This is a genomic window from Accumulibacter sp. (assembly GCF_023806565.1).
In the GTDB taxonomy this organism is placed as follows: domain Bacteria; phylum Pseudomonadota; class Gammaproteobacteria; order Burkholderiales; family Rhodocyclaceae; genus Accumulibacter.
This window is the reverse complement of sequence record NZ_JAMTDV010000134.1, coordinates 7074-60650: the sequence shown is the minus strand read 5'-3', so window position 1 is coordinate 60650 and position 53577 is coordinate 7074. Positions and strand designations below refer to the sequence as shown.

General features: G+C 64.4%; 49 protein-coding genes and 4 pseudogenes. 36 read left to right on the top strand and 17 right to left on the bottom strand.

Annotation, left to right across the window (positions count from 1 at the left end):
* A pseudogene (locus NFV80_RS16480) lies at window positions 1–224 on the top strand (hypothetical protein); the annotation flags it as partial.
* Between the two features lie 32 nt (window positions 225–256).
* Here NFV80_RS16480 and NFV80_RS16475 read toward each other — a convergent pair.
* Window positions 257–467 (bottom strand): annotated as a pseudogene (locus NFV80_RS16475) (integrase); the annotation flags it as partial.
* A 237-nt stretch (window positions 468–704) separates the two neighbouring features.
* Here NFV80_RS16475 and NFV80_RS16470 point away from each other — a divergent pair.
* The 3 genes from NFV80_RS16470 to NFV80_RS16460 all read left to right on the top strand — a co-directional run bounded on the left by NFV80_RS16470 (window position 705) and on the right by NFV80_RS16460 (window position 3420).
* Complete coding sequence (locus NFV80_RS16470) at window positions 705–1088, top strand: hypothetical protein (RefSeq protein WP_295331355.1); 384 nt, start codon at window positions 705–707, stop codon at window positions 1086–1088.
* 308 nt (window positions 1089–1396) lie between these two features.
* A complete protein-coding gene (locus tag NFV80_RS16465; RefSeq protein ID WP_295331354.1) occupies window positions 1397–2632 on the top strand; it encodes an FAD-dependent monooxygenase in 1236 nt (411 codons plus the stop codon).
* 317 nt (window positions 2633–2949) lie between these two features.
* A complete protein-coding gene (locus tag NFV80_RS16460; RefSeq protein WP_295331352.1) occupies window positions 2950–3420 on the top strand; it encodes a YbhB/YbcL family Raf kinase inhibitor-like protein in 471 nt (156 codons plus the stop codon).
* Window positions 3421–3464: 44 nt separating this feature from the next.
* Here NFV80_RS16460 and NFV80_RS16455 read toward each other — a convergent pair whose 3' ends face one another.
* Window positions 3465–3710, bottom strand: coding sequence for a hypothetical protein (locus NFV80_RS16455; protein WP_295331350.1), 246 nt, complete (start codon window positions 3708–3710; stop codon window positions 3465–3467).
* Between the two features lie 264 nt (window positions 3711–3974).
* Between NFV80_RS16455 and NFV80_RS16450 the strand changes: the two genes are divergently transcribed.
* Window positions 3975–4700 carry a lysozyme gene (locus tag NFV80_RS16450; RefSeq protein ID WP_295331349.1) on the top strand — a complete coding sequence of 242 codons (726 nt, stop codon included), beginning with the start codon at window positions 3975–3977 and terminating at the stop codon, window positions 4698–4700.
* A gap of 153 nt (window positions 4701–4853) precedes the next feature.
* Window positions 4854–5009 (top strand): annotated as a pseudogene (locus NFV80_RS16445) (dihydrofolate reductase); the annotation flags it as partial.
* Window positions 5010–5336: 327 nt separating this feature from the next.
* Here NFV80_RS16445 and NFV80_RS16440 read toward each other — a convergent pair.
* On the bottom strand, window positions 5337–6824 hold the full coding sequence (locus NFV80_RS16440; RefSeq protein WP_295331348.1) for a transporter substrate-binding domain-containing protein: 1488 nt from the start codon (window positions 6822–6824) through the stop codon (window positions 5337–5339).
* Between the two features lie 368 nt (window positions 6825–7192).
* On the opposite strand from NFV80_RS16440, the gene NFV80_RS16435 reads away from it, so the two are divergent.
* From NFV80_RS16435 to NFV80_RS16425, 3 genes are all read left to right on the top strand, one after another.
* On the top strand, window positions 7193–7888 hold the full coding sequence (locus tag NFV80_RS16435; protein WP_295331346.1) for an aspartate/glutamate racemase family protein: 696 nt from the start codon (window positions 7193–7195) through the stop codon (window positions 7886–7888).
* Window positions 7889–8008: 120 nt separating this feature from the next.
* Entirely contained in the window at window positions 8009–8659 is a 651-nt protein-coding gene (locus NFV80_RS16430; RefSeq protein WP_295331345.1) for a dihydrofolate reductase family protein, read from the top strand.
* 261 nt (window positions 8660–8920) lie between these two features.
* Window positions 8921–9505 carry a DUF2269 family protein gene (locus NFV80_RS16425; protein ID WP_295331344.1) on the top strand — a complete coding sequence of 195 codons (585 nt, stop codon included), beginning with the start codon at window positions 8921–8923 and terminating at the stop codon, window positions 9503–9505.
* A 618-nt stretch (window positions 9506–10123) separates the two neighbouring features.
* Here the strand turns inward: NFV80_RS16425 and NFV80_RS16420 are convergent.
* Together NFV80_RS16420 and NFV80_RS16415 are read right to left on the bottom strand one after the other, a co-directional pair.
* A complete protein-coding gene (locus NFV80_RS16420) occupies window positions 10124–11251 on the bottom strand; it encodes a vanadium-dependent haloperoxidase (RefSeq protein WP_296759378.1) in 1128 nt (375 codons plus the stop codon).
* Window positions 11252–11293: 42 nt separating this feature from the next.
* Window positions 11294–11494: a DUF3455 domain-containing protein gene (locus NFV80_RS16415; RefSeq protein WP_295331341.1), complete on the bottom strand. Its 201-nt coding sequence runs from the start codon at window positions 11492–11494 to the stop codon at window positions 11294–11296.
* Between NFV80_RS16415 and NFV80_RS16410 the strand changes: the two are divergent.
* A pseudogene (locus NFV80_RS16410) lies at window positions 11483–11868 on the top strand (AraC family transcriptional regulator); the annotation flags it as partial. The gene NFV80_RS16415 and the pseudogene NFV80_RS16410 overlap by 12 nt on opposite strands.
* 207 nt (window positions 11869–12075) lie before the next feature.
* Window positions 12076–12339: a hypothetical protein gene (locus NFV80_RS16405; RefSeq protein WP_295331339.1), complete on the top strand. Its 264-nt coding sequence runs from the start codon at window positions 12076–12078 to the stop codon at window positions 12337–12339.
* A 109-nt stretch (window positions 12340–12448) separates the two neighbouring features.
* Here the strand turns inward: NFV80_RS16405 and NFV80_RS16400 are convergent, their stop codons facing one another.
* A complete protein-coding gene (locus NFV80_RS16400) occupies window positions 12449–13396 on the bottom strand; it encodes a LysR substrate-binding domain-containing protein (RefSeq protein WP_296759375.1) in 948 nt (315 codons plus the stop codon).
* Window positions 13397–13521: 125 nt separating this feature from the next.
* Here NFV80_RS16400 and NFV80_RS16395 point away from each other — a divergent pair, with 125 nt between their 5' ends.
* On the top strand, window positions 13522–14049 hold the full coding sequence (locus tag NFV80_RS16395; RefSeq protein WP_295331335.1) for a hypothetical protein: 528 nt from the start codon (window positions 13522–13524) through the stop codon (window positions 14047–14049).
* A gap of 140 nt (window positions 14050–14189) precedes the next feature.
* Here NFV80_RS16395 and NFV80_RS16390 read toward each other — a convergent pair whose 3' ends face one another.
* From NFV80_RS16390 to NFV80_RS16380, 3 genes are all read right to left on the bottom strand, one after another.
* Window positions 14190–14498 (bottom strand): hypothetical protein, encoded by a 309-nt coding sequence (locus tag NFV80_RS16390; RefSeq protein WP_296759372.1) that lies wholly within the window; start codon window positions 14496–14498, stop codon window positions 14190–14192.
* 15 nt (window positions 14499–14513) lie between these two features.
* Complete coding sequence (locus NFV80_RS16385; RefSeq protein ID WP_366143446.1) at window positions 14514–14867, bottom strand: hypothetical protein; 354 nt, start codon at window positions 14865–14867, stop codon at window positions 14514–14516.
* A gap of 183 nt (window positions 14868–15050) precedes the next feature.
* The gene (locus tag NFV80_RS16380; RefSeq protein ID WP_295331331.1) at window positions 15051–15473 is read right to left on the bottom strand and encodes a hypothetical protein; all 423 of its coding nucleotides are present in this window, start codon (window positions 15471–15473) and stop codon (window positions 15051–15053) included.
* A 351-nt stretch (window positions 15474–15824) separates the two neighbouring features.
* Between NFV80_RS16380 and NFV80_RS16375 the strand changes: the two genes are divergently transcribed.
* The 6 genes from NFV80_RS16375 (at window position 15825) to NFV80_RS16350 (ending at window position 27641) form a co-directional block, all read left to right on the top strand.
* Window positions 15825–16952 (top strand): hypothetical protein, encoded by a 1128-nt coding sequence (locus NFV80_RS16375; protein ID WP_295331329.1) that lies wholly within the window; start codon window positions 15825–15827, stop codon window positions 16950–16952.
* A gap of 103 nt (window positions 16953–17055) precedes the next feature.
* Window positions 17056–18597 carry an efflux transporter outer membrane subunit gene (locus NFV80_RS16370; RefSeq protein ID WP_295331328.1) on the top strand — a complete coding sequence of 514 codons (1542 nt, stop codon included), beginning with the start codon at window positions 17056–17058 and terminating at the stop codon, window positions 18595–18597.
* 37 nt (window positions 18598–18634) lie between these two features.
* On the top strand, window positions 18635–19819 hold the full coding sequence (locus NFV80_RS16365) for an efflux RND transporter periplasmic adaptor subunit (RefSeq protein WP_295331327.1): 1185 nt from the start codon (window positions 18635–18637) through the stop codon (window positions 19817–19819).
* A 17-nt stretch (window positions 19820–19836) separates the two neighbouring features.
* The gene (locus NFV80_RS16360; RefSeq protein WP_295331326.1) at window positions 19837–23037 is read left to right on the top strand and encodes an efflux RND transporter permease subunit; all 3201 of its coding nucleotides are present in this window, start codon (window positions 19837–19839) and stop codon (window positions 23035–23037) included.
* A gap of 30 nt (window positions 23038–23067) precedes the next feature.
* Window positions 23068–26247 (top strand): efflux RND transporter permease subunit, encoded by a 3180-nt coding sequence (locus NFV80_RS16355; protein WP_366143445.1) that lies wholly within the window; start codon window positions 23068–23070, stop codon window positions 26245–26247.
* A complete protein-coding gene (locus NFV80_RS16350; RefSeq protein ID WP_295331325.1) occupies window positions 26244–27641 on the top strand; it encodes a TPM domain-containing protein in 1398 nt (465 codons plus the stop codon). The genes NFV80_RS16355 and NFV80_RS16350 overlap by 4 nt, the downstream gene beginning before the upstream one ends.
* A 144-nt stretch (window positions 27642–27785) precedes the next feature.
* On the opposite strand, the gene NFV80_RS16345 is transcribed toward NFV80_RS16350, so the two are convergent.
* Window positions 27786–28112 (bottom strand): hypothetical protein, encoded by a 327-nt coding sequence (locus NFV80_RS16345; RefSeq protein ID WP_295331324.1) that lies wholly within the window; start codon window positions 28110–28112, stop codon window positions 27786–27788.
* Between the two features lie 153 nt (window positions 28113–28265).
* Between NFV80_RS16345 and NFV80_RS16340 the strand changes: the two genes are divergently transcribed.
* Together NFV80_RS16340 and NFV80_RS16335 are read left to right on the top strand one after the other, a co-directional pair.
* On the top strand, window positions 28266–28643 hold the full coding sequence (locus NFV80_RS16340; RefSeq protein WP_295331323.1) for a hypothetical protein: 378 nt from the start codon (window positions 28266–28268) through the stop codon (window positions 28641–28643).
* Window positions 28644–28726: 83 nt separating this feature from the next.
* Window positions 28727–29632: a M23 family metallopeptidase gene (locus NFV80_RS16335; protein ID WP_295331322.1), complete on the top strand. Its 906-nt coding sequence runs from the start codon at window positions 28727–28729 to the stop codon at window positions 29630–29632.
* A gap of 29 nt (window positions 29633–29661) precedes the next feature.
* Here NFV80_RS16335 and NFV80_RS16330 read toward each other — a convergent pair whose 3' ends face one another.
* Window positions 29662–30561 (bottom strand): recombination-associated protein RdgC, encoded by a 900-nt coding sequence (locus tag NFV80_RS16330; RefSeq protein ID WP_295331321.1) that lies wholly within the window; start codon window positions 30559–30561, stop codon window positions 29662–29664.
* A 380-nt stretch (window positions 30562–30941) separates the two neighbouring features.
* Here NFV80_RS16330 and NFV80_RS16325 point away from each other — a divergent pair, with 380 nt between their 5' ends.
* The 7 genes from NFV80_RS16325 (at window position 30942) to NFV80_RS16295 (ending at window position 37665) form a co-directional block, all read left to right on the top strand.
* Window positions 30942–31709 carry a 3-hydroxyacyl-CoA dehydrogenase gene (locus NFV80_RS16325; RefSeq protein WP_295331320.1) on the top strand — a complete coding sequence of 256 codons (768 nt, stop codon included), beginning with the start codon at window positions 30942–30944 and terminating at the stop codon, window positions 31707–31709.
* Window positions 31710–31777: 68 nt separating this feature from the next.
* Window positions 31778–32959: an acetyl-CoA C-acyltransferase gene (locus NFV80_RS16320; protein ID WP_295331319.1), complete on the top strand. Its 1182-nt coding sequence runs from the start codon at window positions 31778–31780 to the stop codon at window positions 32957–32959.
* A 57-nt stretch (window positions 32960–33016) separates the two neighbouring features.
* Window positions 33017–33457 (top strand): MaoC family dehydratase N-terminal domain-containing protein, encoded by a 441-nt coding sequence (locus NFV80_RS16315; protein WP_295331318.1) that lies wholly within the window; start codon window positions 33017–33019, stop codon window positions 33455–33457.
* 10 nt (window positions 33458–33467) lie between these two features.
* Window positions 33468–33887 (top strand): MaoC/PaaZ C-terminal domain-containing protein, encoded by a 420-nt coding sequence (locus NFV80_RS16310; protein WP_295331317.1) that lies wholly within the window; start codon window positions 33468–33470, stop codon window positions 33885–33887.
* Between the two features lie 142 nt (window positions 33888–34029).
* Window positions 34030–35103 carry a poly(R)-hydroxyalkanoic acid synthase subunit PhaE gene (locus tag NFV80_RS16305; RefSeq protein ID WP_295331316.1) on the top strand — a complete coding sequence of 358 codons (1074 nt, stop codon included), beginning with the start codon at window positions 34030–34032 and terminating at the stop codon, window positions 35101–35103.
* A gap of 65 nt (window positions 35104–35168) precedes the next feature.
* Window positions 35169–36275, top strand: coding sequence for a class III poly(R)-hydroxyalkanoic acid synthase subunit PhaC (phaC, locus tag NFV80_RS16300; RefSeq protein WP_295331315.1), 1107 nt, complete (start codon window positions 35169–35171; stop codon window positions 36273–36275).
* Window positions 36276–36438: 163 nt separating this feature from the next.
* Window positions 36439–37665 carry an HD domain-containing phosphohydrolase gene (locus tag NFV80_RS16295; protein WP_295331314.1) on the top strand — a complete coding sequence of 409 codons (1227 nt, stop codon included), beginning with the start codon at window positions 36439–36441 and terminating at the stop codon, window positions 37663–37665.
* 36 nt (window positions 37666–37701) lie between these two features.
* On the opposite strand, the gene NFV80_RS16290 is transcribed toward NFV80_RS16295, so the two are convergent.
* Complete coding sequence (locus NFV80_RS16290; protein WP_295331313.1) at window positions 37702–38283, bottom strand: TetR/AcrR family transcriptional regulator; 582 nt, start codon at window positions 38281–38283, stop codon at window positions 37702–37704.
* A gap of 217 nt (window positions 38284–38500) precedes the next feature.
* Between NFV80_RS16290 and NFV80_RS16285 the strand changes: the two genes are divergently transcribed.
* The 9 genes from NFV80_RS16285 (at window position 38501) to NFV80_RS16245 (ending at window position 48749) form a co-directional block, all read left to right on the top strand.
* Window positions 38501–39250, top strand: coding sequence for an electron transfer flavoprotein subunit beta/FixA family protein (locus NFV80_RS16285; protein WP_295331312.1), 750 nt, complete (start codon window positions 38501–38503; stop codon window positions 39248–39250).
* 2 nt (window positions 39251–39252) lie between these two features.
* Window positions 39253–40185, top strand: a complete 933-nt coding sequence (locus NFV80_RS16280; RefSeq protein WP_295331311.1) for an FAD-binding protein — start codon at window positions 39253–39255, stop codon at window positions 40183–40185.
* A 27-nt stretch (window positions 40186–40212) separates the two neighbouring features.
* The gene (locus NFV80_RS16275; RefSeq protein ID WP_295331310.1) at window positions 40213–40878 is read left to right on the top strand and encodes an energy-coupling factor ABC transporter permease; all 666 of its coding nucleotides are present in this window, start codon (window positions 40213–40215) and stop codon (window positions 40876–40878) included.
* A 115-nt stretch (window positions 40879–40993) separates the two neighbouring features.
* The gene (locus NFV80_RS16270) at window positions 40994–42787 is read left to right on the top strand and encodes an acyl-CoA dehydrogenase (protein ID WP_295331309.1); all 1794 of its coding nucleotides are present in this window, start codon (window positions 40994–40996) and stop codon (window positions 42785–42787) included.
* 109 nt (window positions 42788–42896) lie between these two features.
* Entirely contained in the window at window positions 42897–43304 is a 408-nt protein-coding gene (locus tag NFV80_RS16265) for an acyl-CoA thioesterase (RefSeq protein WP_295331307.1), read from the top strand.
* A 16-nt stretch (window positions 43305–43320) separates the two neighbouring features.
* Window positions 43321–45291 (top strand): acetoacetate--CoA ligase, encoded by a 1971-nt coding sequence (locus NFV80_RS16260; RefSeq protein WP_295331305.1) that lies wholly within the window; start codon window positions 43321–43323, stop codon window positions 45289–45291.
* Between the two features lie 450 nt (window positions 45292–45741).
* Window positions 45742–45918: a hypothetical protein gene (locus tag NFV80_RS16255; RefSeq protein WP_296759361.1), complete on the top strand. Its 177-nt coding sequence runs from the start codon at window positions 45742–45744 to the stop codon at window positions 45916–45918.
* Between the two features lie 27 nt (window positions 45919–45945).
* Window positions 45946–47001: a prenyltransferase/squalene oxidase repeat-containing protein gene (locus NFV80_RS16250; RefSeq protein WP_296759358.1), complete on the top strand. Its 1056-nt coding sequence runs from the start codon at window positions 45946–45948 to the stop codon at window positions 46999–47001.
* A 431-nt stretch (window positions 47002–47432) separates the two neighbouring features.
* Entirely contained in the window at window positions 47433–48749 is a 1317-nt protein-coding gene (locus NFV80_RS16245) for an NYN domain-containing protein (protein WP_295331302.1), read from the top strand.
* A 216-nt stretch (window positions 48750–48965) separates the two neighbouring features.
* Here the strand turns inward: NFV80_RS16245 and panD are convergent, their stop codons facing one another.
* The 5 genes from panD to pcnB all read right to left on the bottom strand — a co-directional run bounded on the left by panD (window position 48966) and on the right by pcnB (window position 53515).
* Window positions 48966–49349: an aspartate 1-decarboxylase gene (panD, locus tag NFV80_RS16240; RefSeq protein ID WP_295331301.1), complete on the bottom strand. Its 384-nt coding sequence runs from the start codon at window positions 49347–49349 to the stop codon at window positions 48966–48968.
* Window positions 49350–49409: 60 nt separating this feature from the next.
* The gene (panC, locus tag NFV80_RS16235) at window positions 49410–50255 is read right to left on the bottom strand and encodes a pantoate--beta-alanine ligase (RefSeq protein WP_295331299.1); all 846 of its coding nucleotides are present in this window, start codon (window positions 50253–50255) and stop codon (window positions 49410–49412) included.
* 110 nt (window positions 50256–50365) lie between these two features.
* Window positions 50366–51178, bottom strand: a complete 813-nt coding sequence (gene panB, locus NFV80_RS16230; RefSeq protein ID WP_295331298.1) for a 3-methyl-2-oxobutanoate hydroxymethyltransferase — start codon at window positions 51176–51178, stop codon at window positions 50366–50368.
* Window positions 51179–51544: 366 nt separating this feature from the next.
* Window positions 51545–52057: a 2-amino-4-hydroxy-6-hydroxymethyldihydropteridine diphosphokinase gene (gene folK / locus NFV80_RS16225; protein WP_296759354.1), complete on the bottom strand. Its 513-nt coding sequence runs from the start codon at window positions 52055–52057 to the stop codon at window positions 51545–51547.
* Window positions 52058–52159: 102 nt separating this feature from the next.
* Entirely contained in the window at window positions 52160–53515 is a 1356-nt protein-coding gene (pcnB, locus tag NFV80_RS16220; RefSeq protein WP_295331296.1) for a polynucleotide adenylyltransferase PcnB, read from the bottom strand.
* Window positions 53516–53577: the final 62 nt, after the last annotated feature.

The window sequence follows — 53577 nt, the reverse complement described above, 5'->3', positions numbered from 1 at the left end:
GTCTCTTCGCACCGGTTCGGGAAGAAGCACGTCGCCGCTATCGGGCCTTTGTCTCCGAAGGCATCGGACAGCGCATCTGGGAAGGGTTGCGCCAGCAGATCTACCTTGGCGACGAGGCGTTCGTGCAGCGCATGCAGAGCCGGGCGGCGCCCATTGCTACTGGGAGATCGCCGAGTATTCTGGGGTGCACCTGGCGACGGTCGGGCGCATCGTGTGCAGAGTGATGCCATGCGGAGAGAACTGACCCTGAACAGGACTTCCGCTCCAGGGCATCGGGAAGCGCAGCGCCGTTGCGGCCTTCGGCCTGATTTTTCGGCCACCATGCCCGGGCACGCGCCAGTTGTTCACGCAGGTCAGGCGCCACGCTCGCGGGCAACATCAGTGCCCGATCCTTGGAGCCCTTGCCCTCCCGCACGATGATCGTGTCGTGATCGAAATCCGGATCCTTGATCCGCAGGGGGAGAACCCGCCGGTTGACGGAAGGTCCCATAGTTATGGGAGCACGTCGCCAGCAGATCCGCCGCGCAGCGGCTTCGTCCGACAATCCATTCAAGTCGACGCCATTTCGCTGCGCGGATTCATTCAGGCGTTAGACGTCGCCAGTGGACACGGCGGCAGTCAGGACATTCGGCGTATGTGGAGGCGCACTTCCGCCGCCGGTGTGCAGGCAGAAGTCACCACCTATTTCACGAAGGGAGGGCACCATGCGAGAAAGCAAGTTCGCAGCACTGCTAACGGTCGCTGCGGTAGGAATGTTTGCGCTGCCTCCGGCTACTTGGGCGGAAGATGTCGCTCGGTCATTTGTCGCGTCCCCTGACGTTTACTCGGTAATCGCGGAAGACGAGAAATATCGGGTTATCTCTGTAACCTGGAAACCCGGTCAGCGCGACAAATGGCATTCACACGGAACCCCGGTGGCCGCCTATAACCTGACCGACTGCAATATGCGAGTGCACACGCCGGACGGGAAGACTGCAGACCTTATTACCAAGGCTGGCAATGCTCGTGTGCGTGCACAGGCACCATCGCACTGGCTGGAGAATGTCGGCAACACCGATTGCAAATTGATTCTGTTCGAACCCAAGTAAGGGGTGGGCTTCAGGACTTACATTGTTCCAGGGAATCGCTGAACAATTCGTCCGTCCGGTGTGCCGGGACACACAAGTCATTGATTGTATGGAGGCCAGAATATCGTGATCCGATGGAATCAGCGTTTCCCCGACAAGAACTTCGAGGGGAGCGTTCCCGGGCGGCACTGCGCGCCAATCTTGCCCGTCCCCTCAAGTGGAACGTTCGGCGTCATGACGCCGGGCGTGCAGTCAGCACAGCCGAGAGTACTGTGAAGGGAGGAAGATCATGAAGCGACTGACCACACAAGGAGAGTAAGGGATCGTCGATGCTGGTTCGTGGGAGCCGCGTTGGGATCATTGGGGGCAGCATCGCCGGATGTGCGACCGCCATCGCCCTCGAACGACTGGGATGCGATGTGCAGGTGTTTGAGCGCTCCAGGGGCGTTCTGCGCGATCGGGGATCCGGAATCGCCATACCGATCACCTTGCGGGACGAACTGATCGACGCCGGGTACCTTCCCGCCGGCTACCCGCACTGCCGGGTGAGCCACCGCTGGTGGATCCTGGCCGACGGCACCTCGTCCGGTCGATTGCTCTGGACTCAGCCCGCACCCGCCGCGCACAACAACTGGGGTGTCTTGTGGCGGCAGCTGCGCGCCGGCGTGGCTGACGCCCGGTACCACGACGGCGTGACGCTCCTCGGATTCAGCCAGGACGCCAAGGGAGTGACGGCGGTGTTGGACCACGGCACCTCGCAGCTCTTCGACCTGCTGGTCGGTGCCGACGGGTACCGGTCGATGATTCGGCAGCAGATCATGCCCGACGCGAGAGCGGAGTATGCGGGGTATATCCTGTGGCGGGGGAACTACCCCGAGGCCCGGCTCGAGAATCGGGCAGCGGTCGACCGTGGAACCCGGGCCGACGCTTGGCACTACATCTGCCTCGATGGCGGTCACGGCATCGTCTATTTGATCCCCAACTTCGACGACCGCACCGACCCCGGAGACCGTCGAGTGAACTGGGGCATTTACGCCCCGCAGCCCCCAGGGCTGGACTTCTCCGAGCCAACCTCGATTCCGCCCGGTGGGGTGACGCATGCACTCTACAGGCACCTCGACGCGTTGCTGACCTCAGGTTTTCCCCCGGACTACGAGGCCGTGATCCGAATGAGCCAGCTCGAAGAGGTGTCGATCCAGCCGATCTACGACGATCTCATAGACTGCTACGTGCACGGCCGGGTGATGCTGATCGGCGATGCCGGTACGGTGACGCGGCCGCATACCGGCAGCGGCGCCACCAAGGCGATCCAGGACGCGTTATGCCTGGCTCGCCTCGGGCAGGAGCACAGGGAGTGGCCCGATCTGCTAGCTGCCTACGACGCCGAGCGCGCGGCGGCCGGCCTGTCGCTGGTTCAGCTGGGGCGTCGCCTCGGACGCGACTTGGTCGAGCACACGCCGGACTGGGGCACCATGACGGCCAACGACTTCGAGGCCTGGACCAGGCAGACGCTGTCGGGCGAGCGGCTGTACTTCTACGGCAACGCTGCCGCCCCCGATCGCTGATCGGGCTTGAGCCGTGTTGCATCCCAGGCGCAATGAGCGCGGCGCCGCCGAACAACGCCTTGCGGCTGAACACCCGCCGGAGGGGTCGGTTCCCGCGTGATCGCATAGGATGTGCCAATGGGAGAACTTGCCCCGAACTCCGTGACCCCGAATTCCACGAGAATCGACTCCGAACTCCGGACCCCGAACGGCAACGGAGAGAGGACTTTCGGACCGTGAAGACGCTTGCCGCCGCGCTTTCCCTCGCCCTGCTTGCCGCTTGAGCCACGCAGGAGCACGCCGTGCCTGCAGGTGCCTTTCGCGTGGGTTGGACCGGAATGGCGGACAACGCGATACTGCCGCAAAGGAGTGCCGGCAACCTGAAGACCAACCCGAACTGCCTCGGCGACGACGTTTCACCGCCGGTCCAGTGGAGCAACGCGCCGGAGAGGACGCGCAGCTTCGTCATCTTCATTGACGACCAGGCCGGTCGCATCGGGCTCGGCGTTTCTCATATGGTCGTGCATGGCATTCCCACGAACGTCTCCTCGTTCGCAGAAGGCGAGTCGAGCAGCGCGCCTCAGGGAGACCGTTTCGTCGCCGGCAAAAGCACCCCAGCTCTGCTCGGCTGGTTCGGCCCCTGCCCGCCTCGCGGCAACGCGCCGCAGCACTACGTGATGACGTTGATCGCGACGACGCTTGAGCCGGGCGAACTTGCGCCCGGCTTGACCAAGGCCGAGGTGTTGAAGGCTCTGGAAGGTGGCAGGGCGCTGCGCGCCGCAAGTCACGTCTTCCGCCATGCGCATTGACGCAGCCGTGGAGCCATGCGGGCCGTCGTCCGTGGCAGGAGGGGTCAGCAGGAGCGGTCATTTCTCGCGTGATTGCATCTCAGGCGCCAATGTGGGAAATGGCCCCGAACTCTGCGCGCCGCGTCGGCGATCGTTCCCTCGCGCATCATCAGTCCCTTCGCCGGCAGTTGCGTCCGGATCGCCTCGAGCAGTTGCTTCGTCGCCGGTTCGTTCTCTTCCAGCACGTGACGAAACTGCAACTGCGCGGTGGCATCCGGCACCGCTTGCCGCGACCGGGGCGATCCGGACAAGACACCGCAATGCCTGGCTGTCAGCGATCGCGTCATCCACCCGTACGTCCGAATGCCTGTACCCCAGGTGCACCCGATTCACCCGCGGCATCCGCTCCATTCCGATCAACGGCCGGTTGCGCTTCGCTTTCAGGTAGTGCGTTTCGATCAGTTCGAGAACTTCCTGCCAGGGGAGAACCCGTTCCAAGTCGGCAGGAAGGCACTTGCGTCGCGTCGGCTGCTTATTCGCCGCGAACTCGGCTTCCGAAAAATTGATATGCTGCGATGGCTGATCCCATCGCCGGCAACGTGCAGGTTGCACCGAGGACATCTTCCGCCCGGGCGAGCAAATCGGTGTGGCCCGAAAGAGTGCCGACGAGGATTTCCGTCACTTGGGGTGGTTCAAATTCAACTTCACTGGAGATGTCTATGGCAACGGCGAAGAAAACAGCGAAACCCATCAACACAGCAAGTCCGCTTTGGAACGGTTGTGTTCCGACAGCCGCAACTGCAGTTGTCAAGCGTATTGAAGGCTTTTTCAGTGCGCCGTATGACGACAACGGATCATTGCCTGGTGGAACCTGGACGATCGGTTACGGAACGATCGTTGATGCAAAGGGAAAGCCGGTCAGTCCGTCGACTCCGCCGATTACTGAAGCCGCTGCCGAGCAACTGCTTCGTCGCGACATGGAGGGCGCAGCCCGCGACGTAAAACTGCGCGTCAAAGTTCCTCTCCTGGAATGCGAGGCGGCTGCTTTGATCTCGTGGACGTATAACCTAGGTAGCGGGAATCTTGGCAAGTCCACGATGTTGACGCGCATCAACGCCGATCAGAAGGCCGACGTACCGAGCGAAATGAGAAAGTGGATCAACCAAGAAGGCAAGCAACTGGTTGGTCTCCTTCGCCGACGTTGGGCTGAGGCAGCCATATTTGTTGGCCTTGACGCGACCAGTGCGTGCGTTCGTGCCTGGAAAGAAATCGACAGCCTGGACGACTGGCCAAGCTTCTGATTGAAAAGAGCAACGGTCCAGGCTGCGAATTCATTTTGCAGCGTGGCCCACGAAGACGCTTGAGCCCACCCGCTTCCTCTACGCTGCAGCGGTCGGCTTATCTCGACGTCAGGCGTCCCTGGCACGGCTCATTACGCACTCCCGGGAGACATCGTGTCGACACTACGTGTAGCGAGTTTCACGATTTCACCGGACGGTTTCGGTGCCGGTCCCAACCAGGACATCAACAACCCGCTCGGCGTGGGCGGCACGTCGCTTCACGGCTGGGTATCTTCCACGCGGACGTTTCCGAAAGCGGTGATTGGCAAGGCCCAAGCTGATGCCCGTCGAGTTCCGCCAGCAGCAATCCAGGATTTCCACTTCCGAAGGGTCCGCCTGACGGGGAGGCTGACGCTGGCACTACGGATTCGCGGAGAGTTTCAACGGCAAGCTGCACGACGAATGCTTGAAGCCACGAGTGCTTCCGGGACCTGCGAGAGACCGGAGCTGTCCTGGGGAGCTGGCGACAGTTCCATAACAACTTGCGACCGCGATTCGCCCATGGGTATCGGCCTCCGGCCTCGTTGCCGGAGAAACACGAAATGAGGGGTCACGGCAGCAGTTTGCTTGGCTGGAAATCTGGTACGCGGGTCAGCCTCACCGCTTCGCGGGGGCCACCTGCTCTTTGGCCGTCTGCGCAGAGGAGCGCGCCTCCTGCGTCAGTTTGTAGGAAACGTAGTACTTGAAGATGTTGCGGACATACGTCGTCGTCTCGATGCCGATCTTCTCCGCCGTGACCACCTCGACGTTGTTGAACCATTGGTCGGGATCGAGTCCGCGCTTCTGCGCTTCGGTGCGCATCCGCGCGATGTTTCCCGGCCCCGCGTTGTAGGCCGCGAACGCGAACAGGGAGCGGTCCTGCTCGTCGAAATGCGCGTCTTTGAAGTACTTGGTCATGAGCTGATCCATGTACTTTGCGCCGGCATGGATGTTCGCGTCGATGACCCTGATGTCCCCCACCTTCAGGGCGTCCCCGGTAGCCGGCATCACCTGCATCACGCCAATCGCACCGGTCGGGCCGCGCCTGCTCTGATCGAGCGCCGACTCCTGGTAGCCCTGGGCCGCGAGCATCAGCGGATCGAAGCGGTACTGGCCACCGTATTTCTCGAACAGTGCAATCGTCTGTTCGAAGCGCTTCGCGTCTGCGCTGCCGGCCGCGTTGTGGAGTGCCTGGATCGATTTCATGTACTCGAGTTGCCGGTGCGGGATGACGCCTGCCTTCTTGGCCCAGCTCGCGTAGAACTCCTCCACTACCGCCCTGAGCTTCGGGCTGTCCTTGCGAATCGCCCAACCCTTTCTGGTCGGCGGCCGCAGTACGATCTCCTCGTGCACCTTGATGCCGGGCAGCACCTGCGACCACAGCTTCGCCTTGTAATCGTCGACGACCATTGCCTGCAGCAGGCCCGCGTTCAACATCTCGAGCATGTCCTCGTCCTCGAGCGCTTCGGGAACGAAGACGATCCTGACGGCTGCCTTCCGGGCTCTGGCGAGGCGCTCATTCAGCGCCATCAGGCTCGCGTAATAGCTGGATGCCTTGCGGACCTGCACGGTCTTGCCCGAGAGGTCTTCGAGGGTCGCGACCGCGGGCGAGGCCGGACCGGTGACGAGAATCTCGGTGTTGACGAGCTTCTCGTCGGGCGCGACGAAGTCGACGAGCTTCAGCCGATCCTCGGTCACGGTCAGGTTGCCGACCGCGATGTCGGCGAGTCCCGCACGCACATCCGGGAGCAGCCGATCGCGCGTCACGGCGCCGACGTAAACGGTGAGTGGGCGCTTGCCGAGCTGTTTCGCGTACTTGTGGTTGATCCAGCGCTCCAAGTCACGGACGAGCTCGGCTTCGGTGCCGCGCTCACGGCCGCCGTCGACGAAGTATTGCGTGCGGCTGTACGGCGCGTAGACGCGAATGATCCGCCGCGTGAGCATCTGGTCGAAGTCGCCCGTCCACGGCTTGTTCCGGATTTCCAGTCGCCGCAGCTCTGCCGGCGGAATGGACGAATCGACGCTTTTCGCCGCCTGGGCGTGGCCGGAAGCCCCAAGCGCGGCGAGACTTGCCACGAGGATGACCGTAACGAACCGCTGCAACATCGATTCCCCTCCGTGGGGTGCCAACCCTGCCCGGATTGGCGGTGCCCTTCGGCCCGCGGCACTCCAGCGAGCGCGCCTCAGGGGCCAAAATCACGCATGATAAGGCAGATCGGACGGCGTCCGATGCTGGCCATGGAGGGGTGCATCGCGAACGGCTACGCATCCCCGCGGTGCGCTTGCACGGCTAAAGCAAAATGCGCCGGGAAGTCCATAATCCTGGCAAACGTCGATTTTCTCTCCGGCCGGGCAATTGTTGATGGATACTTGAGCCTGGACCCGTAGCCATCCGCCGACAAGCTGCGGCTGCCGCTGACAGCGGGTAGACTCGGACGTTGGGCAGCATTGTCACTGATCGGGACGCGGGGAGCATGAAGACCATTGGCCTCATTGGCGGCATGAGCTGGGAGTCGACGATCCCTTACTACCGTCAGATCAACGAGACGATCAAGGCCCGATTGGGCGGTCTGCACTCAGCCAGGATCATCCTGTACAGCGTCGACTTCCATGAAATCGAACGCCTGCAGCATGCGGGAGATTGGCGGACGGCGGGCGAAGTGTTGGCCAACGCCGCTCGTTCGCTCGCGGCGGCGGGTTCAGACTTCCTGGTCCTGTGCACCAATACCATGCACAAGGTGGCGCCTGCCATTGAAGCGGCCGTCGGCATTCCGCTCTTGCACATTGCCGATCCGACTGCCACCGAAATCAAGCAGGCCGGTCACTCCACGGTCGGGCTCCTTGGCACTCGGTTCACCATGGAACAGCCCTTCTACCGGGAGCGTCTGAGCAAGCGCCATGGGCTTCACGTGATCGTCCCGGGCGCTGAAGACCGCAATTCGGTTCATCGCATCATCTACGAAGAGCTGTGTCTGGGCATGGTCTTGGCGGAATCCCGCAGCGTGTTCCAAAGGGTCATGGCAAGCTTGGCGTCGCAAGGCGCGCAGGCGATCATTCTGGGTTGTACGGAGATCTCGCTGTTGGTCGGTCAACGGGATGGCGACGTTCCGCTGTTTGACACCACGGCGATTCATGCACGTGCGGCCGCGGAAGAGGCGCTCGCAGAGTGAGGCCAACCCTTCCATCGAAACGACGTTCGACAGCCCGCTCCGCTGACTGTCCGTCGCCGTTCCTGCCAGACGTCAGGCGCCCCTGGCACGACTTCTGATTACGTACCCCCGGGAGACATCATGTCGAAGCTTCGTGTAGAGAGTTTCACGATTTCACTGGACGGCTTCGGCGCCGGTCCCGACCAGGACATCAGCAACCCGCTCGGCGTGGGCGGCACGGCTCTTCACGGTTGGGCTTTTTCCACGCGGACGTTCCAGAAAGCGGTGCTTGGCAACGAGGGTGGAACGACGGAAGGAGTCGATGAGGAATTTGCGGCTCGGGGTTTCAGGAACATCGGCGCGTGGATCCTCGGCAGAAACATGTTCGGTCCCGTTCGTGGGCCTTGGCCGGACGAGAACTGGCGGGGTTGGTGGGGGGAGAACCCGGTGTATCACGTCCCCGTCTTCGTGCTGACCAACCATGCACGTGCACCGCTGGTGATGGAAGGCGGAACGACCTTCCACTTCGTGACGGACGGCATTGCCGTCGCGCTCGCCCGAGCCCGCGAAGCCGCCGGAGGAAAGGACGTCCGTGTGGGTGGCGGAGTGAACGTCATCCAGCAGTATGTTCGCCAGCGCCTCATCGATGAGATGCACATCGCCATTTCACCAGTCCTGCTCGGTTCCGGCGAGCGACTGTTCGACGGGATAGACCTTCCCGCCTTGGGCTACGCCTGTACCAAACACGTGGCGTCGCCGCTTGCCACCCACGTCGTGCTTACCCGGCAGTGAAGACAGTGACGCGGCGCATCGGCGCCCAACCGACACGCCAAGGCAGGCCGGATCGGGCCGCTGCGGGTGAGCGTTGCACACTTTTCCTCCCAACAGCTTGGGCAGCAGATTTCCCGAGGGCAATAGGGCCAGGCTCATGAAACCTGACCCTGATGGGACTGAACGTACGCCACGGTCCGCGTATGGCCGGAACGCTGCGCCTCAGCCCACAACCCGCGGCCGGCTCTGCTTGCGAACGCATGCACGGACCGAGTAGTCGACTTGATCTATAACCTGCTCAAATTCCTCCACCTCCTGGGAGCCATTCTGATGGGGGCCGGTCTGGTGGCCGTCTGGATGGCCGATCTCCGTTCGCGACAATTACGGGAACTGCTCCCTTTTGCCGAAGCGGTGCGCAACATCGCCGTCTGCTACGACGGCCTGGTCGTGCCGGGGGCTTTGCTGCTTCTTGCCTCCGGTGTATGGATGATCACCAATTTTTACGGCGGCTGGGCCTTCCTCGACATCCCTTGGCTGGCCGGCATGGTCGTCCTGTTCCTCGCCGAGTTCATCGAGGGCAACACGATCACGCGGCTTTACTTCATGCGGCTGCGCCGAATGACTCAGCGCGCCCTTGCCGAGGGGCGATTCACGCCCGAGCTCGAGCACGAACGCGGAAAGCTCGTCCCCTCATTCACGCATTTCCTCGATCTACCTGCGCTCACACTGATCATCGCCTTGGGCGCCTTGAAGCCGGGCTCATGGACGCTGTTTATCGCGGGCTCTGCTCTGGCGGTGGTGATTGCAAGCACTCTGACCGTTCTGATTCCGCGCCTGTATCCATGGTCGGCTAGCGGCGCTCGGTGAGGCGGAGCGAGCGTACGATCTTTTCGTTTCGTCAGCGGACGGCGCTGTTCGCCGGGCTCGTGGTTTGGCCGAGCGGAGATTCTCCCTCACGCAAATCCTGAATGGTGCCCTTGAAACACAAGCGGTGTGGCGCCTGCTCTGCCACGTCGCCCGCCTCGACCATTTCCGCCGATCGGCGGCACAACTCATTCCTGCCCATCGTCGTCTTGATGTCGTGGAAAGACCGGTCGACATCCCATCGCTGGCGGTAGGGGTCCGCGAAATCCGCCGCGGTGTAGGCGCGACGCGTGCATCCATCGCGTGACCCGATAAAGGGATTCGGAACGCATCCCCGGCGCGGTGAACGTGACCTTGGGTTGGCGCAGGGTGAGTTGGTCGGGAAGCGCCTGCCACCGTTCCCCGGACTAACCCGGGTTCGAGTTTCGCCGAGGTTTGGGCCACGTGATGAGCAAGTCGTCCCGCCGCAGCGCTTCGAAGATCATGCGGGCTTCGGTACCGGTGAGCGGCGTATCCGCGAACGCCATACCACCGGCGCCGACAACCCCACAATCGCCTTCCAGGGTTTCGCGCGTCACGACTTTGTTCTTGACGGGGACAGGGGCGGCGCGCGCTCGTGTGTCACTCGGCCGCTTGCTGCAACCGTGCCGCCGCCGGCTCGCCGATACGCCGGCCCATGTCCAGGCCCCTCTCGGTGGAGTTGCGATAATGCACGCCATCGTAGATGCGGGCATTGGCCACTTCCCGCATCGGGTCCTCGACGCTGTGCCAACGCCGCGTGGTGTCTCTGGCAGTGGGGCTGGAGGTAGACAGTACCACGCCGGGCAAGACGTCCAACTGCTCCTTCAGCATCGTGCCAACGGCGGCGGCGAGGATGCAGTGGGCGCATGCGTACTCGGGATGTGACGGTGTGTCGATCAGCGGCCTCCAGGCCGGGTCGCGTTCGGTGCCGTCGTGGCCGTCGATATCGCCGTTGCGCCCGGCGGTGATTGGGCGCCAGAAGTTGTAGTGGTACTTGGCGTCCATGACACTGATCAGCGCATCGTCCATCGCCTGCGCGACCACCGCGTAGAGGCGCGCATTGGTGGTTAGGTCTCGCCCCGGTACGTCGGCCACCGAGCGCAGCAGTCGATGATAGATCGCCGGCAGCGACAACTCCCAGAAGCGCGCGATCTCGGTCTGCTCGGCGCTGCGCGCCGTGCTGTTGCGTCCGCCCAGAGTCTTGACCTCGTTGAAGTCGCGCGCCCACAAGTCGCTGTAGGTGGCTGGGGGCGGCCCGGGACGGAAGCGCGCCGGGCTGTCGATCAGCCAGGCCTTGCGCGAGGCCCACTGGGGCACGGCGGGAATCACTGTCGGCACGTAGGCGCCGGGTGTGGTGTGCGGGCGATACGATTCCGGTGCGGCGGCGCCGTCGGTGGCGCGCGCGGCAAGCACCGCCGCGGCGGGCCGTTCGCCGATGGCGATGCCGGCGTCGCGGGCGGCGGCCACGGCGGCGTCGGCGTTGGGCAACGGTTCGCCGGCCTTCACTCCGGTCGTCGAGACGCGGGTGATCTCGCCCACCGATTCATCCACGGCGGTCTGCACCATGGCCATCAGGCGCACCGCAGGCGGCGTGCCCATTTTCGCCTCCACGATGAATTCGTTGGCACGGGTGTTCCAGTCAGTGATCACGTCAGCGCCAGCTAAAGGCGCCGTGGCGGCGACGAGCAGGCTCGCGAGCGAATGGCAAGTGCGTGTGCGGTTGAACATGGGAAGTCCGTTCGGGAATGAGGGAGATGACTGACGCGCGGCTCAGTGCCGCGCATAGAGGTAGTAGTCGGCACTGTAGGGCACGCGGGCGGTGGCGCCGGTGTTGCCTGGGTCGCAACCTGATGCGGGCGCGGTACCTCCCGCGGTGTTCACGCGTTGGATGCGGGTGACGGCGGAGAAGCGTCCCGGCGGACCGCTGTCGTGCGTGGCGAGCCGCAACCAGGGAATCGAGCCCGCCGCCATCTGGAGTCGCTGCCCGAGGAGGGTGGCAGCGGCTGGCTGGCCGCGTTACGCGACCGTTACGTGGGCCGCGCGATCGCTCGCCTGCACGAGCGGCCGGCTGAGCCATGGACCGCGGACGACCTTGGTCGCGAGGTTGGCCTGTCGCGCTCGGCGCTGCACGCACGCTTCGTCGAACTGTCGGCATGCCGCCGATGCATTACCTGAGCAACTGGCGCATGCAACTGGGCGCCGACCCGCTGCGCGAGAGCAACGCCACCGTCGCGACCATCGCTCAGGAAACCGGCTACGATTCCGAAGCTGCCTTTTCGCGTGCCTTCAAGCGCCTGACCGGCAAGCCTCCGGCGGCGTGGCGGCGGGAACAAAAGGCGGGGTAGGGTGCGGCTGGGGCGGAATGCTTCCCGTCAATCAACGGACCGGGAGTGCTTTCCGGGTGCAGCGATCGGATCTCGTTCGAAGCGGCACCACTGAGGCAACGCGACATGCCGGCTCTACGCTACCGGTGTCCTTCAATGCGCGCTGATCCCGTCTCGGACTCGGGGCTACGGACAAGGCACGGTACGGGGCCGATCGCGGATCTCCGAATGGCGCTGAACCAGGGGCCGCTGCTCGGCGGATCGCGCTTCCTCGACAGTGTCGAAAGGATCACCGGGCAGCGGCGCGAGCTCAGACCCGGAGGGAGACCAGGTAAGCCGGTGGAGGAATCAGCTTCCTTCCGAGCTATGCAATTGTCGATGGACAAATGTCGATGGATACTGGAGCGTGGCCACTTCTTCCGGTTGGCGGATGACGCCGCGGGGGAGTTGGTGTCGAAGAACGATGAACGCGGATTGGCCGCTGTTCGCTGATTTGCTAGCCAGCGGCCCAGGCGGCCACGATTTCCGCGGGCACTTCGGTCGGGTCCGCGTTTGCGTGGGTGGGCACACGCCTGAGTCGGCGGCGGTTCCGATCCGCTGGTCAGGGACTGTTGGTTTCCGCTCGGAATCCGTCGGCAGCTGCAAGCGGTGCGTCCGCCTGCCTCCCGTGTAGCAGGTAGTCGACAAATGCCTGTGCCGGCAGGGAGAGGATCTTGCTTCTCAGATGTACGACCCGCCACGGCCGGCGCAGCGGGAAACCGGCGACGTCGAGCAGGCAGAGGCCGGCAGCGGCCGGGTCGGGCGGCAAGGCGAAGCGCGACACGACCGTCAGGCCCATGCCGCTGGCGACGAGGTCGCAGATTGCTTCGTTGCTATTGACCGTCAGCTTGACGTCGAGCTTCAGACCCATCTGCGCCAGATGGGTGTCGAGTGTGCGCCGGGAGCCGGAACCCGATTCGCGCAGGATGAACCGCTCTTGCGCCAACGCCGCGAGCTCCACCGGGCGGCCAGAGGCCCAATGACCAGCGGCGGCGACGATGACGATCTCGTTGTCAAGAAAAGGGTGGCTGACGACATCGACGTCCTCCGGCGGATAGATCATGATGTACAGGTCGTCGAGGTTGCTGCGCAGGCGCGAAACGATGCGGTCTCGGTCGCCAATTTCCATCTCGACGTCGATCGCCGGGAAGCGCTGGCAGAAGGCGCCGAGCATGCGCGGCAGGAAGTGCCTCGCGGTGGTCACCAGCGCCAATCGCAGACGGCCGCGCTGCAAGCCCTTGAGGTCGGCGATCGCCGACTCGAAGCGATTCCAGACGTCGTCGAGTTGGCGTACGGTCTTCAGCATTTCTTCGCCGGCGTCCGTCAGTGTCAGCTCGCGGCCTTCCTGCACGAAGAGCGGCAGTCCCAGCGTGTCGACGATCTGCTTGATCTGCAGCGAGACCGCCGGCTGCGTCAGGTGCAGCGCTGCCGCCGCTTTCGTGAAGCTCCGGTGTGCGGCGACCGCGGCAAAAGCTTCGATCTGGCGAAAAGTCAGGCGGCGTCGCGGCATTTATAAGCTATAGCAAATAGTATCGAACATTATTTCTCATTAGACATTATTCAGTGCCGCCGAGACAATAGCGGCGTCGCGCTGGAAGGCCGACATCTGATGACCCAACCGAACAGGAGAATCCCATGCGTCACTACCCCTCGGACAGCGTTGAAGCCGTTGCTCGGGTTGTCTCCCTCGCCTTGCTTGCAGACGGTGGACTGGACAACAGCGAACTGCGAACCCTCGAACGGAACGAGATTCTCGAGCGGCTGCAAATTGGCGACGACACATTCGATCGGGTGTTGCACGAATTCTGCGACGACGTGCTGCTCACGGCACGTGCGCCGAACGTTGGCCAGATCGAACTCGACAGCGAAGCCATCGACGGTCTGCTCTCCGACGTGCGTTCGCCTGCGCTGCAAAAGCAGACACTGCGAGCGATCCTCGACATCGTTGCCGCCGACCAGTGTCTCAATGGCGGTGAGGCCGTTCTCGTTTCGCGGGCGATGAGCCGCTGGCAACTCGATCTGTGTGAGTTGGCAGACGGCGACCCGTGGCGAGCCGAATGCTCTTCCCCATCGGAAGAGGAAGGCTGGGCGGACTTGACGCCGCAGCTGGCGCCTTCTTCAGCCACTTGGCGCGCGTCAGCGCCGACTACCAGCCCAATGTAGCTGGCCATGACGCGGCGATCGTGACCCAGTTCGGCACTCGTTCCGGCGAACGCGAGTTCGCCGGCCCTTTTTCCGATCGGTGGCTCCATCACGGCGATCAATGACCTCAGGATCAGACCGACGAAATACGCGACTTCGCTTTACAGGGCCATGTCCCGCATTGTCCGGTGTTCCCGTTCAAGAACAAAGTTCTGATCACTGGAACGGATACTGGCGAACAGTCCATACTGCTTGGACATGCCGAGATCCCGGGTGAGGAGAAAGCCGTCGATGTCATGCCTCTCGGCCAGTTCGACCGCCTGATTTCGCCGCCCTAGGAAGCAATCGCCGATGGCCGTCGCGCGATCGCGCGACTCCGCCAAGAGCCTTTCGTCGTTCCGCTCGTGGAGCGCTGCATCGGGACCGCAGAGGTGCCAGCGCACGACAATCGTGTAGGCAGTGAAGCCCATTGCCAGGAGCAGCAGTCAGCGCAACACCCAGCGACGGGACATGATTGGTGGTGACGTCTGGACGCGTTCCGGTGCCCGCCGGACGCACCTTTCGCCGACGAAGAATTCGGGGAAGCATCGGCGAATACCGGGGCAATACTCGTCGACGAGCCGGTCGCAAGTTCCGTCCGCCTTGATCCTGACCAGATACTCGTCGAAGGCCTTGCGCGGTTCCGCCGCGTCCTTCGGAAAAGCGGCGGCCAGATCCGGGTGTTCCGAGATCGGGCCGAGCCCCTGGGTCTGTCCGGCCCGTTTCTTGAGATTGAGAATGGCATCGGGAACGTCGAGTAGCGTCGTCTCGACCTCCTTGTGCAGCAGGACGGGAAGCATTTCATCGAGCTTCGTGCTCTTCGCAAGAGCCTGGAGTCCGCACGGAATACGAGCAACACCAGGGACGGGAAGCTCGGCTTTGAGCAGCATGGACCGATTGCCCGCGCTCAGGCCGAACTGTTCACCAGTGAGTCGGCAAAAATGGGCCATGCGCAGGATATGACCACCAGTGTCTCACTGGCGCTACCCGGCAGCCTTGGCGAGTCGGAAAATGGTCTCGTGCTCCCGTTCGACGGTGGTTTCGGACGCGGCTGTGCCTTCCTCGGCGAGGAGGGCAGCACGGCCGGCGAGCGGCTTCTGGCCGTGGCGCAACGGGGTCATCTTGCGGATGGGGGCGACGACTTCCCGCTTGTCGACCGGTTTGGTCCGGGAGTCGGTGGCGCCTGCATCGAGCGCCGCGTAGCCGACTTCCCCTCTGGTCGCTGGCAGTGATCGTGATCGCCGGCACTTCGAAATACCGGCATGACCGCGCACGGCGCCGATGAACTCGTTGCCGCCGGCTGCGGGCGTCATATTGTCGACGTCGATGATGTCGGGCGCGTCGCCGAAGCAGCAGTCCGGCGCTACCCGTGATGCGCTGAAACCGGCCGGATCGATGCTCTCCACCCGCACCACCGGAAGCTGAACGGTGTCCGATCGATTTGCGATTCATCGACGGTCACCGCGGCAAGTTTCATTGCCGGCGTTCTGAACAATTCTTCCGGACTTGCCAGGTCTCGGCAAAGGCTGATCCATGCGGCGATCAGTGCAATTCATTTGCCGCAATTCGTGGAACGCTCACGGCGACAGTATTCACGGCAGAACTCTTCTTCACCGTGGTTCGCGCTGATCGTCTCGCCGCCGCGACGGCTATCGGAGCAGTCTTGCCACAGGAAGGACGAGGGCACGTAGTTGAGCGTTGTTCGTCTCAGTGATTTATCCTCTCGGTCTTCGACATGATTTCCAAAGGGGGGAAAGGTGAGCAACACGCGACGGATCGGAATTTCGTTCATTGCCTTGGCTACGGCAGTGCTGCTGGCACATCCGCCACATGCCCGGGCCGGTCTGCTCAGCAAGCTGGTGGACGGTGGTCCGAAGCGGGTCGAACTGACCGACACTTCGGACAAGGCCGCGGTGTACAAGGACGCTTTCACACGACCCGGTGCGTTTTCGCCGGCCCCCGAACCACCGGCCAACGGTCTCCGGAAGGTCGTGGTGGCTGGCTTCCAGGTGGAATTCGCGACCGAGCAGCAGGCGATCAATCGGGGCCAGGGAGCGGGCGCGGGTCTGGCATCGACGACGGACGTCACCTACACGCTGAAGGGCGTGAGCGACGCGCAGATGCAGGCGGTGACCGACAGGCTGCACGATGCGTTCGTCACGATCCTGCAGGCGCGGGGTTACGAAGTGCTGCCGACCAGTGTGCTCGCGCAGACGGATTACAAGGAAGCGCTGCAGAAGGCCAACCAGCCCCCGGTGCACCACGAGCGCGGAACGGCGATCGACCTCGTCATCACGCCGACCGAAAAGGAAGTCGAGAACGCGAGCGTGATCGTTACGGCGAAGGATACGCCACCGGACGTGTTTTCGCGCTACGGCGCCGGCATGGGGCCGGGCCCGCGCGCCGCGGATACCCTGCAGGCGAACGTGATCCACTTGCGCATGAAGTTGAATTTTGCGCGTTTCGAGGAATCCGGCTGGTTCAATCCGGACATCGACAGCAAGCCGCAGAACATGCTGAGCCCGGGCGGCACCTTCGTGCAGGTCTTCCAGCCCGGCGGCCTGTTCAAGACCTATGCGCTGGCGAACTCGGTGGTGCTGCCACATCGCCTGGCGGATGCGGCCAATCCGGTCGAGGCGAGTTCCGGGCAGACGGCCAAGCGGGCGGCCGGAGGGGCATCGCGGGCGGCAGGCGGGCTGTTGCAGGGTGGTCTGGGCGGCCTGGTCAACATCGCTGCCGGAGCGGTCGCTTCGGCGCACTCGGTGATGGCATCCGGTGATTTCGAGGTGGTGGCCGGAGACAATTATGCTGATGTGGTCACGCAGGACGGCGCGCTGGCGCTGCAGATGATCGCCGAGACGTTTCCGGCGAGCGGCGGGAAGTAGGGCAGGTCGCCGGCGCATGGCGATCGGTCGAAGCGCAGCGCAATCCGCAGGCGATGCTCCGCGGCGTGGCGCGAGTGCCGCTCGCCTGCGGGATCGGGTTTGGTTGGCCTGTGTCTCGACGCTGCTGGCATCCGGCTGCATGCTCGGTCCGGATTACCAGCGTCCGCCAGTGCAGCTCGCCGAAAGCTGGATCGAGGACGGCACGGCGAAGGTCGATTCGGGCCGCGAGCCCGATCGCGAATGGTGGTCGGCGCTCAACGATCCGGTCCTCTCGCGGCTGATCGAACTCGCCTACGAGCAGAACCTCTCGCTGCTGGCAGCCGGCATCCGCGTGCTCGAGGCGCGCGCGCAACTGGGCGTCGCCATCGGTGAGTTCTATCCGCAGCAGCAGCAACTGAACGCGTCGGCGAGCTACAACCGGCTACCGACCTCGCTGCCCTACGCGGTCGTCGACAACACGTTCTGGCAGGCGGCCTTCGGCGCGCAGGTGGGATGGGAACTCGACCTATGGGGAAAAATCCGGCGCGGGATCGAGTCGGCGGGCAGCGCCTTCCTGGCGTCGGTCGCGGCCTATGACGACGTACTGGTCACGCTGACCGGCGACGTGGCGAGTACCTACGTCAGGATCCGCACCCTCGACCAGCAACTCGCAATTGCGCGCGAGAACGTCGTCCGCCAGCGGCAGGCCCTGGCGATTGCCAGCGCGCGCTTCCGCGGAGGGGTGGTCAGCAAGCGTGACGTGTATCAGGCGGAGAACGTGCTCGGTGCGACCGAAGCGGCAATTCCGCAGCTCAACATCGAACGCCGGCGCGCGACCGACGCGCTTTGCGTGCTGCTCGGCATGCCGCCTGCGCCGCTCGACCGTCTGCTCGCCGGCGCATCGGGCATTCCCGTGGCTCCCGAAACGCTGGCCGTGGGCATTCCCGCCGATCTCTTGCGCCGTCGCCCCGACGTGCGCAAGGCGGAACTCCGGGCGGCAGCGCAGTCGGCGCAGATCGGGCTGGCCAAGGGGGATCTCTTTCCCGCTTTCTCGCTGCTCGGCACGATCGGCACGGTGAGTTCCAGCATCGGCCAGCACAGCCTGGGCGCCGGCAGCCTGACGATCGCGGCCGGCCCTGCAGTGCAGTGGAACGTCCTCAACTACGGTCAGATCACCAACAATGTGCGGGCGCAGGACGCGCGCTTCCAGGCGTCGCTGGTCGACTACCAGAACACGGTGTTGAAGGCGCAACAGGAAGTCGAGAACGGAATCAGCGAATTCGGTCAGTCGCGCGACGAGGCGGTCTTTTTGCAGAGAAGCGTCCGGGCGGCAATCGGTGCGCTCGATATCGCCCTGCTGCAGTACAAGGAGGGCACGGCGGACTTCACCACCGTGCTGAATGCCGAGGAGAACCTCTACAAGGCGCAGAACAGTCTGGCGATCGCGCAGGGCAACATTCCGCTCGGCCTGATCAAGGCATATCGGGCGCTGGGGGGCGGCTGGGAAGTGCGGCGCGGCCGGGATCTGGTGCCGGCGGCGACACGCGCGGAAATGGCGAAGCGGACCGACTGGGGCACGCTGCTGGCGCCCGATGCGGTGTCGCAACCGGCCGATCTGCCAGCGCCGGACGACGTGCGGCCGCTGCTCCGGTCACCCGAGTGGTGAGCGGGTACGCTCGATGAAGCGCAGGGAGAAGGGGGAAATGAAGCGATCGACTTCGTGTCGCGGCAGTACGCTGTTCGCTGCGCTTGTCGCGGTGATGGCGACCCTGGCGTTTCCTGGCTGCAGACAGGCGAAGGAGGCGGCCGTAGCGCCGCCGCCGGTGGTCACCGTCACAAGGCCGCTTGCCGAGAGCGTTGCCAACTACCTCGACTTCACCGGCAACACGGCAGCCACCCAGACGGTTTCGGTGGTGGCGCGCGTCGAGGGCTATCTCGAAAAGGTTCACTTCACCGATGGTCAGCAGGTCAGGAAGGGTGATCTGCTGTTTACCATCCAGCAGGCTCAGTACCAGGCGCAGCTCCGGCAGGCGCAGGCGCAGGTGGCGGTGCAGAAAGCCGCGCTCTGGCACGCGAGCACCGAACTGCGGCGGTATGCGGGACTGGTCAAGGAAGACGCAGCGACCGAGACACAGGTCGATCACTGGCGGACCGAGAAGGAACAGGCCGCGGCCCGGCTGATCGCGGCGCAGGCACAGGTCGAGCTGGCGCAACTCAATCTGGGCTACACGCTGGTCCGGGCCCCGATCAGCGGACGCATCGGCCGCCACCTGATCGATCCGGGCAATCTCGTCGGCGGTATCGGGCAGCCATCGGCTCTCGCCGAAATCAACCAGATCGACCCGATCTACGTCTATTTCACGATCGACCAGCGCGAGCTGCTGCGTCTGCTCGAGCGGCACAAGGCGCTGCCCCGGGGCACGATCACCGGCGGCGGCGTGCCGGCGACTTTCGGCATGCTCAGCGAAGACGGCTATCCGCACCAGGGCCATCTCGACTTCGCTTCGATCGGCATCACCCCGACTACCGGCACCCTGCAGGTGCGCGCCATCTTTCCGAACCGCGACGCGGCAGTGCTCCCCGGCCTTTTCGCGCGCGTGCGGATTTCCGCGCTCGCCAGGACCGATGCGCTGCTGGTCCCGGGCGACGCTGTACGCTTCGACCAGCAGGGCGAGTACGTGCTGGTGGTCAACGCGAAGAACATCGTCGAGCGCCGTGGCGTGAAGACCGGCCTGCAGGTCGGCGACCGCCTGGTGATCAGCGAGGGCCTGCAGGCCGACGATGCGGTGATCGTCGAAGGTCTCCTGCAGGCCGTTCCCGGGCGGGAAGTGAATCCGCAGCCGGTCGCGGGCGTTGCGCCCGCGGCGCCGGACAAAGCCGGCAGCTGAATCGCCACGAGGCCGGCATGTCCCGCTTCTTCGTCGAACGGCCGATTCTCGCCAACGTCATCGCGATCGTCACTACCGTACTCGGGCTGGTCTGCCTGTTCACCCTGCCGGTGGCGCAGTATCCGCAGATCGTTCCGCCAACGATCCAGGTGACGACCAGCTATCCCGGCGCCAGCGCCGAAGTGGTGGCGAGCACCGTCGGCATACCGATCGAACAGGCGGTCAATGGCGTCGAGAATTCGATCGCCATGCAATCGACCAGCGGCAGCGACGGCAATTACACGCTGACCCTGACCTTCGCCGTCGGCAGCAACCTGAACACGGCTGTTGCGCTGGTGCAGAATGCGGTCAACAGCGCGCTTTCACAGTTGCCGCAGGAGGTGCAGACGCAGGGGGTGAGCGTGCAGAAGGTGAGCACCAACGTTCTCCTGATCGGCAGCCTGTACTCCGAAGACGACCGTTTCGACGAGACCTTCCTCAGCAATTACGCGATCATCCACCTGCAGAGTCCGCTGGCCCGCCTGCCCGGCGTCGGGCAGGTGCAGATCCTCGGCGCCGGGCCGTACAGCATGCGCATCTGGCTCGATCCGGCAAGGCTCCAGTCCTACGGCCTCACCGTTCTCGACGTGCAGAAAGCGATCCAGAACCAGAACGTCCAGGTTGCCGGTGGGCAACTCGGCGCGGCGCCGGTGCCGTCCGATCAGCTCTTCCAGTTCACGGTGCTGACGCTCGGCCGACTCTCCGACGTCGCCCAGTTCGAGAACATCATCGTCAAGAGCAGGCCGCCAGCGACGCAGGGTGCGCAAGTCAAGGCACCGACGCCGGTCGGCGAGACGGCGGCGATCGTCCGGCTCCGGGACGTGGCGCGGGTCGAACTGAGCCAGCAGACCTTCGCCACCTTTTCCGGCTTGAGCGGAAGGAAAGCGGCGCAGATCAACGTCTTCACGCTGCCCGGGGCGAACGCTCTCAGGGTGGCGGACGAGGTGCGCCGCTCGATGGCGCAACTGCGCGAGCAATTTCCTCCGGGTCTCCAATACACGGCGCTGCTCGACAGCTCGGCGTTCATCGGCGATTCGATCCATGGCGTCTATCTGGCGCTGTTCGAGGCCGGGGTGCTGGTACTGATCGTGATCCTGCTGTTTCTGCAGGACGCGCGTGCGATGCTGGTGCCGGCGACGACGGTACCGGTGACCATCGTCGGCGCCTTTGCGGCGATGGCGGCGCTCGGCTTCACGGTCAACCTGATGACGCTGTTCGCGCTGATCCTGTCGATCGGCATCGTCGTGGACGACGCCATCGTGATCGTCGAGAACACCTCGCGCTACCTGGAGCAGGGTCTGTCGCCCAAGGAGGCGGCGGTGCGGGCGATGGGCGAGCTGAGCGGGCCGATCCTCGGCGTCACGCTGGTGCTGACGGCGGTGTTTCTGCCGGCGTCGTTCCTGCCGGGAATCACCGGCCAGATGTTTCGCCAGTTCGCACTGGTCATCGCCGCGACGGCGATCCTCAGCGCGCTCAATGCGCTGACGCTGAACCCCGCGCAATGCGCGCTCTATTTGCGGGCACCGGCAGGCGAGCGCCGGGCGAACCGCCTGTATCGCGGTTTCAACCGGGTGTACGCCGCCATCGAGCAGCGCTACGTCGGCGCCGTGCGGTGGACGACGACGCATCCGCGCGGCATGCTGGGGCTCTTTCTGGCGATCGTCGGCCTGGCAGCAGTGAGCTTCGTGCGGCAGCCGACGGCGTTTCTGCCGGTCGAGGATCAGGGGTACTGCATCGTCGTCGCCCGCCTGCCGCCGGGAGCGGCGCAGCCGCGCGTGCGCGAGCTGGCAGCGGAGATCGACGCCGTGCTGCGGACCACCGAGGGCGTCAAGGGCTGGGTGACCAGCGGCGGCTACTCGGCGCTCGACTCGGCGACGCTTGCCAACGTCGTCACCGAATACGTGATGTACGAGGACTGGGACAGGCGCCCCGCCGGCTTCTCGCAGGCGAAGCTGGTGGCCATGCTGCGCGAACGGTTCGCCGCCATCCCCAAGGCGGAATTTGCCGTCCTCATCCCGCCGCCGATCCCGGGGCTGGGGCAGGCGGGCGGTTTCGAGATGGTCATCGAGGATCGTTCCAGCCTGGGCCTGCGACCCCTGCAGGAGGTGGTGCGGCAGGTGGTCGTGCAGGCGCAGGCACAGGGCGAACTGCGCGGCGTGACGACGACGTTCAGCGCCGACAGTCCGCAGCTCTACCTGGAAATCGACCGGACCATGGTCGAGTCGCTGGGGGTGACGATCGACGATGTATTTCAGACCCTGCAGACCTATCTCGGCTCGACCTACGTGAACCAGTTCAACAAGTTCAATCAGGGCTTCCAGGTGCGCATGCAGGGCGAGGCGGAGCAGCGGCGGCGGCTGTCGGACATCGCCGGCCTCTACGTTGCCAACCGCAGCGGACAGATGCTGCCGCTCGGCACGCTGGTCAAGGTTCGTCGCATGCTCGGTTCGGAGCTGATCAGCCGTTACAACCTCTATCCCGCCGCGTCGCTGGTCGGCAGCGCCGTACCCGGCTTCAGCTCGGGCGAGGCGCTCGCCGCCATGCAGCGAGTGGCCGTCGCCCATCTGCCGCCGGGCGTCGGCTACGACTGGACGGGCCTGGCCTACCAGGAGAAGCTGATCGGCAATCAGGCGTATCTGATCTTCGCGCTGTCGCTGGCGCTGGTCTTCCTGGTGCTGGCGGGACAATACGAAAGCTGGAGCGATCCGGCGGCAGTGATCCTGACCGTGCCGATGGCGCTGGCGGGGGTGGTCGTCGCCCTGCTCGTGCGCGGCTTTCCGGTCGATCTTTACACGCAGATCGGTCTCGTCCTGATGATCGCACTGGCGGCGAAGAACGCCATCCTGATCGTCGAGTTTGCCAAGCAGCTTCGCGCCGAAGGCATGCCGGTGGTGGACGCGGCGGTCGAGGCGGCACGCCGCCGTTTCCGGCCGATCGTCATGACCTCGCTGGCGTTCATCCTCGGTGTCGTGCCCCTGCTCACCGCCACCGGCGCCGGCGCGGCCAGCCAGCAGGCACTCGGCACCGTCGTCTTCGGCGGCATGCTCGCCTCGACCTTGCTCGCCGTTCCCTTCGTTCCCGGCTTCTATGTCGTCCTCGAAACTCTTGCCGAGCGCCGCAAGGCGGGCAAGGGCGCGACGGGTGAAGACGCGCCGACGCGGATTGCCGACGCGGGCTAGGCGAGCGGTCGGCGAACGCACTCCCCGATCATGTCCCGATTCTTCATCGACCGGCCCATTCTGGCCAACGTCATCGCCATCGTCACGCTGCTGCTCGGGGCGGTCTGCCTGTACGGCCTGCCGGTCGCCCAGTATCCCCAGATCGTGCCGCCGACGATCCAGGTGTCAACCAACTACGCCGGCGCCAATGCGGAAACGGTGGCAAGCACGATCGGCATTCCGCTCGAGCAGGCGATCAACGGTCTGGAAAATTCGATCTACCTGCAATCGACCAGCGGCAGCGACGGCAGCTACACGCTGACCGTGACCTTCACCATCGGCACCGACCTCGACACCTCGCTCGCGCTGGTGCAGAACGCGGTAAACAGCGCCGTGCCGCAACTGCCGCAGGCGGTGCGGGCGCAGGGAGTGAACGTGCGCAAGGTGAGCACCAACATTCTGCTCATCGAAAGTCTCTACTCGGCGGACGATCGCTTCGACGAAACCTTCCTGAACAACTACGCGCTGATCCATCTGGTCAGCCCGCTCGCCCGGCTGCCGGGCGTCGGCCAGGTGCAAATCTTCGGTGGTGCGCCCTATAGCCTGCGCGTCTGGCTCGATCCGGGGAAGATGCGGGCCTTCGGACTGACCACCACGCAGGTGCAGAAAGCGATCGAAAGTCAGAACGCGCAGGTGGTGGCCGGGCAGATCGGCGGCGCGCCGACGGCGGCGGACCAGATCTTCCAGTTCACGGTCAACGCGCTCGGGCGGCTGTCGGACGTCGCGCAGTTCGCGGACATCATCCTCAGGAGCGAGCCGCCGTCGAATCGCAGCCCGTCAGGCTCGGCCGCCGCGCAGCCGATGCAGAGCGCTTCGCTGGTGCGCCTGAAGGACGTTGCCCGCGTCGAACTGGGGCAGCAGGCGTTCTCGGTCTTCTCCCGGCTGAATGGCAGGAAGGCGGCGCACGTGGCGGTCTTCGCGCTGCCCGGCGCCAACGCGCTGCAGGTGGCGAGCGAGGTGCGCGCACGCATGGCGGAAATGAGCAGGCTCTTTCCGCCCGGCCTCGAACACGATTCCCTCTACGACACGACCGTTTTCATCGATCAGTCGATCGGCGCCGTCTACGAGACGCTGTTCGAGGCCGGGGTGCTGGTACTGATCGTGATCCTGCTGTTTCTGCAGGACGCGCGTGCGATGCTGGTGCCGGCGACGACGGTACCGGTGACCATCGTCGGCGCCTTTGCGGCGATGGCGGCGCTCGGCTTCACGGTCAACCTGATGACGCTGTTCGCGCTGATCCTGTCGATCGGCATCGTCGTGGACGACGCCATCGTGATCGTCGAGAACACCTCGCGCTACCTGGAGCAGGGTCTGTCGCCCAAGGAGGCGGCGGTGCGGGCGATGGGCGAGCTGAGCGGGCCGATCCTCGGCGTCACGCTGGTGCTGACGGCGGTGTTTCTGCCGGCGTCGTTCCTGCCGGGAATCACCGGCCAGATGTTTCGCCAGTTCGCACTGGTCATCGCCGCGACGGCGATCCTCAGCGCGCTCAATGCGCTGACGCTGAAGCCGGCGCAGTGTGCGCTGTACCTCAGGCCGCGGCCGGCGGAGCAGCGCGTCAACCGCTTCTACCGCGGCTTCAACCGCGCCTACGCGGCGCTGGAAGGTCGTTACCTTGCGTTGGTGAGCTGGATCGCGCAACGGCCGCGTCGCATGGCCTGCGTCTTTGTTGCCGTCGTCGGCAGCGCTGCTGCCGTTTTCGCGGTCTATCCGACGGCATTGATGCCGCTCGAGGACCAGGGCTACTGCGTCGTCACCGCCCGCCTTCCTCCCGGCGCCGCGCAGCCGCGCGTGCGCGAGCTTGCCGAGCGAATCGATGCCGTTCTCGGGGGGGCCGCCGGAGTCAAGGGCTGGGTAACCATCGGCGGCTATTCGGCGCTCGATTCGGCCAAGCTCGCCAACGCGGTCACGACTTTCGTCGTCTTCGACGACTGGGCCAGGCGCCCGCCCGGGTTTTCGCAATTGCAGCTCATCGGCGACCTGCAGCAGAAGTTCCGCTCGCTGCCGCAGGCGACGTTCGGCGTTCTGCCGCCGTCGCCCATTCCGGGCCTGGGAATCGCCTTCGGCTTCCAGATGATGATCGAGGATCGCGGCGGCCTCGGTGCCCGCCCGTTGCAGGCGGCGACCAACGATCTGCTGGCACGGGCCAGCGAAGAGCCCGGTTTCCTCCGGCTCGGCTTCACCACCTTCGACGCGAACAGTCCGCAACTCTACCTCGATGTCGACCGGACCATGGCGAGAACGCTCGGAGTCACCATCGACGATCTGTTCCACACGGTGCAGACCTACCTCGGCTCGACCTACGTGAACCAGTTCAACCGCTTCGATCAGAGTTTCCAGGTGCGCATGCAGGCCGACGGGGAGTATCGCCGACGCCTGTCGGACATCCGCAGTCTTGCAGTGGCCAATCGCGATGGGCAGATGGTACCGCTCGGGGCGCTGCTCGATCTGCACCCGACGCTCGGATCCGAGCTGATCTATCGCTACAACCTGTATCCGGCAGCGGCGCTGATCGGCATCCCGCTGCCAAGATACAGCTCGGGCGAGGCGCTGGAGCGGATGCACGGCTTCGCCTCGAGCGCGCTGCCGGCGGGAATGGCCTACGAATGGACGGGACTCGCCTATCAGGAGCAACTGATGGGCAGGCAGTCGTACTTTCTGTTCGCGCTGGCCATCACCCTGGTCTTCCTGGTGCTCGCAGCGCAGTACGAAAGCTGGATCGACCCCGCGGCGGTGATCCTGACCGTGCCGATGGCACTCGTCGGAATCGTCCTCGCGCTGCTCGTGCGGCGCTTTCCGGTCGATATGTACACGCAGATCGGCCTTGTGCTGATGACCGCCCTTGCCGCCAAGAACGCCATTCTCATCGTCGAGTTCGCGCGCGCGCTGACGGTCGCGGGGATGACTCCGGCCGACGCGGCGATCGAGGCAACGCGGCGCAGATTTCGCCCGATCCTCATGACTTCGGTCGCTTTCCTGCTTGGCGTGGTGCCGCTGCTCACCGCGCGCGGCGCCGGCGCGGCGAGCCAGCAGGCGCTCGGCACTGTCGTTTTCGGCGGCATGCTCGCCTCGACCATTCTCGCGATTCCCTTCGTTTCGGTGTTCTACATCCTGCTCTGCCGCCTCGGCGAGCGCATCGGCTCCGGCTCCCGGCGGGCGGGAGGGGATTCGTGAGGCGTCCGCTGCGCTCTCTTCTCGTCACCTCTCTCGCCTGGCTGCTGCTTTCCTGTACGGCGGCGCTGGCGGCCACTCCGGCTCCGCCGCCGCGCGCCACATCCCTGCTCGTCGATCAGACGAATCTGCTGACGACCGACGAACACGAAGAGATCGACTCGCGGCTGCAGGCAATCGCGGCATCGGGAAAGGCTCAGGTCGGCGTGCTGATCGCCGCCGGCACCGGCGAGGAGACGCTGCCCCAGTACGCCCTGCGCGTCGCCGAGGCATGGCAGCTGGGACGCAGGGGCAGTGACGACGGCGTCCTGATTCTGGTGGTCCCGGCCAGGAACGCGCTGCGCATCGAAGTCGCTTACGGGCTCGAGGGGGTGATCCCGGATGCGCTTGCCGCGCGCTGGATCGACGAAGTGTTTCCCGATCTCGCCGAAAGGCGCGTCGCGCAAGCGCTCCGCGGGGTCCTCGAGCGGATCGAAGCGACGCTTCCCGAGCCAGCGCCGGCGACGAAGCCGAGAACGAATCCGCTCGACGCGCATCCCGAGTGGAAGTTGCCGTTCGTGCTCGTGGTGTTTTCGCCGCTGGCCATCTTCCCGCTGTTCCTGGGAGCCTGGGGCGCGCTGCTCAGTGCGCCGATTCTGGCGGCGATGTATGGAACTGCCGCCTGGGCGCTGTGGGGAACGCAAATCGCCGCCGCCCTTGCCGCTGCCATTTCCCTGCCGCTGCCTTTGCTGTGGCGTCTCAACGGTCGCGAAATCGCCATTTCGCAACCGGTTCTGCGCTGGGCGAGGGCGGTCGGCAACCTTTGCGCGGTCGTCCTCTTCTTCCTCATCCTCACACTTTTCGTAGGCATCGGCCTGGCAGCGGCTGAAGTCGAACAGCTGTGGCCGGCGCCCCTGTTTGCGCTGTTGCTGGCCATCGGGCTGGCAGCGTTTCTTTTCCCGGGGGCAACACGACCCTTGCTGCTGGCGCTGCGCAGCCTGCTTCACTTCGCATTCATGCTCGCGCTCAGCTATGCTGCCCTGTCGTCGATCGACGCCGATCCGGCGCGTCTTGCGGTCGGTGCGTCTGTAGTGTTCACCGTACTGATCGCCATCGGCCTCCTGCTGGACAGTTTCGAAAAGCGGCGACGGTCGGGGCTCGTCGGAGAACCCGCAGCGGTCAGGAACTGGTCATTGTGGTTCATGGCTGCCGCGCTGCTGCTGATGCTGCCGTTTGCCGTGCTGCTGCTGATCCAGGCGCTTCTTGGCGAGGATTTGCACACACGAATCGTGCAGGCAAGCGCGGGTGGCGGATCGATCGCCGCGATCGTCTGGTGGGCTGCCCGGCGGGGATTCTTCGCCCTGCTCGTCGGCCTTGGCGGTCGCTTCGGGGGCGGTGGCGCCGGTCGTGGCGACTGAGCCATTGCGGCCGCGTCGTGCCTGGCGGTCGGGGTCACTGCCAAGGTCGGATCGGATGCTCACTCGTCGACCGGTAGCAGTCGCGGAAATCAATCGGCGGCTACCAAGCTTCCCCTTGCGCTTGCTCCGGATCGTTCCCCGGGGTCAACCGAATACGCGGACTTGCAGGCGTTGCAGGAGTCCGAGTCCCTTCCACCAGAGCAGGCCATTTTCCCGAAACCGGCTGCCGGATTCGGTCAGCAGGAATCTGATCGCGCCGAGTTCGGTGGCGCCGCGTTCGGCGACGAATCCCATCCTCATCAGGTACTTGGCGATCGGCGGCAGCACCTGCTGACCATCGAGCAGCCAGCGCGCGCCGTAGCCATCGAGTTCCTCGGGCAGCATCAGCAGCGGCCGCTGCTCACTGATGCGTCGCAGCACCGCGAGCACCAATGCCCGGTCGGGAATCGAGGTGGTCGGAGAAGGTTCCATTGCTGCTTCCATTATGGACTGTTCCGCGCCCTCGCGCCTGACTCGTCTTGGCCGGTCTGGCCGCCTTGCGAGGCTGGCGCCACGGTCACAAACGCTCACAAATCGTCGCCGGCGAAACGTCATCGCCTGCGTGCGGCAGGCGTTATTTGGCTCATGAAAACGACCTCGACCTCTCTTTGCATCGCGCTCGCCGTCGTGCTCGCGGCTCCCCTGCCGGCACTGGCCGATCGCGGGGAATTTCACGGCGGTTACGCGTACCGCGACTACCCACCGCGTGCGCAGTATCACGCCGGACCGCATGGGCATTACCACGGCTACGGCTGGGTCGCACCGGCGGTCGTGCTGGGGGGCATCGCGGCGGCAGTCGCTGCGGCCACCTATTACCCGCCACGTCCGGTATACGTCGCGCCGCCGCAGCCGGTTTATGTGGCGCCGCCCAGCACCTACTGGAATTACTGCCGATCGGCAGGGCAGTACTATCCGAACATCGGTTATTGTCCCGAAGGCTGGCAGCTGGTTCCGGCACGCTAGCTCGCCGCAGGTGCATGGACTGCGGGCGACCGAGCCCGTAGAGTAGGGAACGGCGCAAATCGCGCGTCGCCGCCCCGTATGCCATGCGTTCCTCTTTCGTCCTCGGGCTGCTGCTTGCCTGTGTGCTGGCGGCCTCGGCTGCCGCCGGCGCGACCTATCCCTTCGCGGTAACGACCGAGCCAAGCGCAGCAGGTCATCGCGTGCTTGCCCGCAACTCGGGGCCGGCGCCGGTTTCGGTGCGACTGACGCTGGCCGCTGCGGACAATGTCGGCAGCGCGCAGGCGCTGCCAGTCTATGCGGTGGTTCGACCGTACAGTGAAATGTTCCTGCTGCAGGTTCATCCGCTCGATCCCGGGCGTGGCCATCGCTTCACGACACAATCGACCTATCGCCTTGGCAGCATACTTGCCGTTCCCGATCCGCGGGCGCTCTATCGCCTGCCCTTCGAAAACGGTCGCAGCTTCGTTGTCAGCCAGGCTGCCGGTGGACCGGTCACCACCCATCACGGTGAGGAAAGCCGCTACGCCGTCGACTTCCGGATGCCGGAGAACACGCCGATCGTCGCCGGGCGCGCCGGCCTGGTGATCGAAACGGAATCCTCGTATCGGCTCGGCGGCAGCGACCCCGCGCTGCTCGCCAAGGCGAATTACGTGAGCATTCTGCAGGCGGACGAAACGATCGCCACCTACGGCCATCTGGCGTTTGCCGGTGTTCGCGTCAGCCCGGGGCAGCAGGTGCAGGCGGGTGCCCTCATCGGCTATTCCGGAGCGACCGGCTATACCTCGGGAGCACACCTGCACTTCGTCGTGCACCAGTTGGTGCGCGCGAACGATGGCTTCGCCAGGGTCTCGCTACCGCTTCGTTTCTACGTCGGTACACCGCCGCGGATTTTCGCCGCCCGCTACCGGCAATTGCTCACTGCCGACTATGCGGCGGCCGACCGCATGCCGCAGGCGGTGGGCGAAGCGCCACCGGTTCGGCGCCGCTGATCGTTTGCACTGGCGAGCGCGCCGCCGGCTCAGGTGGTGGCCGGCGCTTCCCCGCCCAGGGCGGCAATGAGATCGTCGAGTAGCCGGGCCACCTCGCCGGTCATCAGCGTGAAGTCGATGTCGAAGCGCTCGTCGGCATTTTCTGTCTGGTTCTCGGATTGTTCCTGCAATAGGTCGAGGAAAGCCAGTCGCTTGATCTGCAACTGATCGTTGAGCAGAAAGGAAATGCGGTCGTTCCAGGTCATCGCCAGACGGGTGACGACCTTTCCGGCGGCGATGTGCTGGCGGATCTCGTCGCCTTCCAGCGAGTGGTTGACGTAGCGCACACTGGCCTTCTCGCTCGAACGCAGTTCCAGATCCTGGTCGAGGGTGAAGCCCGAAGGTGCCTCGCCGCCCGCGACCCAAGCGGTCATCGCTGCCGCGGGCGAACGATTCACCTTGAGCAGCCTGGCGGGCAGCGCGTCGAGCGACTTGCGCAAGTGTTCGAGAAACTCCTCGCCTTTGGCCGGTGACGCGGAGTCGATGACCAGCCAGCCGTTGACCGGGTCGATCCAGCTGAAGCTGGTGCGGCGGCGGATGAAGGCGCGCGGCAGCAGTTCGAGTGTCATCGCTTCCTGGATTTCGCGCAGCTCGCGGCGACCGACGCGGCGGCCTTCGGCCTCCTCGATTTCCTTGGCCCGGTCACTGGCGAAGCGTTTGACGATCGATGCAGGCAGGAGCTTTTCCTCAACGCCGAGGGCGAGCAACCACTGCCGGTTTACAGAATGAACGAGCGAATCATCGTCCCGTGGCGCCACCCAGCCGAGGCTGCGTGGATCGGTCGCAGCGCACCCCTGCAAGGGCAGCCTGGCGAGTTGCTCCGCTAGCCGGGTCGGATCGGCGGCCCACTGCGCGGGGAGGCGGTAGAGCTGAAGGTTCCTGAACCACATGGTCGTACCCGCAAGAAAACCGCGAATTATAGGCGGGAAAGGCGGCATGGCCCCCTTTGCGCGTCTCGCCTCGCCGGGTCGTCTTCCGGACTGCTTGCGGGCGCTTGCCATACGCCTGGCTGACGCTTGACGCGACGGCAGGTTGCAATCGACAATGCGAGGATTGCTCGCCGCCAGGAACCACAGCAAGTGCGCCACGATGGAGCTTGTGGAGCCCGTCTTTCGGTGCACGCCGGCCCAGGCCGCAGCCGGCGCGCGCAACATCAGAAGGGTTGTGGCAGGACGACGATGGTTCTTTTTGCTGCGGCAACGGTTTTCCGCCGTTGGCGCAGCCCAGGAGAGCGACGTTGTGGAACGTCGCGAATTTTTTTGGGGGTTATATGCAAATCAATGGCAGTGTGTTTGTGGTAACGGGTGCAGGCTCCGGGCTTGGGGCGGAAACGGCGAGCAGCCTGGTCGCGGCGGGTGGAAAGGTGGTGATCGTCGATGTCGACGCGACCGCCGGCGAAGCACAGGCGGCGCAACTGGGAGCCAATGCGCGCTTTGCCAAGACCGATGTGGCCGACGACGCGAGCGCGCGTGCCGCCATCGATCTGGCGGTCAGCGAATTCGGGGCGCTGCACGGCCTGGTGAACTGCGCCGGCGTCGCGCCACCCAAGAAGGTGCTGGGACGTGACGGCCCGCACGACCTGGCGACTTTTGCTCGCGTGGTCAACATCAACCTGGTCGGCACCTTCAACATGATTCGTCTGGCGGCCGAGGCGATGAGCCGCAACGAGCCGAACGAGGGCGGTGAGCGCGGCGTGATCGTCAATACCGCTTCGGTGGCGGGTTACGACGGACAGATCGGTCAGGCCGCCTACGCCTCGTCGAAAGCCGGCGTGATCGGCCTGACGCTGCCGGTGGCCCGCGAACTGGCGGCGCATGGAATCCGCGTCGTCACGATCGCTCCCGGCATCTTCGAGACCCCGATGCTGAAGGGGCTGCCGCAGGCCGCTCAGGACTCGCTCGGCAAGATGGTGCCGTTCCCCTCGCGTCTCGGCAAGCCGGCCGAATACGCCGCCCTGGTCAGACACATCTGCGAAAACGGCTATCTGAATGGCGAAGTGATTCGTCTGGACGGCTCGATCCGCATGGCGCCCAAGTAATTTCCGACAGTACGCAAGCATCTCAGTGACCGTTTCGGTCAAATCAGGTCGCAATACAGGAGAGTCGTATGAGTGAATCAGTAGTGATCGTCGGTGCCAAACGCACCCCGGTGGGTGCCTTTCAGGGCCAGTTTGCGGGTATGACGGCGCCGCAGCTCGCCAGCGTTGCCATCAAGGCCGCCGTCGAACAGGCGGGAGTCAAGGGCGAGGATATCGACGAGGCCCTGATGGGCTGCTGTCTGATGGCGGGCGTACGTCAGGCGCCGGCCCGGCAGGCGGTGCTGGGCGCGGGGCTGCCGAAGTCGGTACCCTGCACCACCTTGACCAAGATGTGCAGCTCGGCCCAGAAAACGGTCATGATCGCGCATGACGAGTTGCTGGCCGGTTCGGTGAATATCGCCGTCGCCGGCGGCATGGAGTCGATGACCAATGCCCCGCACGTGCTGACCAGCGCGCGTTCGGGTTACCGTCTGGGAAATGGCGTGCTGCACGACCACATGTTCCTCGATGGTCTGGAGGATGCCTACGAGCAGGGCAAGCCGATGGGCGCTTTCGCCGAGCTCTGCGTGGACAAGTACGGTTTCACTCGTGACGAGATGGATGCCTTTGCCACCGAGTCGGTGACGCTGGCGCAAAACGCGGTTGCCAGCGGCGTGTTCAGGGACGAAATCGCGCCGGTGACGGTCAGCACGCGCAAGGGTGACGTCGTGTGCGACTCCGACGAAACGCCGATGAAGTGCGACGTTTCCAAGATCTCCAAGCTGAAGCCGGCCTTCAAGAGGGACGGCGCGGTGACGCCGGCCAACTCTTCGTCGATTTCCGATGGCGCCGCGGCATTCGTGCTGATGCGCGAATCGGATGCGAGGACTGCGGGCATCACGCCGCTGGCCCGCATCGTCGGTCATGCCACCTTTGCCCACGAGCCCCCGTGGTTTACCACTGCGCCAGTGTTCGCTTTCGAAAAGCTCCTGAAGAAGGTCGGCTGGCAAACCACTGACGTCGATCTCTGGGAGATCAACGAAGCCTTCGCGGCCGTCACCATGGCGTCGATGCGCGACCTCAAGCTGCCGCGCGACAAGGTCAATGTCAATGGCGGTGCCTGCGCGCTGGGACATCCAATCGGTGCTACCGGTTCGCGGATTCTGGTGACGCTGCTCTACGCGCTCAAGGCGCGTGGCCTCAAGCGTGGCATTGCCGGTCTCTGTGCCGGCGGCGGGGAAGCCACCGCGATCGCCATCGAAATTCTCTGATCAAGTCGCCAACGAGCATTCCACCCCGGTCTCCGGGGTGGGTGGGGAGTGAATCGGATGTTGATTGACAAGAAGCACATCGGCATGAAAGTGCCGCCACATTCCGTTACCTTGACGGCGTGGCAACTCAAGTGGTTCGCCAAGGCCACGGGCGAAACGAACCCGATCTATTTCGACGAGGAAGCCGCCAGGAAGGCTGGCCTGCCGGGCGTGCTGGCACCGCCGACCTTCTTCTTCTGCATGGACATGGACAAGGAGCACCCCTTCGACTATCTCGAAACCATGGGTTGTGACCTGATGAAGATGCTGCACGGCGAACAGTCCTTCGTGTACCACAAACCGGTCTATTCGGGGGATACCCTCGACTTCGACGGGGAAATTACCGACATCTACGACAAGCGGAACGGTGCCTTGCAGTTCGTCGTCAAGGATGTCAAGGTGCGCCGGCAAGGCGAACTGGTGTGCGACGTGCACTCCGTGATGGTCATTCGGGCATAGGGGAAGGTCGATGACGAAACCGAACTATGATGCACTCAACGTCGGCGACATGCTCCCGTCGTTCACCACGGAACCGGTGTCGCGGCTGACCCTGGCGCTGTACGCGACGGGTTCCGGCGACCACCACCCCTTGCACCTCGACCAGGACTACGTGCGCGCCAACGGCATCGGCGACGTGTTCGCGCACGGCATGCTGGGCATGGCCTATCTCGGCCGTTTGCTGACGCAATGGGTGCCGCAGGAAGCGATTCGCAGTTTCGGCGTGCGTTTCACCGCGATCACGCAGATTGGCGAGCGCCTGGTGTGCACCGCCAAGGTGGTCGAAAAGCTGGAGCAGGACGGAGAGAAATGTGTTCGCCTCGAGTTGACCTGTGCCAACGAGCAGGGGGAGGCGAAGCACAAGGGGGATGCAGTGGTGGCCGTGGGGTGATGTCGCCCAGCCAGTGAAACTGCAGGATCGCGGCCGTCGTCAGACGGCCGCAGTTTGGTTGTAGAGTGCACTCAGTCTAGCGCTGGGCATCCGCCTGCCGTGGCGGTGGGCGTGTCCGAAACACTGAAAGGAGATCACACGAGTGGAAAACAAGAATCCGAACGAGCAAATGGGCGGTGTCGTCAACGCCTGGGCTGATATGCAGAAGCGCATGTGGGGCGACTGGTCCTCGCTGCTGCAGAATCTCCCGGGCGGCGGCGAAAATCCCGCCGAAGCCGTGAAGCGAGGCGTCGAAGCCGCCAACCAGGGTACGAACGAAGCAGCGCGCATGCTGATGGATCGCATCACCGGCAGCCAGAGCGCGATGAACCGGGTCATGGACTTCTTCTTCAAGTCGATGAAGGTCGTGGCGCCGAATCTTGAAGCACAGAAGGACTGGCGCCCAGATCTCAAGGGCTTTGCCGAACAATGGGCAAAGGAATCGACGGCCATGCTCGAGCGCAGTTTTGGCCTGGGGTCTCACCTCGGCAGCCTGAGTGGGACCTTGAGCAAGGATTTGCCCGACGCCATCGGTCCCTGGCTGTCGTTCCTGTATCAGGCGGCGTCGGCAGGTCATGTCGGCGAGGCAATGCTCGGCGGTACCGCCGGCCTGAATCGCTTGCTCTCGATGGAGAGCGACGCGAGTGCCCTGGCCGGCGTGGGACAGATCCCCCTCTTCGGTGCGTCGCGCGAAAAGAATGCCAAGCTGTTGCGGATGGTCGATGCAGTGGTCGATCTGCGCAAGAACAGCCTCGCGTTCCATACCGCGTTTGCCGAAGCACTCGCCCGCGCGGTCGAGGCAACGGTCGAGGAACTCGGCAAGGTCGCTGCCAAGGGCGACAAGATCACCGCGGTTCGTGAACTGATGGGCCTCTGGTTCCGTACGGCGGACAAGTCGTTGCTGGTGACGTTCAACACGCAGGAGTTTCTCGACAAGCAGAACGCCTTCACCAAGGCGCAACAGCAGTTCAAACTGGCGCAGCGCGCCGTTGTCGAGGACATTTTCCGCGGTCTAGACATGCCGACTCGCAGCGAGCTGGACGAGGCCTATCAAGTGATCCACGAGCTCAAGAAAGAGGTGCGAGCGCTCCGGAAGGAAATGCTTTCCGCCGCCCCGACGGCCGCGAAGATCGCTGCGCCGCGCAAGACTGCGGCCGCGCGTGCCAAGAGCGAATGAGCCGAGAAGCCGGAACCTTGTTGCTCTGGCTGATACGCCAATAGACCTTTAGGAGGGTGCCAACGATGTTTTCTTTCCCCATCCAGATTCTTCCCGCCGATCTTGCGGCGGAAACCGCAGCCCTCAATGCCAAGCTGGCCAAGGGCATCAGCAACCTCACCAACCTCACCGACGACGACATCGACATTGGCAGCACGCCAAAGGACACGATCTTCGAGCAGGACGGGATCGAGGTGTACCATTATCACCCGCTGGTCGAGCGGTCGAAGATCATGAAGACTCCCTTGCTGATCGTCCCGCCGCTGATCAACGGTTACGAGGTGGCCGACCTGCAGCCCGACCGCTCGCTGGTCAGAAACCTGCTGAACGAGGGCATCGACGTCTACCTCAACAACTGGGGCTACCCGCGTCTGGTCGACAAGTACCGGAACATGGACGACTACCTCAACGGGTACTTTGACGATACGGTCGACTTCATTCGCCATCATCACGGTGTCGACAAGATCGCCCTGCTGGGTATCTGTCAGGGCGGGGCCATGTCCACCACCTATGCGACGCTCAATCCGGACAAGATCAGCCACCTAGTGCTAACCGTGTCGCCGATCGACTTCGACGCGTATCGGGCGAATCACAAGCCGCATGAAGGACTGATGTTCACCATGGGGGCCGACGCCGATGTCGAGAAGATGGTCGCCGTGCATGGCAACGTGCCGGCCACCGTACTCAACGAGTCGTTCATGATGGCTTCGCCATTCATCCTGAACTACGGCAAGTACTCCGACGTGATCGACATTCTCGACGACCGCGAGGCCCTGCAGAACTTCCTGCGCATGGAGAAGTGGCTGTTCGGCGGTCCCGATGCAGTCGGCCAGATGTTCAAGGAGTTCGTCCGCGATTTCCTGAAGGACAACAAGCTGGTCAAGGGGACGCTCGAGGTCGGTGGGCGCAAGGTCGACCTGAAGAATCTCGTGCTGCCGATTCTCAACATCTACGCCGAAAAGGACCACATCGTGCCGCCGCCATGCACCGTGGCTCTCGGCAAGCATGTCGGCAGCAAGGACTACACCGAGTTTGCCATCGCCACCGGCCACATCGGCATCTACACCGGCGGTCTGGCGCAGAAAGTCCTGGCTCCGAAGGTCGGCAGCTGGATGCGCGAGCGCGGCGCCTGAGTTCCGCCGCAGCCCGCACCCGCTGGCGCGGGCAAGCCACGGGAACGCCCTCCGCGCTGGTGGAGGGCGTTTCCATTTGGTCAATTCCTTTCTCGGCGTTACCACTTGGCGACGCGGCCGGCGGAGTGGCCCGCGAACGCGCAGTAGTGGCCGGGCACCATCGATGACTCTGAGAATCGACCTGAAGAGCGCCATCATGGCGCTGTCGGACGCGCTTGACCTGGTCGGGGTCAACGATTTCCAGCATGGCAAACGGGTCGCGATGATCGCCCGCGAGACGGGGTTGATGCTGGGCTTGCCGGAGCGCAACCTGGATCGCCTGGTTTGCGCAAGTCTGCTCCACGATCTGGGGGTATCGTCCACGGTGGTGCATCGGCGCCTGCTGCGCGAAGCCGACTGGGACGAGCGGCACGCGCATTGCGAAACCGGGTACTGCCTGCTGCAGCCCTTTGCGCATCTGTCGCTGCTTGCGCCGGCCATCCGCTATCACCACACTCCGTGGGTGGACCTGCCGCCGCACTTGCGCGAGGACGGGGCCATAGACGCGAACCTGATCCAGTTGGGCGATCGCGTCGACGCCCTGCTCCTGGTGCGCGGGCTGGAAAACCCGCTGTTCCACCGCGACGGCATCGTCGAGTCGATCGTCCAGCTGGCCGGTGGCGAGCTATCCGCCGAAGTCGTACAGGCGTTCGTCGCTGCCGCCACCCGCGAAGCGTTCTGGATTGCCCTCGTCCCGCGGCATGTGCAAAGCTATCTTGCCGACCTGAGCCTGAATGACTGGCGGATCACCATCGACTTTCCCCAGTTTGGACACGTTGCGCGACTGATTTCGAGCATCGTCGATGCCAAGAGCCACTTCACCGCCGCGCATTCGCTCGGCGTGGCGCAGCTCGCACGTCATCTCGGGAAGATGGTTGGGCTGAGCGCCGATGCCTTGGCCGAGGTCGAGGTCGCCGGCCTGATGCACGATGTCGGCAAACTCTGCGTGCCCGACGAAATCGTGGAGAAAGCAGGCGGTCTGACGCCTCTCGAATTCTCGGTGATGGAACGGCACAGTTTTGAAACCTACCAGATCCTGCACCATATCCCTGGACTGGAGCGCGTTGCCCAGTGGGCAGCCTTTCATCACGAGGCGCTCAACGGCCGCGGCTACCCATTCCGGCACAGCGGCGATCGCCTGTCGCAGGAAGCTCGCATCGTCGCCGTGGCGGACGTCTTTCAGGCGCTGGCACAGGAGCGTCCGTATCGCGGCCGCCAGCGCATCGAAGAAATTCCCCGCTTTCTGCGCGACGCCGTGCGTCGGGGGGTACTCGATGGCGATGTTGTCGCGCTTGCCTGTGACGATCTGGAAGGCAGTTGGCGGGCCGCTACCGAAGCGATGGCGGTCTGACCGGAGACGGGTTGCGCGCCTGGGCGCCCAGCAGGCCTATGGTTTGACGATCAGTTCCGCGATCCAGCGTTTCAGGTCGTTCAGTTTCTCGTCGTAGTTCTCGCAGGCCATCAGGCTCTGCCCGAAGACGTAGGCGTAGAGGAGGAGGCTGCGGCTCTTGGCCTCGTCGTCGGCGACCCCGCGCGCGAGGAACAGCTTGCGGGTGCACTCCAGGCGACCGCTGTCGACCTGCTCGACGATGGCAGCGGCGTGCGCGTCGCGGCGCGCCCATTCGCGCACCGCCAGTTCGATCGAGATCCCTTTGCGGTTGCGCGTGGCGCCGTACACGTCGATCAGGTGCAGAAGCTGCTCGTCTTCCTTGCCGGGGGTTGCCAGCGTCTGCTTGTGGATGTCGCGCAGGCGGCCATCCCGCCAGGTTTCGAGGACGGCGTCGTAGAGATCCTGGCGGTCCTTGAAATGCCAGTAGAAACTCCCCTTGGTGACGCCGAAGTTTTTCGCCAGAACCTCGATCCGCATTCCCTGCACACCCTGTTCGGCAAGAATCTCGATTGCCGCTTCGATCCACCCGCTGCGGTCCAGGGCAGCACGCGGGCGGGTACTTCTGAGCTTGGTTGGCATCTGCTTCTTTCCTGAATCACGCGTCTAGGGCAATATTATCAGTTCACGTACCGCTGCCCCGGTCGACAAGTTGACAGGTACCGTTCCATACGGTACCGTACGCTATCCATACGATACCGTATGGTCCATTGTCCGGCCAGAGCTTGGCAGTGCCAAACGCGGCCGGCGTGGATCGCATTTACCATCGATCATCATGTAGTGATAAAAGGAGAGCAAATTGAAGATCCTCGTTCCAGTGAAACGGGTGGTGGATTACAACGTCAAGGTGCGGATCAAGGCGGACGCCAGCGACGTTGATCTGGCCAACGTCAAGATGTCGATGAATCCTTTCGACGAGATTGCCATCGAAGAGGCGGTACGTCTCAAGGAGACCGGTGTCGCCAGTGAAGTGGTCGCCGTTTCGGCGGGAGTGGCCAATTGCCAGGAAACCTTGCGCACGGCGATGGCGATCGGTGCCGACCGCGGCATCCTGATCCAGACCGACGTCGAATTGCAGCCGCTGGCGGTCGCGAAGCTGCTCAAGGCAGTATGCGACAAGGAACAACCACAGATCGTCATTTGCGGCAAGCAGGCGATCGACGACGACGCCAATCAGACCGGGCAGATGCTGGCCGGCCTGATGAACTGGCCCCAGGCGACCTTCGCCTCGAAGATCGTCATCGCGGCACCGCAGGCAACGGTCACGCGCGAAATCGACGGCGGTCTGGAGACGGTCGAAGTGGCGATGCCCGCGGTCCTTACCGCCGACCTGCGTCTCAACGAGCCACGTTACGCGACGCTGCCGAACATCATGAAGGCGAAGAGAAAGCCGCTCGAGACGACCAATCCGGATGCCTTGGGGGTCGATGTCGCACCGCGCCTGAAAACGCTGAAGGTAGCGGAGCCGGCGAAGCGCTCGGCGGGAATCAAGGTGGCGGATGCCGCCGATCTGGTGCTCAAACTCAAGACTGAAGCAAAGGTAATCTGACCATGGCCATTCTCGTTATTGCAGAACACGACAATACCTCGATCAAGGCGGCCACGCTCCATGCCGTCACCGCGGCCAGCAGGATTGGCGGTGACATTCACCTGCTGCTCGCCGGCAGCGCCTGTGCCGGTGCCGCCGAGGCAGCGGCTCGGATCAGCGGTGTCGGCAAGGTGCTGCTCGCCGACGCTCCGCACTATGCCGATCAATCCCCCGAGAACCTGGCCGCGCTGATCGTCGCGCACGGTGCCGCCTATGGTCATCTGGTCGCGGCCGCGACCACCGCTGGCAAGAACGTCATGCCACGCGTCGCCGCTCTGCTCGACGTGGCACAGATTTCCGAGATCGTCGGCGTCGTCTCCGGTGACACTTTCGTTCGCCCGATCTACGCGGGCAACGTCCTGGCGACCGTTCAGTCTTCGGACTCGATCAAGGTGATCACCGTACGCGCGACGGCTTTCGAAGCGGCGGCCGAGGAGGGCAGCGCACCCATCGAGAGTCTGGCTGCCGGTCCCGACCTCGGCCAGAGCAAACTGATCGGGCGTGCCCTGACCAAGTCGGAGCGTCCCGAGCTCACGGCTGCCAAGGTCATCGTCTCGGGCGGTCGCGGCCTGGGCAGCGGCGACAACTTCCACCAGATGCTCGAACCGCTCGCCGACAGGCTCGGTGCCGCCGTGGGTGCATCGCGCGCGGCGGTCGATGCCGGTTACGCTCCCAACGATTACCAGGTTGGTCAGACAGGCAAGATCGTTGCCCCGCAACTCTACATCGCGGTCGGCATTTCGGGCGCCATCCAGCATCTCGCCGGAATGAAGGACAGCAAGGTGATCGTGGCGATCAACAAGGATCCCGACGCGCCGATCTTCCAGGTTGCCGATTACGGGCTGGTCGGCGATCTCTTCGAGGTCCTGCCGGCCCTGCAGGCAGCACTCGCCTGAGCCGCGTCGCCGCGCAGCACGGGCCGCATGAACCTGCCGGACGGCCTGCTCGACGGGAACTGGGCCTTGCTCGCGTGGCTGCCGTACGCCGCCCTGCTCGCGCTGGCGGCACGGCGGGCGCGCTGGCGGGTGCTGCTCGACAGCGCACGTCTGAACGCCTTTCTGGCGATGCTCGTTGCCTTGGTCCTGCTCTGGCAGCTGCAGGCCGGCGTCAAGCCCGGCCTTTCGCTGCATCTGCTCGGGGCCACGGTTCTGACCCTGTGTGTGGGATGGGAACTGGCCTTTCTCGGCCTTTCTCTCGTGCTGATCGGGGTGACTCTGAACGGTGCCGCCGGCTGGCAGGTTTTTGCCGTCAATGGCCTGCTGATGGCCGGGGTCGGCGTGGCGGTCAGCCGGACGGCGCACCGCTTCGTCGATCGATTGCTGCCCGATCATCTGTTCGTTTACATTTTTTGCAAGGGCTTCTTCGCCTCGGCGCTGACGGTAATGGCCGTCGGTGCCGCTTGCTGCCTGTTGTTGTCCTTGGCCGACGTCTATGATGGCGAGTATTTGCGTGGCGAATATCTGCCGTATTTTGTCTTGCTCGGGTTTTCCGAGGCGTGGTTGTCCGGCATGTTTACCACCCTGTTCGCCGTCTATCGGCCAGACCTCTTGGCGGACGCCGAGGGCACTCCGTTTGCTGGAAGAAAATGACGGGTCCGCGAGCATCGATCGCGGTCGTCGAAAAAGTACCGATCTCACCTGACCCCCGTGGCGGCCCGCGAAGTCGCCAAGCCGTTACACCGCAGCCCTAAAAGGAGAAAGACTCATGAGTGAATACGTCGCCCCGGTTCGTGACATGCAATTCGTCATCCACGAACTCGCCGGACTCGAGCAGGTAGCGCAGTTGCCGGGCTGCGAAGAAGCGAGCAGCGACCTGGTCGACGCCGTGCTCGAGGAGGCCGCCAAGTTTGCCGAGGAAGTCCTGTCGCCGCTCAACTGGCCGGGCGATCAGGAGGGGGCGCAGTGGCGCGACAAGGCAGTGACCATGCCACCCGGTTTCAAGGACGCCTACAAGCTGTTCGCCGACAGCGGCTGGACGGCGCTTGCCTGTGAACCCGAGTGGGGTGGCCAGGGCCTGCCGAAGCTGGTCGCTGCCGCCGTCGCCGAAATGTGGAAATCGGCGAATCACGCCTTTTCGCTGTGTCCACTGCTCACCGCGGGTGCCATCGAGGCACTCGTTCTCACCGGCTCGGACGAGTTGAAGGCGACCTATCTCGAAAAAATGGTGAGCGGCGTGTGGACCGGGACGATGAATCTCACCGAGCCGAACGCCGGATCCGATCTGGCAGCGGTGCGCACCCGGGCCGAGCCACAGGCCGATGGCAGTTACAAGATTTTCGGGCAGAAGATCTTCATCACCTACGGCGACCACGACATGGCCGAGAACATCGTCCACCTCGTGCTGGCGCGCACGCCGACGGCGCCCGAAGGAGTGAAGGGCATTTCGCTGTTCGTCGTGCCAAAGTTCCTGATCAATGTCGACGGCAGCCTGGGCGCCCGTAACGACGCCTATTGCGTATCGATCGAACACAAGCTGGGCATTCACGCCAGCCCGACGGCGATCATGGCCTTCGGCGACCACAGCGGCGCGATCGGTCATCTGGTCGGCGAGGAGAATCGGGGCCTCGAATACATGTTCATCATGATGAATGCCGCGCGCTTCGGTGTCGGTCTGGAAGGGGTTGCCGCCTGCGAAAGGTCTTACCAGCGGGCGCGCGATTACGCGCGCGAGCGCATCCAGTGCACCGACATCGGCGTGCGCGGAGGGCCGAAGGTGCCGATCATCCGGCATCCCGATGTGCGGCGCATGCTGATGACCATGAAGTCACGGGCCGAAGCCGCGCGCGCCCTGGCCTACGTCGTGGCGGCGGCGCACGACGCCGCGGTGCATCACCCGGATGCGGGCGAGCGCAAGCGCAATCAGGCTTTCGTCGACCTGATGATCCCGGTGGTCAAGGGCTGGAGCACCGAATCCGGCGTCACCATGGCGTCGATGGGGGTGCAGGTGCATGGCGGCATGGGCTATGTCGAGGAGACCGGAGCGGCACAGCACCTGCGCGACGCGCAGATTTCGACGATCTACGAAGGCACCACCGGCATCCAGGCCAACGACCTGATCGGGCGCAAGATGGCGCGCGAGGGGGGCGCCACGCTGCAGGCGGTAATCGGCATGATGCGGGCGCTCGACGCCGACCTGGCCGGGCAGGATGGCGCAAATTTCGCAGCGATTCGCAGCCGGTTTGGCGTCGCGATCGATGCGCTGGCCAGCGCCGGCGAATGGATCGTCGCCAACTATGGTGCCGACGTGCGCGCCGCGTCGTCCGGCGCGGTCCCCTTCCTGACCCTGCTCGGCATCGTTGCCGGCGGCTGGCAGATGGTGCGCGCCGCATTGATCGCACAGGCGAAGATCGATGCCGGTAACAGCGATCCGTTCTACGCTGCCAAGGTCGTCACCGCCCGTTTCTATGCCGACCACGTGCTGTCGCAGGCCGCCGGTCTGGCGAGCAGCATCATCGACGGTGCCGAAGGCGTGCTGGCGCTGGCGGAAGAGATGTTCTGAGTGGTCGTCTCCCCGCGCACCCGGGCAGGCGAGCGCCACGGGTGCGCGGGATCCTCCTTTTCGTGGCCCGGATTCGGGGCCCCCGTGCCGAGCGCAGTCAGGAAGGCGAATGCAAAGTCACAGGAAACTCGTTCATACCACCACGATCCCGATTCGTTGGGGCGACATGGACGCCTACGGGCATGTCAACAACACCGTGTATTTCCGCTACATGGAGCAGGCGCGGGTCGAATTTCTCGAAAAGTGCGGCTACGACGTGATTCCGCGCGAATCCGGAGCGGTGATCATCAACGCCAGCTGCACCTTTCTCGTCCCGCTGAACTACCCGGGGACTGTCGAGGTCGCGATGTTTTGCGGACATCCGGGCCGCAGCAGCGTCCCGACACACTACGAAGTACGCTTGCAGGGGGCGCAGGAAATCTTCGCCACCGGCGATGCCAAGATCGTCTGGATGGACATGGCGACCGGCAAGTCGGTGCCCATTCCCGAAAAACTGCGGGCAGACCTCCTGCTCTGAGGTCTGGAGGAGGTCAATGGACGATCTGCCGATCTGGCATCCCAGCGCCGAACGGATTGCCGCCGCCAGGCTGAGTGCGTTCGTCGCGGAGCATGCCGGGAGAAGCGGGGCCAGCGATTACCCGAGCTTCTGGCGCTGGTCGATCAGCGAGCCCGAGGATTTCTGGAGGGCGATCTGGGACACGTGCGGCGTGCTTGGCGAACGCGGCCCGACGATACTCGAAGACGGCGACCGGATGCCTGGCGCCCGCTGGTTTCCGCAGGCCCGGCTGAACTATGCAGAGAACCTGTTGCGGCGCCGCGACGACGGCGACGCCGTCGTCTTCTGGGGCGAGGACAAGCGTCGGCAGCGCCTTTCGCATCGCGAACTGTACGCAGAGGTTGCACGCTGCGCGCAGGCACTGCAGGCAGCCGGCGTTGGCCGCGGAGATCGTGTGGCTGCCTATCTGCCGAACCTGCCCGAGGCGCTGATCGCGATGCTCGCGACGGCTTCGCTTGGGGCGATCTGGTCGTCGGCTTCGCCCGATTTCGGTGTCCAGGGGGTGCTCGACCGGTTCGGGCAGATCGAGCCCAAGGTCCTGTTCTGCGTTGACGCCTACTGGTACAACGGCAAGGCGGTCGACTGCATGGCCAGGAATGCCGAAGTTTCAGCACGCATGCCGAGCGTATCGCGAACGGTGGTCGTCTCGTATCTCGACGAGTCGCCGGCGCTTGCCACCCTGGCCAACGGCGTGCGCTATGCAGATTTCGTGGCGCCGTTTGCCGGCGGCGAGATCGATTTTGCGCCCTTGCCCTTCGCGCACCCGTTGTTCATCCTGTTTTCGTCGGGCACCACCGGTGTTCCGAAGTGCATCGTGCACGGGCACGGCGGTACCCTGCTGCAGCACCTGAAGGAACATCAACTGCACGGCGACATCCGCGCCGACGATCGCCTCTTCTATTTCACCACCTGCGGCTGGATGATGTGGAACTGGCTGGTGTCGGGTCTGGCTTCCGGGGCGACGCTGCTGCTCTACGACGGTTCGCCATTCGTTGCCGGCGCCGACGGCGGACCGGGGGCGATCCTCTTCGATTACGCCGACGCCGAGCGCATGACCCACTTCGGCACCTCGGCCAAGTTTCTCGATGCGCTGGCCAAGGCCGGGCTGCAGCCACGCGCGACGCATCGTCTGCAGTCCCTGCGCGCGATCTTCTCGACCGGCAGTCCGCTGGCCCCCGAGAGCTTCGATTACGTCTATCGAGAGATCAAGACGGATCTCCTGCTGGCTTCCATTTCCGGCGGCACCGACATCATTTCCTGCTTCGCGCTCGGCTGTCCGATCCTGCCGGTATATCGTGGCGAACTGCAGTGCCGGGGGCTCGGAATGGCGGTCGACGTATTCGACGACGACGGCAGGTCGCTGTTCCCGGGTTGCGGCGAGCGCGGCGAACTGGTGTGTACCGCACCTTTCCCGTCGATGCCGGTCGGTTTCTGGAACGATCCCGACGGCAGCAAGTACCATTCGGCGTACTTCGCTCGTTTCCCGAACGTCTGGTGCCATGGCGATTTCGTCGAGCTCACCGCACACGCAGGGATGATCATTCACGGCCGCTCGGATGCCGTGCTCAATCCGGGCGGCGTGCGCATCGGCACCGCCGAAATCTATCGCCAGGTCGAACAGTTGCCGGAAGTCGTCGAGTCACTGGTCATCGGACAGGAATGGCAGCATGACGTGCGTGTGGTGCTGTTCGTCAAGCTGCGTCCGGAACTGCAACTCGACGCGGCGCTGACGCAGCGCATCCAGCAGCAGATTCGCCGGAACACGACGCCGCGCCACATCCCCGCCAGGGTGCTGCAGGTCGCCGACATTCCACGCACCAAGAGCGGCAAGATCGTCGAGCTCGCGGTGCGCAACGTGGTCCACGGTCGGCCGGTCAGGAACGTCGAAGCGCTGGCCAATCCCGAAACTCTCGAGTTTTTCCGCGACCGGGTCGAACTGCAGAGCTAAGGCAAACACACTCCCTGTCCCAAGGCGCCGCCAGCCATCCGGCAGCGGTGTCGGAATTCTTTACAGTTGGCCTCGGGCTTCAATACCCGCTCGGCAGGCTTGCGGCCGGCGGGCCGAGTGTCCAGAGTCCGGAAACCAGGAACCGGCGACGCAGGTGGGTCGGAAAGCCGGGTTTCGTGCCATCGTGGAAGGGCATCTGGCCATCCGGATCTGTCGATCACTGTCGGAAATTTTTACAGATTGATCGTCTTCCTCTGATTTGTAAGGCGATGATTCTTTGAATAAATAGAATACCCATGAATTAACAGCGGTTTTATCGATGCACACTTCTTGGGCATGGTTGATGCTTCTGGCGTAGTGGGATGACCAAATTGGTGCGATGACAAATCTGGCCAACAGACGGTTGTTTCCCGCTTCGTCCACTTCGACCCTCCAGAGGAGCAAGTCATCATGAAACGCGTCAAGAGGCTCACGGCCCTTATCGCCGTGGCATTTTCAACCCTTTCCGCCGGCACTGCCATGGCGGCTACCGACGGTGAAATTCAAACGGCAATCGACAATGGTCTCGGCTATCTGTCCGGCACCCAGACAATGGGCGGGTACTGGAACTATGGCGGTTACGAGTAGGCCGCGACGGGTTCGGCAGCCTACGCGATGATGACGCAGCAAGGCCACTGGGGCGACCTCGCTGCGGGTAACGTAGCGGCGTACAAGGCGCAGGTGGACAACGCGATCGCATACCTGCTGAGCACGGCGACCACGACGACGGTAAGCACCAGGAATGATGGCGCGAACATCTGCCCGGGCGGCGGCAGCTGCACCGGCGTGTACTGGTACGGTGCAGGTGAGACGACGTATACAACTGGCCTGATCGCACCGGCGATTGCCGAGTACGCGACCCGGTTTGGCGGCGGTGCCGGTGCTGTTGCCACCACCACGGGTCCGCTGGCGGGAATGACCTGGGGTCAGATTGCCCAAGGCATCACCAATACCTTCTCCGCCGGACAAAGCAGCGCGATCAACGGCAACCGGGACGGGGGATGGCGCTATTTTCCCGGCACGGGCGACTCGGACAGTTCGACGACGCAGTGGGCGGTCATTTCGCTGATCTACAACCAGACCCTGGGTGCCACCACGCCGCAGACGGTCAAGGATCACTTGGCGGTATGGCTGGCCAACGCTCAGGCAGCCGATGGATCGGCGTGCTACCAGCCGGGTGTCGGGCCGTGCGACCAGGCCGACACCGGTGGCCTGCTGGTGGCCTTGAACTTCCTGGGCAAGGGCAGCAGCGATCCGGCCGTCCAAAAGGCGCTGAATTACCTCAACAATCACTGGCAGGAGGGGCAACTCGGCTGGAACGGCAACTTCGGCCAGCCCTATGCGATGTGGGCCGAGTACAAGGGCCTGGAACTGACCGTTGGTCTCGGCAACAACACGGCGATTACCAACTTGCTCCCGGGCAATTGCGGCAATGACCGGGGAGCAGACTGCAACTGGTGGCAGGACTATAACCAGTGGCTGGTGGCCAACCAGGCCGGTGACGGCAGTTTCCCCGGCTATTACTATTGGGGAAATCCATTGGCCACGTCGCTGGTGCTGCCGATCCTCAGCGGTACCGAGATTCCGCAGCAAACCCCGGAACCGGGTTCGCTGGCGCTGCTGCTGGCCGCGCTCGCAGGTTCCGCCGCTTTCGCCAGACGGCGTGCGTAGTCCACGCTTAAGCGAGGATTGACGCAGCATCCGCAAGGGGCAGCCGCCCCTTGCGTCCGTTTACGGCGAGCGGTTTCGCCGTGCCGTGTGCGCACGATCCTGCCGGCCATCGGCCTCGCCGCGCGCGATCGGGGGAACTTCTCCCCTGTTTTCACGATGGTCGCGGCGCTTCGCTTGCACTCCGGGGTTGCCTCGATGGCAGGCTTCCACGCGCTGGTGCGTGACCGCCGGCGTGGACTTTTCCTTGCTTCCTGCCGGCATTTGTTTACCATCACGAGCATGGGCCTTGCGCCCTCTGGCGCTTTGGCATTCCGTCCGAACGTCGATTTGGCGACCGTTCCCCGTATGGCCCGCCGGCGCTTCGTGCGCCGCAGGGTGGTCGATTCGTCACACCCAAGTGTGACCCCGCAATCTGTTGAGAGAAGGAAATCATGGCCGTCGCGCCCGAAACCGCCATCATGGCGCTCTATTGTGACTTCGAGAACGTCGCGCTCGGCGTTCGCGATGCAAAGTACGACAAGTTCGACATCAAGCCGGTGCTCGAACGGCTGTTGCTCAAGGGCAGCATCGTCGTCAAGAAGGCTTACTGTGACTGGGAGCGCTACAAGGGATTCAAGTCCACGATGCACGAGGCCAGCTTCGAACTGATCGAAATCCCACACGTGCGGCAGACGGGAAAGAATTCGGCGGATATCCGGCTGGTGGTCGACGCGCTGGACCTGTGCTACACCAAGTCGCATGTCGATACCTTCGTCATCATCAGCGGGGATTCCGATTTCTCGCCACTGGTTTCCAAGCTGCGCGAGAACGCCAAGTACGTGATCGGCGTCGGCGTCAAGCAATCGACTTCGGACCTGTTGATCGGCAATTGCGACGAATTCATCTTCTACGACGATCTGGTGCGCGAAATGCAGCGCTCGGCAAGGCGTGATTCGAAGGAGCCACAGCCGGCGGTCCGGCGTTCGCCCGAGGAGGATGCGCAGCGCCGACAGGAAATCGAGGAGCGGCGCAGCAAGGCGATCGAGCTTGCGGTGGCGACTTTCGACGCGCTGGTCGACGAACGTGGGGACAGCGGCAAGATCTGGGCGTCGATGCTCAAGGAGGCGATCAAGCGGCGCAAGCCGGATTTCAACGAGTCCTACTACGGCTTCCGTGCTTTCGGCAACCTGCTCGAGGAGGCGCGCGCGCGCGGACTGCTCGACATTGGTCGCGACGAGAAGTCGGGCACCTACGTGTTCCGTAGCAACGGCGATGGCGATCGCGCCGAAGTGTCCGCCGAGGTGGTGGCCGAGGTTGCAGCGGTCCCGGAGCCGGCTGGGTTGCTGGATGGTGTCGCTGGGGACGACGCCAGGGAGCCGGCAACTGGTCCACGTCCGAAACGCGAGGGGCGGCGCAAGACGGCCGAGAAAGGCGGCAAGCGGACCAGGGGAGCGCGCGCGGCCGAGGAGGATGCGGTAACGGTGACCGAGCCGATCGGGGAGGCAGGCGTCGGGCCAGCGTCGATCGAGGAAACCTCGCCACAGGCGGTGGCAGAGCCCCCGGAAGCGGTGGCAGCAGCAGCGGTGGACGAGCCGCGAGCAGTGGATGTCGTCGGCGCAGCGCCGGTGGCCGTCGATCGGGTTGCACCTGGCGAAGCACTTGCCACCGACGCTACCGACGATGCGGAAGCGGTCAAGCCGGTGAAGAAGCCGGCCAGTCGCAGTCGCCGTCCGCGCAAGTCCCCGCTACCACCACCCGAAAGCGCCTGATCGGCCAGGACCCTGCGGCCAGTTGCCAAGGACAGGTCCCCTTGCGAGAGTCATCCGGCGTCCAATTTCTTACCGGCGCGCGGTTCGCAGTGTGCGCGCGCGCCGTGATCCATTTGCGGCAGGATTTCCAGCCGCACGGGGGTAGGCAGCGTGCTGCGCGCACAAAAAAGCCGCGCTCCCCGGAGCGCGGCTCTCCTGTTGCCGGCAGCGACGCTCTCAGGCAGCGGCCTGAGTCGGGATGTGGCCACCGATGCGAACGATCCGGTTCTGGGTATCCACATAGATGAGTTGCGGCGAATACTTGGCCAGCTCGACTTCGGTGTACGAAGCGAAGCTGGCGATGATCAGGATGTCACCCGGCGCCGCGCGGCGAGCGGCCGAACCATTGACCGAGATGACGCCGGACCCCCGCTCGGCGCGCAACGCGTAGGTCGTGAAGCGCTCGCCGTTATTCACGTTCCAGATGTCGATCTGTTCGTATTCGCGGATGTTTGCCGCGTCGAGCAGGTCCTCGTCGATGGCACAAGACCCTTCGTAGTGAAGCTCGGCGTGCGTCGCGCTGACGCGGTGCAGCTTGGACTTCAGCATGGTTCTCTGCATGGATTTTCACCGGTCTAGAGTTGTTTGGGGAAGCGCATTGTAGCCGCTAATGGCTACCTGTCAATGCCCGCCTGACGCGTCGATTTCGACGTTGTCGATAAGCCGCGCCTTGCCCAGACGGCTGGCTGCGAGCACCACCAGAGGCTCGTCCTGACCGCTCTCAGGCGGTTGCAGATCCGATTGCCGGCGCACGGCGACGTAGTCGGTTTTCCAGCCGTGGCGGTCGAGTTCGCTGGCCGCCGCATTCTCGATTTCGACGAAGTTCCGTTCGCCAGCGCGGACCGCGGTGCGGATCTCGGTGAGCAGGCGGTGCAGGCGCGGCGCTTCGGCACGTTCCGCCGGCGACAGGTATGCGTTGCGCGACGACAGCGCCAGGCCGTCTTCGGCGCGCACGGTCTCGCCACCAACGATCTCGATCGGCAGGGCCATCTGGCGCGTCATGTTGCGCAGCACCATCAGCTGCTGGTAGTCCTTCTTGCCGAAGAGCGCCACCTGCGGCTGGACGATGTTGAACAGCTTGAGGACGACAGTGGCGACCCCGCGGAAATGGCCGGGCCGGAACGCACCGTCCAGTTGATGCTGGATCTCCGGAGGATCGACGTGATACTGCTGTGGTTCCGGATAGAGTTCGCATTCGCTGGGCGCGAACAGCAGGTCGACGCCGGCGGCGGCGAGTTTCTCGCAATCTGCCTGAAGGGTGCGCGGATAACGGTCGAAGTCGTCGTTCGGGCCGAACTGCAATCGATTGACGAAAATGCTCGCGACCACCCGCGTGGCGTGCTGGCGCGCCTGGGTCATCAAGGCAATGTGGCCGGCATGCAGGTTGCCCATGGTTGGCACGAAGGCGATGCGATCTCCTGCCGGCAGCGCGGTGCGCAGTTCGGGGATCGAAGAGTGAATCTGCATGAATGAACCCTTGTCAGTCGAGCGCCAGAATTTGTGCAGCGTGGTCGATGGTCGGACGTTGCGACGACTGGCGAAGCGTCCGCGCAGTGTCCGGAGAGGGGCGTGGCCGTTCAGTAACAGTGTTCGGGGGCGGGAAAGCTGCCATCCTTGACGGCCGCGACGTAGGCCGCGATGGCCGCGCCGATCGACGCCTGGCCGGCCATGAAATTCCTCACGAAGCGTGCCTTGCGGCCGGCGGAGATATCCAGCATGTCGTGCAGCACGAGCACCTGGCCCGAGCATTCGCGGCTGGCACCGATGCCGATCGTCGGGATGACGAGCTTGCCGGTGGTTTCTGCCGCCAGCGCTTCGGGAATCGCTTCGAGGACGATCAGGCTGGCGCCGGCTTCCTGCTGTGCCAGGGCGTCGGCAAACAGCCGGGCGGCACCCGAGTCGTCGCGGCCCTGCACGCGATAGCCGCCGAGCTGATGCACCGATTGCGGGGTCAGTCCGACGTGCGCGCAGACCGCGATGCCGCGCCGGCTCAGGAAACGGGTGGTCTCGGCCATCTCCACTCCGCCTTCCAGCTTGACCATCTGCGCGCCGGCCGCGAGCAACACGACGGCGTTGCGCAGCGCTTGCTGCGGGCTTTCCTGGAAGCTGCCGAAGGGCATGTCGGCTATCACCAGCGGCCGTTGGCTGCCGCGCGCGACGCTCGCGGTGTGGTAGGCGACGTCGCCCAACGTGACCGGCAGCGTCGAGTCGTGGCCCTGCAGGACCATTCCCAGCGAGTCGCCGATGAGCAGCGCGTCGACGCCGGCCGTGTCACAAAGCTGTGCGAAGCTCGCGTCGTAACAGGTGAGGACGGCAATCTTTTCGCCGTTGCTCCGCATTCGGGCGAGGTCGACGTGCGTCAGGCGGCGCGTGGCAACGTGAGTGGACATGGGCTTACTCTCCCCGGTCTAGGGGTTGGTTACGATACGAGATCAAGGTTCGAACAGGCGCAGCGATCAGCGGCCATGGGCCGCCAGGCCGCGAGTTCGCCGCCGCACCGCGTGCGGCTGCAAGGCTTTTCGCCAATGGCGAAGTTCATCCCGTTCCCCTTTCTGGTGCGCGGCGGCCCGGCCCGGCTGCGCCGGCAGCAAGCGGCTCCGTCGAACGGCGAATAGGATACACAGAGCGACTCGCCGATGGGCGGGTTTGCAGGTATTCCCGATACAAAAAACTGCACGAAACGGCATCGTAGAGAACGCGTATCCCCACTCCCGTGCTTGCTTGTGCATTGGTCGATGCCATGGTCCCGCTGCTCGCTATGATCCGAGCTTTTCGATCGCTTGCCCGCTCACCGCGGGCAGCCAGGCGGCCGCCACACCGCGTCCCGGGATGCGGCAGAGCGGGGCAATCTCGAGCAGCGGAGCGATGACGAAAGCACGCAGGTGCATGCGCGGGTGCGGCAGGCTGAGCCGCTCGCTGTCGAGCACGCGTTGGTCGTAGAGGAGCAGGTCGAGGTCGAGCGTGCGCGGCGCATGGCGAAACTCGCGATGGCGACCGAAGCGGCGCTCGACCGCGAACAGGGCGTCGAGCAGCGGTTCCGGGTCCAGCCGGGTCTCCAGTGCGGCGACGGCGTTGATGAAGTCGGGCTGGCCGCGGATGCCGACCGGTGCCGTACGATACAGCGACGACAGGCGGAGCAGCCGCGAATCGGGCAGCTCGGCGAGCGCGGCACCAGCCGCCCGAATCTGCGCCACCGGATCGGCGAGATTGGCACCCAGCGCGACATACGCCAGATGTGCGGATGCCGGAGCTTCAGACAGGCTCGCCACCTGCTCGTGCCTCTGCCGACACAGCCCGGCGGCCGTTGCCCGATCCGGTATTGCCCATCGCCCCACAGTCGTGACAAGGACGGCAGGGCCAATCTCCGCGAGTCATTCGGCGAGGCCGCGATCCTGGTCACTGCCGGTCGCCGGGCGACGCCGGCGGCGGCGCCTTTTTGCCTCGCCGGGCGCGGGCGGCAGCAGCATCGCGGCGCGATGCTCGTCGCTCGCGTGCAGAAAGCCGGTCCACCACTCGCCGACCGCCGCTTCGACTTCCCCTGACTCGACCCGCAACAGCAGGAAATCGTAGCCGGCGCGAAAGCGTGGCTGCTGCAGGACGCCGTACGGGCGCTTGCCGGTGCGCTGCTCGAAGCGCGGCTGCAGCGCCCAGATGTCCTTGATGTCGCCGGCGATCCGGCGGGTGATCGCGAGCTTCTCCGCCTGCGCTTCGAGCACTTCGTCCATCGCCACGAACAGTGCCGGGATCGCCGGCTCGCCGCGCGCCTTGAGCGGTTCCCATTTGGCGAGCACCTCGTGCCAGAGCAGTGTGGCGAAAAGGAAGCCGGGAGAAATCGGTTTGCCTTCGCGCACCCTGCGGTCCGTGCTCTCCAGCGCCAGCAGGACGAAGCGTTCGCCGAGCGCCTGATCGAGGATCACGTCGAGCAGCGGCAACAGCCCGTGGTGCAGTCCCTCCTCGCGGAGCTGGGTGACGCAGCGCACGGCGTGGCCGGAGGTCAACAGCTTGAGCATTTCGTCGAGCAGGCGTGAAGGCGGCACGTTTTCGATCAGGCCTCCCATTTCCCGGATCGGCCGCCTGGCCTCCGGGTCGATCGCCAGGCCAAGCTTCGCGGCGAGGCGGACGGCGCGCAGCATGCGCACCGGATCCTCGCGGTAGCGCGTCTTCGGATCGCCGATCATGCGCAGGGTCTTCTGGCGCAGATCGGCGACGCCGTGATGGTAATCGACGATGGTTTCGGAAGTCGGATCGTAGTACAGCGCGTTGATCGTGAAATCCCGGCGCGCTGCGTCCTCCGACTGGCTGCCGAAGACGTTGTCGCGCAGCACGCGGCCCTGCTCGTCGGTTTGCGCCCGGTTGCCGCTGCCTTCGTCGTGGTGGCCGCGGAAGGTCGTCACCTCGATCGTTTCGGCCCCCATGTTGACATGCACGATCTGGAAGCGGCGGCCGATGATGCGCGAGCGCCGGAAGCAGTGGCGCACCTGTTCCGGCGTCGCGCTGGTGGCCACGTCGAAATCCTTCGGCGTCAGCCCGGCGAGCAGGTCGCGCACCGCGCCGCCGACGATGTATGCCTGGTAGCCATGCTCCTGCAGCGCCTCGACCGTACGTCTGCAGGCGCGGCTGATCTGCTCGCGCTGCAGACCATGCTCTGCGGCGGCGATGATGGCAGGCTCTCGCTGCGGGTCGCGGACCTTGCGTCCGAGTACGCGGGAAATCAATTTGCGGATCATCAGGGGTGGCTCATCTTCGGCTCATCTTCGGCTTGCCGGGGCGGCGGCGGGATGATAGCCGA

Excerpts from the sequence above, each read along its gene's own strand:
- NFV80_RS16395 (WP_295331335.1), top strand. The coding sequence starts at position 13,522 with ATGCGTCACTACCCCTCGGACAGCGTTGAAGCCGTTGCTCGGGTTGTC.
- NFV80_RS16270 (WP_295331309.1), top strand. The coding sequence starts at position 40,994 with ATGAGTGAATACGTCGCCCCGGTTCGTGACATGCAATTCGTCATCCAC.
- NFV80_RS16280 (WP_295331311.1), top strand. The coding sequence starts at position 39,253 with ATGGCCATTCTCGTTATTGCAGAACACGACAATACCTCGATCAAGGCG.
- NFV80_RS16310 (WP_295331317.1), top strand. The coding sequence starts at position 33,468 with ATGACGAAACCGAACTATGATGCACTCAACGTCGGCGACATGCTCCCG.
- NFV80_RS16345 (WP_295331324.1), bottom strand. The coding sequence starts at position 28,112 with ATGGAACCTTCTCCGACCACCTCGATTCCCGACCGGGCATTGGTGCTC.
- phaC (WP_295331315.1), top strand. The coding sequence starts at position 35,169 with ATGTTTTCTTTCCCCATCCAGATTCTTCCCGCCGATCTTGCGGCGGAA.
- NFV80_RS16320 (WP_295331319.1), top strand. The coding sequence starts at position 31,778 with ATGAGTGAATCAGTAGTGATCGTCGGTGCCAAACGCACCCCGGTGGGT.
- NFV80_RS16430 (WP_295331345.1), top strand. The coding sequence starts at position 8,009 with ATGTCGAAGCTTCGTGTAGAGAGTTTCACGATTTCACTGGACGGCTTC.
- NFV80_RS16415 (WP_295331341.1), bottom strand. The coding sequence starts at position 11,494 with ATGGCGGCGGGCTCGATTCCCTGGTTGCGGCTCGCCACGCACGACAGC.
- NFV80_RS16325 (WP_295331320.1), top strand. The coding sequence starts at position 30,942 with ATGCAAATCAATGGCAGTGTGTTTGTGGTAACGGGTGCAGGCTCCGGG.
- NFV80_RS16385 (WP_366143446.1), bottom strand. The coding sequence starts at position 14,867 with ATGCTTCCCGTCCTGCTGCACAAGGAGGTCGAGACGACGCTACTCGAC.
- NFV80_RS16290 (WP_295331313.1), bottom strand. The coding sequence starts at position 38,283 with ATGCCAACCAAGCTCAGAAGTACCCGCCCGCGTGCTGCCCTGGACCGC.
- NFV80_RS16365 (WP_295331327.1), top strand. The coding sequence starts at position 18,635 with ATGAAGCGATCGACTTCGTGTCGCGGCAGTACGCTGTTCGCTGCGCTT.
- NFV80_RS16275 (WP_295331310.1), top strand. The coding sequence starts at position 40,213 with ATGAACCTGCCGGACGGCCTGCTCGACGGGAACTGGGCCTTGCTCGCG.
- NFV80_RS16330 (WP_295331321.1), bottom strand. The coding sequence starts at position 30,561 with ATGTGGTTCAGGAACCTTCAGCTCTACCGCCTCCCCGCGCAGTGGGCC.
- NFV80_RS16335 (WP_295331322.1), top strand. The coding sequence starts at position 28,727 with ATGCGTTCCTCTTTCGTCCTCGGGCTGCTGCTTGCCTGTGTGCTGGCG.
- NFV80_RS16340 (WP_295331323.1), top strand. The coding sequence starts at position 28,266 with ATGAAAACGACCTCGACCTCTCTTTGCATCGCGCTCGCCGTCGTGCTC.
- NFV80_RS16265 (WP_295331307.1), top strand. The coding sequence starts at position 42,897 with ATGCAAAGTCACAGGAAACTCGTTCATACCACCACGATCCCGATTCGT.
- NFV80_RS16405 (WP_295331339.1), top strand. The coding sequence starts at position 12,076 with ATGGCGCTGAACCAGGGGCCGCTGCTCGGCGGATCGCGCTTCCTCGAC.
- pcnB (WP_295331296.1), bottom strand. The coding sequence starts at position 53,515 with ATGATCCGCAAATTGATTTCCCGCGTACTCGGACGCAAGGTCCGCGAC.
- NFV80_RS16460 (WP_295331352.1), top strand. The coding sequence starts at position 2,950 with ATGGCGGACAACGCGATACTGCCGCAAAGGAGTGCCGGCAACCTGAAG.
- NFV80_RS16440 (WP_295331348.1), bottom strand. The coding sequence starts at position 6,824 with ATGTTGCAGCGGTTCGTTACGGTCATCCTCGTGGCAAGTCTCGCCGCG.
- NFV80_RS16355 (WP_366143445.1), top strand. The coding sequence starts at position 23,068 with ATGTCCCGATTCTTCATCGACCGGCCCATTCTGGCCAACGTCATCGCC.
- NFV80_RS16255 (WP_296759361.1), top strand. The coding sequence starts at position 45,742 with ATGAAACGCGTCAAGAGGCTCACGGCCCTTATCGCCGTGGCATTTTCA.
- NFV80_RS16315 (WP_295331318.1), top strand. The coding sequence starts at position 33,017 with ATGTTGATTGACAAGAAGCACATCGGCATGAAAGTGCCGCCACATTCC.
- NFV80_RS16435 (WP_295331346.1), top strand. The coding sequence starts at position 7,193 with ATGAAGACCATTGGCCTCATTGGCGGCATGAGCTGGGAGTCGACGATC.
- NFV80_RS16260 (WP_295331305.1), top strand. The coding sequence starts at position 43,321 with ATGGACGATCTGCCGATCTGGCATCCCAGCGCCGAACGGATTGCCGCC.
- NFV80_RS16450 (WP_295331349.1), top strand. The coding sequence starts at position 3,975 with ATGGCTGATCCCATCGCCGGCAACGTGCAGGTTGCACCGAGGACATCT.
- panC (WP_295331299.1), bottom strand. The coding sequence starts at position 50,255 with ATGCAGATTCACTCTTCGATCCCCGAACTGCGCACCGCGCTGCCGGCA.
- NFV80_RS16250 (WP_296759358.1), top strand. The coding sequence starts at position 45,946 with ATGATGACGCAGCAAGGCCACTGGGGCGACCTCGCTGCGGGTAACGTA.
- NFV80_RS16390 (WP_296759372.1), bottom strand. The coding sequence starts at position 14,498 with ATGGGCTTCACTGCCTACACGATTGTCGTGCGCTGGCACCTCTGCGGT.
- NFV80_RS16245 (WP_295331302.1), top strand. The coding sequence starts at position 47,433 with ATGGCCGTCGCGCCCGAAACCGCCATCATGGCGCTCTATTGTGACTTC.
- NFV80_RS16400 (WP_296759375.1), bottom strand. The coding sequence starts at position 13,396 with ATGCCGCGACGCCGCCTGACTTTTCGCCAGATCGAAGCTTTTGCCGCG.
- NFV80_RS16360 (WP_295331326.1), top strand. The coding sequence starts at position 19,837 with ATGTCCCGCTTCTTCGTCGAACGGCCGATTCTCGCCAACGTCATCGCG.
- NFV80_RS16470 (WP_295331355.1), top strand. The coding sequence starts at position 705 with ATGCGAGAAAGCAAGTTCGCAGCACTGCTAACGGTCGCTGCGGTAGGA.
- NFV80_RS16465 (WP_295331354.1), top strand. The coding sequence starts at position 1,397 with ATGCTGGTTCGTGGGAGCCGCGTTGGGATCATTGGGGGCAGCATCGCC.
- panB (WP_295331298.1), bottom strand. The coding sequence starts at position 51,178 with ATGTCCACTCACGTTGCCACGCGCCGCCTGACGCACGTCGACCTCGCC.
- NFV80_RS16420 (WP_296759378.1), bottom strand. The coding sequence starts at position 11,251 with ATGTTCAACCGCACACGCACTTGCCATTCGCTCGCGAGCCTGCTCGTC.
- NFV80_RS16295 (WP_295331314.1), top strand. The coding sequence starts at position 36,439 with ATGACTCTGAGAATCGACCTGAAGAGCGCCATCATGGCGCTGTCGGAC.
- panD (WP_295331301.1), bottom strand. The coding sequence starts at position 49,349 with ATGCAGAGAACCATGCTGAAGTCCAAGCTGCACCGCGTCAGCGCGACG.